Genomic DNA, 55,228 nt, shown 5'->3' with positions numbered 1-55,228 from the left:
CAGGAAAGCTTGGCTGAATTGCGTGTGGCTCATGGGGCGGGACCTTACGCGAGACGGCTGTAGAGACCAGAGTTACGTAAGGGACTTGGGGCCCCGGCTAGGGCTTGCGGGCCTCGATGAGGTGGCGGGTGCTGTGGGCCACGAACGGCCCTTCCTTCTTGATCTGTTCGTGCAGCGCGCGGAGTTGGGGATCGTAGGCGTCAACTGTGAAGCCTGGCACCATCCATACGACCTTGCGCAGAAAGTGGACAACGGCCCCGATGTCGTAGAACTCGATGCGAAGTCGCTCGGCGCGCAGGTCGACGATCTCAAGGCCGGCCGCCTCCGCCTCGCGCTGCTCCGCGTGCGGGTCACGGCCCGCGCGCACCTCGGCCGGCTGCGGTCCCAGGAAGTACTCGACCAGCTCGAACACGCTGCTGGGGCCCACGTGTTGGGCGAAGTACGTGCCGCCGGGGCGCAGCACGCGGGCGATCTCCGTGAAGTGGGCCTTCACCGGGTGGCGGGCGGTGACCAGCTCGAAGGCCGCGTCGGCGAAGGGCAGCGGGGCGTCGTCGGGCGAGGCGACGACGACCACGCCGCGGGGGCCCAGGAGGCGGGTGGCCTTCTCGACGTTCGGGGGCCAGCCCTCGGTCGCGGCCATCAGGGGCGGCAGCTTCGGGGCCAGGTTCAGCACCTCGCCGCCACCGGTGTGCAGATCGAGGGCGGATTCCGCGTCGGCGAGGCGCTCCCCCATGAGGCGGGCATACCCCCAGGAGGGCCGCTCCTCGGTGGCCCGTCCCTCGAACCAGGAAAAGTCCCAGCCCTCGGTGGGCGCGGCGACGGCCTCCGCGACGAGCTCGTCGTAGGGGCGGTCCGCGTGAGTGGGACGAAGGTTGTCGGAAGTGGTCATGATGCGCATGATCGCAGTCACACCGGGTCGGATTCATCTCGGTTTCGGCGGTACTGGGGGTAGCCCCCGGGTGGGGGCGGGGGTTGCCCCTCTTCCGTAGAACAGGGGGATCGCACGTACCCTTGGCGTTCCCCACCGGCATTCTCCAGCCCCCACACCTCCATCAGGCCCGTCCGTCCTACCGCCTCACCGCAGAAATGCGAGCACATGTCCGTACGTTCCGCGATAGCGACCTGGCTGACCCGCCTCTACTTCTCCCGGCTGCGCAAAAAGGGGGGAAGCCTCGACCTGTCCGTGCTGTCGAAACTCCCCGACGCCGCGCTGCTGCCGCTGCGCCGCGAGGGCGTCGACCCGGTCCCCGAGATCGGTGCGCTGCGCGACCGCGAACCCGTCAGCAAACTGCCGATTCCCGGCATGACGGTGTGGCTGGTGTCCGGCTACGACGAGGCGAAGGAGGTCCTCGGCAACGCGAAGGCGTTCAGCAACGACTTCCGCAACCTGGTGGGGGTGGGCGGTGCCGATGCCGAGCAGCACCCCGGCGGCCTCGGCTTCTGTGACCCGCCGGACCACACGCGGCTGCGCCGCCTGCTGACGCCCGAGTTCACGATGCGCCGCCTCTCACGGCTCACGCCGCGCATCCACTCGATCATCGAGGAGCAGCTGGCGCAGCTGGAGAAGGCGGCCCGCGAGTCGCCCGACGGCACCGCCGACTTCGTCGAGCACTTCGCGATGCCGGTCCCCGCGCTCGTCATCTGCGAACTGCTCGGCGTCCCGTACGAGGAGCGCGACGCGTTCCAGCAGTTCTCGGTCGCCCGCTTCGACGTGCTGGGCGGCGCGGGAGCCTCCTTCGGCGCGGTCTCCCAGTCGCTCGACTACCTCCGCGGCGTCGTCGCGGAGCAGCGCCGCGACCCCGGCGAGGGCCTGCTCGGCATGCTGGTGCGCGAGCACGGCGACAACATCACCGACGAGGAGCTCACGGGCCTCGCGGACGGCGTCCTGACCGGTGGCCTGGAGACGACGGCGAGCATGATCGCCCTCGGCACCATGATCATGCTGAAGGACCGCGAGCACTTCACCGCCCTGCGCGACGCGGAGGACCCGGCGACGGTCGCGGCGCCCTTCGTCGACGAACTCCTGCGCCACCTCACGGTCGTCCAGACCGCCTTCCCACGCTTCGCGCGCGAGGACACCGAGATCGGCGGGGTGCCGCTCGCCGCCGGCGACATAGTCATCGTCTCGCTGAGCGCGGCGGACCGCGATCCCCGGCTCGGCGGGGCCGACGACGACATGGACGCCTTCCTCCCCGCGCGCCCGCCCTCCTCCTCGCACCTGGCGTTCGGCTACGGCATCCACCGCTGCATCGGCGCGGAACTCGGCAAGATGGAACTGCGCGCGGCCTTCCCCCAACTGGTGCGGCGCTTCCCGGAGTTGCGGCTCGCGGTGGAGCCCTCGGAGCTGGAGTTCCGGAAGCTGTCGATCGTGTACGGGGTGGAGCGGCTGCCGGTGTACGTGGACTGACCGCGGGGGGGGGGTGGGCCTGGGCCGGCCCCCTTCTCAGTTCGACTTCGGGAGGGAGACCTCGACCCGGCGGTTCTTCTTCCGGCCCTGCTCCGATCCGTTGTCCGCGATCGGGTAGTCCTCGCTGTAGCCCCTGACCTGGAACGTGATGTTCGCGCCCTGCGCGCCGAGCGCCGCCGTCAGGGCGTCGTGGACGGCTTCCGCGCGGTTCTTGGAGAGCTTGAGGCCGTGGGCGTACGAGCCGAGGTTGTCGGTGAACCCGAAGACCCGTACGGAGCTTGCCTTCTGGTTCTCGATCTCGTCGGCGATCGCCTGGATCCGGGAGTTCCCGTCGGGGTTCAGCTTCGCGCTGTCCTTGGGGAAGAGGACCTCGGCCTGGAGGGCGAACGTCACGTCCTCATTGGTGTCCGTGCGGCGCTCCTCGCCGGAGAGGTCCTCGACGACCGACTTGATGTCCAGGACCTTGGCGGGGGCGAGGGTCGCCCCGTCGGCGAGCTTCAACCCGGGGTTGTTGGCGTCCACCGAGGGCGGCGGAGAACTGCTGGTGCTGCCGGGCGGGGCGCCGGTCGGCTCGTCGTCGGCGTGGGCGACCACGGTGCCGGTGGTGAGCAGGAGGGCCGTTGCGGCGGTGAGGACGGTGGCGGTTCGGTGGCGTCGGGGCATGGTTATTCGCCCTCGGTGAGGTTGAGTTGGGCCGGGGGCATGGTGGGGACCTGGAATTGGACGGCCTTCGTGCCCTCGGGCGGGGCGGGGAATTGGGCGAACCAGTCGACGCTCTTGCCCTGATCGATGCCACCCTCGAATTTCGTGCACAGGCATCGGCCTTGGGTGTCGCGGAGGACCAGGTACTTCTTCTTGCCTTCCTGGTCGATGACGCTGGCGCCTGCGATGGAGCCGCCGTTGCCCTGGAGTTCGGTCTCGTCGCTCTTCCACTGCGTACCGAGCCACAGCGCGGAAGTCCCGTTGGTGACGGTGCCGGTGACGTTGAGGAAGCCGCCCTGGTCGCGCGTGGCCGACGTGACCGTGAGGGTGATGCCGTTGCCCTTCACCTCGGCCAGCGTCTTGTCCGTCGCGGGCGCCGAGGGCTTGGACTTGCCGTCGCTGCCCTGCTGCGCGGGAGCCGAGGACTTCGCAGCATCTCCCTCGTTCTTGTCGCCGTCACCTCCACAGCCCGCCATGGACAGGACCAGGCCGGCCGTGATCGTCGCCGCAGCCAGTGCCCGGCGGGTGGTCGTCGTACGCCGAAGGTTCATCGCTGCGGCTTCCCTCTCTCGTCAGTCGGCAAGGTGGACGGCGAACAGGTCGGACGCGTCCGGCAGGTCGTCCAGGTCGAAGTCCTCCGGATCGAAGTCCAGTTCCTTACCGTCGCAGGTGAGTTCCAGGGGCTTCTTCGGATCGGCGTCCAGGGGGACGTCGCAGCGTGGCTGGACCACTGCGGTGGCATGCGCCTTTGCCGTCTCGTTCTCCGTGCCGGGAATGATCGTGTCGCCCACCGTGTGGAGGGTCTCCACGCCAACCTCGTAACCCGGGTGGCCGTTGACCTTCGTGAAGGCCGGACCGTTCACGACTTTCGCGTCATTGGCCGCTGCCAGACGACTCGCCGCGGCCCCCGCCGGGCCGTCCCCCTCGGGATCCCGGCCATCCAGCCAGTCCAGCCAATTACCGTCTCCCTCAAGGGCCCCGCCCAACCCCAGCATCAGCTCCTCACGAGCGGACTGGGCCGCCGCCAACGCTGCCGCGTCAGCGGCGGACTGAGCACCGTTCCGGGTGGATGCAGCCTGGGCAAAAGCGAAGAAGGCGAACGCGGCGAACAGCAGAATGCCGGTGAGCCAGATGTAGATCGGCAATGTCGAGCCACGATCGCCTCGCGGCAGGCGGCTGCTCAGCCGCCACCCGTGACGCGGCCCACTGCTGTGCCGATGGCCGTGCCGATCTTTCCGTCCAATCCCAGCTGATCGATCGCGACGAAAATCCCCGCGATCAAAATCATCAGCCCCGCATACTCCACAAACCCGGCCCCTGAATCCCGCCGCGCCCTCTCCCCCAACGCATTGGTCCACGTCACCCACACCCCGAGCAGTTTGTCCCTGATCACGGGAGCCCCCTTTCACCACTTCCGGCACTTTCGCCAAGGCAAGCAAATCAACACACGCAACGTACGTGGAGCGCAACCCTCTGCACCCGTATTCGCCAATTAAGGGGTCGCGCTTGACCGGAAGTTGTCGACGCGTTGCCCTGTTCGCCATCGCCACCCTCCGCCCCATGTCTCTCAACGGCCCAATATCGAGCCGAAGTTCGAGCCCGAACCCAGGAACATTCCCGTGGCGATGAGGATCATCGTCGCCGGCAACATGAACACCAACGTCACCATCGTCGCCTTCGGAATCGTTTTCGCCGCCCTGCGGCGGGAGTTCTGGGCGTCCGTGCGGCGCATGTCCGTGGCGAGTTGGATGAGGGTGTCCGCGATCGGGGAGCCGAGTTCCTCGCCCTGTTGGAGTGCCGAGACGAACTGGGCGACCTGCTCGGAGGCGTTGCGGCGGCGGAGTTCGTCGAAGGCCTGGCGGCGGGGGACGCCCATGTCCATCTGGCGGAGCGTGATGCGGAGTTCGTCGGCCCACGGGCCCTCGTATTTCTCCGATACGCGGTCCAGCGCCTGGCGGAAGCCGAGGCCCGCCGAGACCACCACCGCGAGGACGTCCAGGAAGTCGGGGAGCGTGCGGTCGATGACTTCCTTGCGGTCGCGGACCGCCTGCCAGATCAGGGCGTCCGCGGCCAGTGCCCCGAAGGCGAGGGTCAGGAGGCCGAAGAGGGGGCTGTCGGCGGAGAGGAAGATCAGGCCCATGATCAGGCCGAACATCCCGTACACCGCCCTGCGCGCCGCGTAGCGGTCGATCGTCAGGCCGCCCGGGTTGCCCGCCATGTCGATCTTCCGGCGCTTGGCGTCTACGCGGCGCGGGCCCATGAGGCGCAGCACCAGCGGCGCGAACCGCATGCCGATGCGGTCGACCGCGGAGCCGGTGGTGGAGACCCGGCTGGCGCCCACCTCCAGGGCCAGGGCCAGGTCGCTGGGGACCTTGGCGTCCGCGCGGTACATGCGGATACCGAAGAAGATGCCCAGGGTCGCCGCCCCCGCGAGGGCCGCGAGCAGTACGCCCACCATCGTTGTCGACATCGTCCCCTCACACCTCGATTCGGCCGAGGCGGCGGATCACGAAGAAGCCGATGCCGTAGAGGGCGAGTGAGATGAGGATCAGGGCCCTGCCCATTCCCGAGTCCGTCACGCGCGCCAGCGCGCCGTCGTTCGAGGAGTTGATCAGGAGGAGGGAGCCGAGGCCGAGGAGCGGAACCGTGAAGGCGGTCGCGTTGACCTCGGAGAGCATCGTGCGGATCTCGCGGCGGGTCTCCTTCCTGTCCTCCAGCGTCTTGGTGAGGTTGCGGAGGGAGGAGACCACCGTGCCGCCCGCCTTGTTGGACAGGACCAGGGTGGTGACCAGGACGACCAGTTCGCGGGAGGGGAGGCGGGTCGCCAGTTCGTCCAGGGCGTCGTCCACCGAGCGGCCGAGGGCCAACTGGTCGGCCACGCGCGAGAGTTCCTCACCTGCGGGGGCTTCGAGTTCGTCCGCCGCCATCGCGAGGGACGTGCGCAGCGCCAGGCCCGCGGCCGTCGCGTTCGCCAGGAGGCGGGCCACGTCCGGGAGTTGGTTGATGAAGGCCTCGATGCGCTTCTGGCGTTGCCAGTTGAGGAAGATGAGCGCGCTGTAGATGGTCACCAGTGCCGCGATCGGACCGAAGAACGGCGCCAGTGTCGACGCCGCCAGCAGCCACAGGCCCACCGCGACCACGGCCACGTAGACCGAGAACTCGCCCGCCGTCACGTCCAGGCCCGTCGCCGACAGGCGCAGGTGCACCGAGCGGCCCAGGCGCGTGCGGCGCAGGCGGCGGTCGATGGCGGCGAAGCGGCGGGCTCGGCCGCCCACGCCGCCGGCGCCCGGGGCGCCGCCCGCCGGGTATGCGTCCAGCCGGTCGACCAGTTCCTGGCTCCGGGCCCGACCCGAGGCCAGGGCGTGGACGCCCGCGATCGCGACGACGCAGGCCAGGACCGTGGCCCCCAGCGCCAGTAGGACAGGAGTCGTCATCCCGTCGCCTCCCTCGTGTTGCGCTCGTCCACCGACTCCACGACGCCGAACGCGGGTGGCACCGCCTCCCCCGCCACGTAGAGCCGGTCGGCGAGGAGGCGGGGCAGCGGGAGGTGTTCGTAGTAGCCGCGGACCCGGCGGATCTCGTCGTCCGTGGCCCCGGAGACGTAGGGCTGCGCGACGAAGCGGGTCGCGGACGCGATCCTGAACTGTTCGCGGCCGTGCGAGATCAGCAGCGCGATCTCGGTGATGCGGCGGGAGCCGTCGGCGGCGCGCGTGAGCTGGACGAGGACATCCACCGCCGAGTTGATCTGGTCGCGCAGCGCCTCGAAGGGGACGTCGACCTCCGACATCGAGCCGAGGGTCTGGAGGCGGGTGAGGGCGTCCTCCGCCGTGTTCGCGTGGACCGTGGCGAGCGAGCCGTCGTGGCCGGTCGACATCGCCTGGAGCATGTCGAGCGTCTCGCCGCCGCGGACCTCGCCGACGATGATGCGGTCGGGGCGCATGCGCAGGCTGTTGCGGACCAGGTCGCGGATGGTGATCTGGCCCTTGCCCTCCACGTTCGCGGGGCGGGACTCCAGGCGGATCACGTGCTCCTGCTGGAGCTGGAGTTCCGCCGAGTCCTCGATCGTGATGATGCGTTCGTGGGAGGGGATGAGGGCGGAGAGGGCGTTGAGGAGCGTTGTCTTCCCGGAGCCCGTGCCGCCGCTGACGATGATGTTGAAGCGGGCGCGGACGCAGGCCGCGAGGAACATCAGCATGTGCTCGTCGAGCGAGCCGAGTTCCAGGAGTTCGCCCATGCTGTACGCGCGCGGGAAGCGGCGGATCGTGAGCGTGGCGCCGGTGAGCGAGAGCGGCGGGATGATCACGTTGACGCGTTCGCCGGTGGGGAGGCGGGCGTCGACCATCGGGTTGGATTCGTCGACGCGGCGGTTCACCGTGGAGACGATGCGTTCGATCGTTTGCATGAGCTGCTCGGACGAGGCGAAGCGGAGCGGCAGTTGCTCCACCCGTCCCGCTCGTTCCACGAAGATCGAGTCCGGGCCGTTCACCATGATTTCGGTGATCGACGCGTCCGCGAGGAGGGGTTCGAGGATGCCGAGGCCGAGGGCCTCGTCCACGACGCGGCGGATCAGCTGCGTGCGCTCCGTCGAGGAGAGGACCGGGCCCTCGCGGCTGATGATGTGGCCGAGTACGCGCTCCAGGCGGAGCCGGCGTTCGGCGGCCTGGAGGGACGACATCTCCGCGAGGTCGATCTCTTCCAGGAGCTTGGTGCGGTAGACGGCCACCAGGCCCTCGTCGCGGTCGGCGGGGGTGGCGGTGCCGGGGGCTCCCGCCGGGTCACGGGTGGCGACGACACGGTTGCGCAGGCTCATCGTCAACTCCCCACGTTCGTCTGGTCGTTGGGCATGGCCACAGTGCGGCTGATGTCCCACCCGTCGAAGAGGGGGATGATCGCGGGTACCCGGACCGTGACGGTGCAGGTGACCGTCCCGGTGCCGCCGCACGCACCCGGGGCGGGTGTCAGCCATCCGCTGACGGAGGCGACGGCGGCGCCCGGACCCGCGCCCTGGTTCAGGGATTCCGCGCGGGCGGCGGCGCGGGCGGCGGATCCGGCCTGGTTGGCGCCGTAGCCGACGAGGCCGAGTTGGATGGCAGCCATGCCGATGACGAGGAGGAAGGGGAGGAAGCCGGCGAACTCCAGCATGGAGACTCCGCGGTCGCCGGACAGGTTTCGCCGCGGCGGGGTTGACGCCTCGGGGCTCCGCCCCGGACCCCGCGCCTCAAACGCCGGCGGGGCTGAAAGATCGGGGCTCTGCCCCGGACCCCGCTGCTCAATCGCCGCAGGGGCTTGATGACCCGTCACCGGACCGCCTCCGTCGCCGCGCCCGCCTCGCCCTTCACCGACCAGCCGGGGTTCACTCCCGGGAAGAAGAGGGGGACGTCCACGTCGACCGTCGCTCGGGTGACCGTGCCGGACTCCGTGCACGTGATCTCGGCGTCCTGCCACGCCCCCGGCAGGTTCTTGCGGCCCGCCGTGTCGCAGGCCCCTGCCATGTCCCCGCTCCCCGCGGCAGCAGATGTCGCCGCCCGCGCCGCCTCGTCCGCCGCGTTGCCCGCCAGGGAGTACGTGTAGCCGTACAGGACGCACTGCCACATCAGGGCGAGGACGACCAGGATCAGGGGGAACATCGCCGCGAACTCGAGGGTCACCGCGCCCTTGTCCGAGCCCCGGCGGCGGGCCCGGCGGCCCGACGTCGGGGGTGCGGGCGTGGCCACGAGGTCGAGTTCCGCCGCCAGCGCCCACATCGCCTGCTTGACCGACGAGCGGTTGTCGAGGTCCTGCATGCGGCCCGCGTCGACCGCCGCCTGGAGTTCCTTGTACGCGGCCGGGATGGAGGTGCGGGCGGTCTTTGTGCCTGTCACCCGTTCCACCAGCGTCGGCTGGATCTCCGCCGAGCGGGCGTGGCGGTTGACGACCGTGAGGGTCTCCTCCGCCTTGCGGATCTGGAGGCGGTCCCAGAGGCGGACCATGCGCTTCGCCGCGCGTACCGCCACGACGTCCGGGGTGACCAGGAGGGCCGTCTGGTCGGCGAGTTCTATGGCCGCGGTGTTCGCCGAGGACATTTGCGTACCGCAGTCGATGACCACCACGTCGTAGCGGGCACGCAGGGCGTGGATCACCTGGCGGGCCACGCGGTCCGTGACGTCCTCGCCGCGTTCGCCGTCGGCGGGGGCGAGGAGCAGGTCGACGCCGGACTCGTGGGCGAAGGCGGCGTCCTGGAGGACGCGGGGCGTGATGTCGCGGATCGCGGCGAGGTCGGCGACGGAGCGGCGGAACTGGACGTCGAGGTACGAAGCCACGTCGCCGGACTGGAGGTCCAGGTCCAGGAGGGCGGCCGTGCGGCCCGATGCCCTTGCGGCGAGGGCGAGTTGGACCGCTGTGACCGTTGTTCCCACGCCGCCCTTCGCGCCCGCCACCGCGACGACCCGGCCGCCGCCGCCCGCCGGGACGAGTTCGGTTCCGCTGCCGCCCGCCAGGTGCCGGCGCATGCCCGCCGACCAGGAGGCCGCCGCGGTCACGCGTTCCGCGAGGGCGTCGTAGCCGAGGGGGAACGCGACGATGCCGCGCGCTCCGCTGTCCATCGCGGCGGTGAGGAGGGCGGGTCCCGTGTCGGTGGTGAGCAGGACGACGCCCACCGCCGGGAAGCGGAGGACCAGGTCGCGGATGAGGTCGAGGGCGGGGACCGGGCCGATGCGGTCGTGGACCAGGACAACCTCGGGGAGCTCGTCCAGGGACTCGGCCGCGAGGCCTGCGAGGGTGTCGAGCAGGGCGGTGGCGTCGGGGACGGGTGGGGCGGGTTCGGCGTCGGGGAGCTGGGAGAGGAGTGTGACGAGGCCTCTGGCGGTTTCCGGGTCAGCTACCGCCGGGAGGATACGGGTGGTCATCGGCGGGACGCTCCGTTCCGCGGCGGCGGGGTTGACGTCGCGGGGCTCTGCCCCGGGCCCCGCGCCTCAATCGCCGGCGGGGCTTTAAATGCCCGTACCGCCGGAGGGGCTTGTTGTGCCCGAACCGGGGTTGCGGACGCGGGGCTCTGCCCCGTACCCCGCTGCTCAATCGCCGCAGGGGCTTGATGGAGTGGACTCACTTGTCGCCCTCCAAGGTGTACGAGCGGTCCTCCGGGGTGATTTTCTCGGGGTCGCCCGGGGCCACCAGGGCCAGGCGGACGTGGGTCGCGAACGACTCGGCGTAGGCGACCCGTTGGGCGTCCGCGGGGCCGAGGGCGAAGGTGATCGGGACGGCCTCGCCCTGTCTGCGGGTGGAGTTCTCGCTGTCCGCGGCGCCCTGCTGGTCGATCGGGGTCAGCTTGCCCACGTCGATCACCCCGGCGTTCTCCACGATGACCTTGGACTGGTCGCGCTGCTTGTCGTTCTCGGCCTTGAAGGTGGCGTAGATGTTGACCTTGGAGCCGGGGTTGATCTTTCCGGCGACGCCGGTCTCCGCGTCGATCATGATGGCGATCTCCTGCTGGCCGGCCTCCAGCTTCGGGCGGTCGACGATCATGTCGGACTGGAGCAGGGAGCCCTTCTTGAGCTGCGTGACGGCGATCTTGCCGCGGATGTCGCCGAGGTCGGTGACGGCCGTTTCCGACAGCCAGCGCTTCGGCATCCGCACCTTCTCGAACTGGTCCGCCGTGAGCTGTTTGTACGGGGCCACGTCCTGTTTCAGCTCGTACGCGTCCGTCTCCGGTGCCACCTTCGAGTCCACGTCACGGATCACGGCGAGCACACCGGCGAACGCTCCGATGGCGCACAGGGCCGAGACGACCAGGAGTATGACGCCGCGGCGCTGACGTGAGTTCATGGACCGAGCAACCTCGTTGGTAGGGGTCAGGAGTGGGTCGGACGTGGGAGTGCTGTTCGGGTCGAGCCCGCCGCGGGTGTGAGCGCCGAGCGCGTCGGCGCGCCCGTGCCCTCGGGTGGTGCCTCGCCCGCCAGCGGCGCGGAGCAGAAACCGCAGCGGTCGCCGATGAGTTCGAGGCCGCACCAGTGGCACTGTTCGCGGCGGACCGAGGAGACGAGTTGGTAGAGGACCGAGATGTCGGGGATCGCTGCCGCGAATTCGACGATCTTGCCGGGGCTGCCCGGCTTGCCCGTCGCCCACCAGCGGGGTGACTCGGCCGGCAGCCGCGTCCGCGTCACGCCCTGTACCCGCCAGGCGGGTGCGAGGACGCCGGTGAGCCAGTCGGGGGTGTGCTGGCCGACGGCGTAGACCATGCGGGTCCCGAAGGCGGGGCCCGTCGGTGTCTCCGAGCCCGTCAGGCGCAGGAGTTGGGGTTGCGGTGAGGCGACCACCGCGAACTGGGCGTTCGGCGACCAGGACTTCGCGTGTGCCTTCAGGGAGACCGGGACCCGGTCCAGCTTCGCCACCGAGCCGACGACCGCGCCCGCGTAGACGTAGTGCGCGAGCAGGCGGGCCGACGACGCGAGCACGCCCGGGCTGAAGTCGCAGATCGACAACTGGCGCAATTGCAGCGCCAGTACGGCGAGCCCGAGGGGCGGGAGCGCGGGGCGCAGGATCGCGATCCGGTCGGTTTCCAGCACGGAACGGATCGAATGCAGCCGGTGCACGGTCGCGTCCGGCGCCGATTCCGGGCAGAGCACGATCACGTAGCCGTGCTGTTCGATCAGCGTGTGGACGTCGGTCAGGGCGCGGTCGAGCGGATACTTCTGCTGCGGTTCGCCCACGGGCAGCACGGTGGCGGTCGGTGTGTGCCGGTCCGGCGAGGCGAGGACCAGGTCGGGGTCGGTCACGGCTATGGCGGTCGGCACGCGTGAACCCCCCGGTCGTCGCTCTGCGTCCCTCCAGCAGCACCTCGCGGTGCCGCTGCCTGAGCACCATATCCACGCAGCCGCCCCGCAACACCCCACTTCGCACTGTTCACGGGGCGATGGGGGCGAGTCGGGGGCGGGTTGGCGAAGAAGTGCCGGTGACAACCCTTGACAAGTTCAATGGTCTGGACCAGTTTGTACGGCCAGCAGCTGCTTCCTCAACTCCCCCCACATCTCCCCCACTTCGGTGTCGGGAGACCTCCCCCCACCTGGAGGAAGAAATGGCGCATTCCTGTCGCAGACGGTCCCGGCTCGGCGTGCTTCTTGGCGCATTTACGGCGGCGGCGCTCGCCGTGGGCGGTCTCGCCACGACAAGCACGGCAAATGCGGCCAGCACGGCAGAAAGCTCCACGGCCGCCGTTCCGGCGCACGCCGTCACCGGCTACTGGCAGAACTTCAACAACGGCGCGACCGTGCAGAAACTCGCCGACGTCCCGGACGCGTACGACATCGTTGCCGTCGCCTTCGCCGACGCGACTACGACGCCCGGCGCCGTCGACTTCACGCTCGACTCGGCGGGCCTCGGCGGCTACACGGACGACGCCTTCAAGGCCGACATCAAGGCCAAGCAGGCGGCCGGGAAGTCCGTGATCATCTCGATCGGCGGCGAGAAGGGCACCATCCAGGTCAACGACGCGGCCTCCGCGACCAACTTCGCCGACTCCGTGTACGCGCTGATGCAGGAGTACGGGTTCGACGGGGTCGACATCGACCTGGAGAACGGGCTCAACTCCACATATATGTCGCAGGCGTTGAAGTCGCTCGCCGCCAAGGCCGGGAGCAGGTTCGTGCTCACGATGGCACCGCAGACCATCGACATGCAGTCGACCTCGGCCGAGTACTTCAAGACGGCGCTCGCGGTCAAGGACATCCTCACCGTCGTCAACATGCAGTACTACAACAGCGGTTCGATGCTGGGCTGCGACGGCAAGGTCTACAGCCAGGGGTCCGTGGACTTCCTGACCGCTCTCGCCTGTATCCAGCTGGAGGGCGGGCTCGACCCCTCGCAGGTCGGCATCGGCACACCGGCCTCGTCGAGCGCGGCGGGCAGCGGCTACGTGGCCCCGTCGGTCGTGAACGACGCCCTCGACTGCCTCACCAAGGGCACCAACTGCGGTTCGTTCAAGCCCTCGAAGACCTACCCGGGCCTGCGCGGCGCGATGACCTGGTCCACCAACTGGGACGCGGCCTCCGGCAACGCGTGGTCCTCGGCCGTCGGACCGCACGTCGACGGTCTGTAACCCCTGAAGAGTGCGGCGCCGCCGCTCCCCCGGCGGCGCCGCCCGTCACGCGCCCTTGCCCTCGCCCGCCGCGGCCCGTGCCGCGGCGACCTCCTTCTCCGCCCAGTCGGCCCACTCCGCCTGCATCGCCATGAACCGCTTGCCCCACTCCAGGGTCAGCCGGCCGTAGACCGCGAGCGGGTCGGCGCCCCAGTCCATGGACGCGTCGAGCTCCTCCAGGCCGGCGAGACGGCCGCGCGCCGACTCGGCCCTGCCGCGCAGGAAGTCCCGCGCCTCGCCGTCCTCCACGGTGCCGAGGAGGAAGACCCGCAGCAGCACGTCGTTGCGCCGGTATCCGTTCGGCGTCGCCTCCAGGAGCCAGTGCCGCAGCTCGGCGCGGCCGTCGTCGGTGATCTCGTACGTCTTGCGGCCCCGCGGCCCCTCCTCCGCGACCCGGGTGAGACCGGCCGCGTCGAGCTTGGTCAACTCGGTGTAAATCTGGCTCTGAGTGGCGGGCCAGACGTTCTCCAGGCTGGTACGAAAGGTCCCGAGCAGGTCGTATCCGCTGGCCGGGCCGTCCGCGAGGAGGCCGAGCAGGGCGTGTCGAAGGCTCATGGCACCACTGTACCCACGACATTCCAGTATTGACATGTCACGACGTGAGGTTCTAACTTCGACATGTCAGTTCAGGAACGTCGGATGTAGGGCCGGACGAGCCGGACGAGCCGGACGAGCCGGACCAAGACCTGGGGGACCCCATGGCTTACCTGCGCAGCTTCCTTCCGTGGATCGCCGTGAGCGTGCTGATCGGCGCCGTCGACGTCCGGTACGCGCTGCTCGTCGGGCTCGTCCTGGCCGTCGCGCTCGCGATGGGCCAGCGGCGCGCGGGCCGCGCCTGGGACGCGCTCGTCATCGAGGTGAGCGCGTCCGTGTTCTTCGCGGTCGGCACGGGCGTCGCGTTCGCCGTGCCGGACTCGGACTTCGTCGAGCACTACGCGTCGGCCGGGTCCTCGATATGGCTGGCCCTCATCGCCTGGGGATCGCTCGTCATCGGGCGGCCGTTCACGCTGGGGATCGCGAAGACCCAGGTGCCCGAGGAGTTCTGGGGCAGCCCCGTCTTCCGGAAGGTCAATGTCGCCATCACCGCGGTCTGGGCCGCGTCCTTCACCGTCAGCGGGATCGGCAGCGCGTGGCTGCGCCACTCCCAGCCGGGCAGCGACACCGCCCGCACCGTACTGACCGTGGCCTGCATCGCGCTGCCGATCCTCTTCACGGTGCGCTACCCGGACATCGCCCGGGCCCGCGCCACCGCCAAGTAGGCGGAACTAGAGCCTGCCGTTCGGATCAGGACCCTAGAAGAACTCCGACCACGGCTGGTCCCAGATCTGCTTCACGCACAGGACCACGAACAGCAGGCCCGCGATGGTCAGCATGCTGTTGCTGAGCCAGCCGTTGCGCCAACTGGCCGGCGTACGCGAGGAGTTCAGCAGCCAGACCAGGGTCAGCGCCAGGAACGGCATGAAGGCCGCGCCGAGGACTCCGTAGATGATGACCAGGCGGAACGGCTGGCCCTGGAAGAGCAGGACGATCGGCGGGAACGTCATCCACAGCAGGAAGCCGCGGAACGCCCAGCCCTTCTCGCGGTCGCCGCTCGCCACTTCCTCGCCGGTGACGACGCGGGAGAGCCGGTAGCGCTCGACGAAGTCGGCGAACATCAGGCTCACGCCGTGCCAGACGCCGATCAGTGAGGTGAAGGACGTCGCGAAGAAGCCGATGAGGAACATCTTCGCCGTCGCCGTGCCGTACTGGTCCTCAAGGATCTTGGAGAGGTCCACGAGCCCCTTGTCGCCCTCGGCGATCGCCGTGTGGGACGCGTGCAGCAGCTCCGCGCCGACGAACAGCATCGCCACGACGAAGATGCCGGTGGTGATGTACGCGACCCGGTTGTCGAGGCGCATCACCTTCATCCAGGAGGTGTTCGTCCAGCCCTTCGCGTTGACCCAATAGCCGTACGCGGCAAGGGTGATGGTGCCGCCGACGCCGCCGATCAGGCCCAGCGTGTTGAGGATCGAGTCCTTCTCGTCCGGCAGCACAGGGAGCAGGCCCGCGAAGGCGTCACTGAGGTTCGGGGTGACCCGGATCGCCAGATAGACGGTGACGACGAACATGACGCCGACGAGCACCGTCATGACCTTCTCGAAGACGCTGTACTTGTTCAGCCAGACGAAGACCAGGCCGACGACGCCGGACAGGATCGCCCACGGCTTGATCGCCCACTCGGCCGGGAACACGTCGGGGAACAGCGCCTGAAGGGGCAGCCCGCTCGACGACATCGCGGCCGCGCCGTACACGAAGCCCCAGATCACCGCGTAGATCACGAAGAAGTACGTGGTCCACTTGCCGAGGCTCGACCAGCCGTCGAAGAGGGTGCGGCCCGTCGCCAGGTGCCAGCGGCCCGCCGCCTCCGCGAGGCTGATCTTGACGAGGCAGCCGAGGACGGCGGCCCAGAGCAGGGTGTAGCCGAAGTTGCTGCCCGCGATGAGGGTGGCGACGAGGTCGCCCGCCCCGACGCCCGTCGCGGCGACGACGATGCCGGGGCCGATGTATTTCCAGCTGGACTTTCGAGGGTGCGAGTCGGAGGAGGAGGTGACGCCGGTTCCTGGGGTGCCCGTGGTGTCCGCCATGAACACCAAGGGTGCGCAAAGCTACGGGTCTGGCAAGAGGGGCGTCACCACCAACTGCCCCGCTAATCCTCGAAGTACGTGTCCAGGGCCTTGTCCAGCTGGTCCGTCCACTCGGCCAGACGGGTCTTGTCGGGGGCCTGGACGTCGTTCGGGAACCAGCGGGCGTTGGGCATGTGGACGGTCACCGTGAGGCGCTTGCGGGCGGTGCCGTACTCGACCGCGCTGATCTCGGACCAGGTGAAGTCGGCCTCCTGGTCGTCGAGCGTGAAGCGGACGCCGGTCGCGTCGACGGTGATGGAGCCGCGGCGGTCCTTGGCGTCCATGACGGGGCCGTCGGCGCGCGCGGGCTCCGCGGAGTCGTCGGCGTCGGGTGCCTCGGAGTCGTCGGCTGCCGTCTCCGTCTCCGCTTCCGCCTCTTCGGGCTCCTCGTGCGGCGCTTCGGGCTGCGTCGTCACCTCCTCCGGCGTCTGATCGGCATCCGCGGCCTCGGCCTCCGGCTGCCGTGCGGGAGCCGTCAGGCCAGGGATGTGCGCCGGGTCGAAGCCGGCACCGGTGACGGGCGTGACCTTCTCGTTCTCCATACGCTGCTCCACGGGCGGAAGTATGGCGGACATACCTGTGCCGCACCTCCCTCAGGGGTGGGTGCGGCACAGTACGCGACAGAACGCTGGAGCCCTAGACGAAGAAACTGATCGCCAGAGCCACCACGAACCCGGCGACCGACAGGACCGACTCCAGGACCGTCCACGAGCGCAGGGTGTCCCGCTCGGAGATCCCGAAGTACTTGGAGACCATCCAGAAGCCGCCGTCGTTGACGTGCGAGGCGAAGATGGAGCCCGCCGAGATGGCCATGATGACGAGGGCCGTGTACGGCTGCGAGTAGTCGCCGGCCTGGAGCAGCGGGCCCACGATGCCGGCCGTCGTGACGATGGCGACCGTCGCCGAACCCTGCGCGACGCGCAGCACCAGCGAGATCAGGTACGCCAGGACCATGATCGGCAGACCGATGCTGCTGAACGTGTCGGACAGCGCCTGCGCGATGCCGCTGGCCTGGAGGACCGCGCCGAAGACACCGCCGGCGCCGACGACGAGCAGGATGTTGGCGACCGGCTTCAGGGACGAGGTGGACACCGTCTCCAGGGACTTGCGGGACCAGCCGCGGCGCAGGCCGAGCAGGTAGTACGCGGCGAACAGCGCGATGGTGAGCGCCACGAACGGGTTGCCGAAGAACTCGATGACCGAGCGGGCCGTGGACGGGTCCATGGCGATCGAGGAGAAGGTGGCGGCGAGGATCAGCACCAGCGGGATGGCGATGATCGTGAAGACGATGCCGAGCGGAACCGGGTCCTCGCGGGGCGTGATGCCGTCCTTGCGCTGCTCCTCGGCGAGCGCGGCCTTCGCCTCGTCGGCGGCCTCGACCATGTCCTGCGGCACGGGCACGAAGATCTTCTTGCCGATCCAGGCGGCCCAGGCCCACGCGGCGAGCACGGCGGGGATGCCGCAGACGATGCCCATGAGGATGACCCAGCCGAGGTCGACGTGGAGCAGACCGGCGGCGGCGACGGGACCCGGGTGCGGGGGCAGGAACGCGTGGGTCATCGACAGGCCCGCGAGCAGCGGCAGGCAGTACAGCAGGATCGACTTGCCGCCGCGCTTGGCGGCCGCGTAGACGATCGGCGCGAGCACGAAGATGCCGACGTCGAAGAAGACCGGGATGCCGAAGATGAGGCCGGTGAGGCCCATCGCGACGGGGGCGCGCTTCTCGCCGAAGAGGGTGATCAGGCGGGACGCCAGCACTTCGGCGCCGCCCGAGACTTCGAGGATCGCGCCGAGCATGGTGCCCAGGCCGATGATGATCGCGATGTGTCCGAGGGTGCCGCCCATTCCGTCCTCGATGACGGACGTGACGTCGGACTTCTGGACGGTGCCGAAGAGTTCGGTGACGGAGAGACCGGCCCCGAGGCCGACGGCGATGGAGACCGTCAGGAGGGCCACGAAGGGCTGGAGCCTGGCCTTGATGATCAGGAAGAGCAGCAGGACGATGCCGAGGACGGCAACGGTCAGCAGGCCGGCCGTGCCGGGTATCAGGAGGAGCAGACCGCCGGTGTGCGACGGCTGTTCCGCGGCGGCGGCCGCGAGGGGGGCGTACGGGGACATCGTTGACCTCGTAAGTGCATGGGGGGGCGCGGGGCTTTTTCAGTGTTTCCAGACAGGGGGGATCGCGGAGCGGCGCACCCACAGGGGGCGCCGCACCGTGACGACGTGCGAGTTACGAGAAGGGGAGCGTGCTCAGCTCAGGACGGCGAGCGCGTCGATCTCGATGAGCAGGCCCTTGGGCAGACCGACGTAGACGGTCGTGCGGGCGGCGGGGGCCTCCTTGAGGCCCTGGCCCTCGAAGTACTCGTTGTAGATGGCGTTCATCTCGGCGAAGTGGTCGACGTCCGTCAGGTAGACGCGCATCATCATGACGTCGTCCCAGCTCGCGCCGCCCTCTTCGAGGATCGCCTTGACGTTGGCGAACGTCTGGAGGGTCTGCTCCTTGAGGGTCGGGCCCGCGGGGGTCGGGGCCTTGCCCTCCTCGGCCGGCAGGAAGCCGACCTGGCCGGCGACCTGAAGGATGTTGCCCTTCTTGACGCCGTGCGAGAACTTCGCCGGCGGGGTCGTGTGGGTGGAGGGCGTGAGCGCGGTCTTCTCAGACATGTGAACTGGTCTTTCTTTGAGGGGTGTTACTCGGGCGGGGTCCTGCTCGGGGTTACTTCGGAGGGGTACCGGAGTAGTCCCGGCTGATGGCTTCCGCCGTGCGGCGCACCAGCGGGAGCAGTGTGAGGAGTTCCTCGGCGGTGACGACGACATTCGGCGCGGAGACCGACATGGCGGCGACGACCCGGCCGTCCGCGCCGCGGATGGGGGCGCCGACGCAGTTGATGGACTCCTCGTGGCCACCGAGGTCGGTGGCCCAGCCCTGTTCGCGCACCTTCTCCAACTCCCGCAGAAAAGCTGTGGAGTTGGGGGTGGAACGGGACGTGTACATGGGGTAGTCGAGCTTCTCCGCGACGGCGCGGCGCTCGGCTTCCGACAGGTCGGCGAGCAGCAGCTTGGCGACGGCGGCGACCGTGATGGCGACCGGCTTGCCGACGCGCGAGTACATGCGCACCGGGTAGCGGCTCTCGACCTTGTCGATGTAGAGGACCTCGTTCTCCGCATACACGGCGAGGTGGACGGTGTGCCCGACCTTCTCGTTGAGTTCGACGAGGTGGGGGTGGGCGATCTCGCGGACGTCGAGGTTCTCGACGGCTTCCTGGGCGAGGGCGAAGAGGCGGGCGCCGAGGCGGTAGCGCTGGTCGGACTGGCGGTAGACCAGGCCGTGCTCGTGGAGGGTGCGCAGCAGGCGCATCGCCGTGGACTTGTGCACGTCGAGGCGGTCGGCGACCTGGCCCAGGTCGGCGGGTCCCTCGGCGAGCAGCGGCAGGATGCTGAGCGCGCGGTCGACGGTCTGGCTCATGGCGTACGTACCTCCTCGGCGGCCCCGCTGTCGGCTGCGTCGGCTGCTGCCCAACCGGGACCGAGGTGCAGTGTCCCCCACCGCGCGGCGTCGAGGCCGACCAGGCGGTCCGCCCGGGCGCGGCTCGGGGGCGCGGCGAGGTCGCCGGGTTCGGTGAGGGCGACGGCGGCCCAGAGGTGGCCGTGCCGAAGGCGTTCGGCGACGGGCAGTTCGCGCAGCGTGGCGGAGAGGAATCCGGCGGCGAAGGCATCGCCGGCGCCGACGGCGGCGACGACGTCGACGCGCGGGGAGGGTTCCTCGTGGCGGCCGTCGGCGTCGTACGCGATCGCGCCGTCGGCGCCCCGCTTGACGACGAGCAGCGCGGGCTCGGGCAGCGCATCACGGATCGCGTCGGGTCCGCCGGTGATGCCCCAGGCGTCCTCGGCCTCGTCGTCGCCGACGAACACGATGTCGGCGCCGCGCGCGAGTTCCAGGAGTACGTCGGGGCCCTCGGCGGATCCTGACCACAGGCCGGGCCGGTAGTTGACGTCGAAGGAGACGAGGGGGCGGCCCGCGCGCGGAGCGGTCAGCTCGCGCAGCAGGTCGAGGCAGCCGGCGGAGAGCGCGGCGGTGATCCCGGACAGGTGCAGGATCCGGCCGGAGCGCAGCGCGTCCAGGTCCAGGTTGACGGTGGACATGGCGGAGGCGGCGGATCCGGCGCGGTAGTAGGCGACCTCGTGGGCGGCGGTGGCCCGGTCGCCCGCGGTGCGGAAGTAGATGCCGGTGGGCCGGTGCAGATCGCGGCGTACGGCGGAGGTGTCGACGCCGTACGCGCCGATGGCCTCCACGAGGTGGTCGCCGAACCCGTCGGCGCCGACCCGGCTGACCCACGCGGCCCGGTGCCCGGCGGCGGCGAGCACGCACGCCACGTTGGACTCGGCGCCGCCGATCCCGCGATCGAACGAGGGCACGTCGGCGAGCCGCCCCGGCACGGTGGGCCGGAACGTGACCATGGACTCGCCGAGCGCGACTACATCGTTGGCGCTGGTCGGTACTGCGGGTCCGGTGGCGGTCACGGTGGGTCGCACTCCTCGCGGCAGGGGACTTCGGGCTCCGTTGACCCGACGTTGGCTCGGATGTTAGACAGCATGAAGCGACATACGCAATGACCGTTGCAAATAGTGCAACGGGCTGCCTGGAGGAGGCGCCGTGACCGCCCAGAACGCCGACACTGCCGTCGAGCGCCGCACCGCTCGTCTTGAGGAGCTGTCGAGGGAGCGGGTGGACTTCCGCTTCAAGGGCCTGCCTCCGGAAGCCGACGGCGCGACGATCGGCGAACTCGCGGCCCGCCGCCTGAACCTCTTCACGGACGGCTTCACCACGCCCGTCCTCGCCCTCTCCGCCGAGCGCCTGGAGCACAACCTCGCGCTCATGGAGACCTACTCCGCCCGCCACGGCCTCGCCTTCGCCCCGCACGGCAAGACGTCGATGGCCCCGCAGCTCTTCCACCGGCAGCTGGAGCACGGCGCGTGGGGCATCACCCTCGCGGTACCCCACCAGGTGCGTGTGGCGCGGGAGTTCGGCATCGACCGGATCTTCCTGGCGAACGAGCTGGTCGACGCGGCAGCACTGAAGTGGCTCTCCTCCGAACTCGACGCCGACCCGTCCTTCCGCTTCATCTGCTACGTCGACTCCGTGCGCGGCGTGGAACTGATGCAGGCGGCGCTGGCGGAGGCCGGAGCGGGCCGACCGGTCGACGTGGTGGTGGAGTTGGGCGCGGGCGAGGGCGCGCGTACCGGCGCCCGCACGGAGACGGACTGCGCGGCGATCGCGGACGCGGTGTCGGCCTCGTCCGCCCTTCGCCTGGTCGGCGTCGCGGGTTACGAGGGCGAGGTGCCGGACGCCGACGGCGAGCGGGTGCGCGCCTGGCTGCGCCGACTCGTCGCGCTCGCGGCGGACTTCGACAAGGCGGGCCGCTTCACGGACCTCGGTCTCGACGAGATCGTGGTGAGCGCGGGCGGCTCGGCGTGGTTCGACGCGGTGGCGGACGTCTTCGCGGAGATCCCCGAACTGAGCCTTCCCGTCCTGAAGTTGCTCCGCTCCGGGGCGTACGTCTCGCACGACGACGGCCACTACCGGCACCTGACCCCGTTCAACCGGGTCCCGGAGGAGGGCGCGCTGGAGCCGGCGTTCCGGCTGTGGGCGCAGTTCGTCTCACGCCCCAACGACGGCCAGGCGTTCACCAACGCGGGCAAGCGGGACGCGGCGTACGACATCGACCTGCCCGAGGCGCAGGTCGTCCGGGACGCGCGGACGGGCGAGGTCCGGGAGGCTTCCGGCATCACGGTGACGGGCCTCTCCGACCAGCACGGCTGGGTGCGTACGGAGCCGGAGGCGGACGTGGAGGTGGGCGACTGGCTCGGCATGGGCCTCTCGCACCCGTGCACGTCGTTCGACAAGTGGCAGCTGATCCCCCTGGTGGAGTCCGACGGCACGGTCGTCGACTACATCCGCACGTACTTCTGAATTCCAGCCCGTCCGGCGTTTGAGGACAAACGGGGTCCGGGGCGGAGCCCCGGTTTCGGGAAGGGGCGGGGAGGGGAATTCCGCCCGCCGCAGGCGCCCACCCACCCGCACCGACCCCCCGCACCGCACCACCCGCCCCAGAGAGGCACCCCATGGACCTGGTCATCCGCGACGCCCACGTCATCGACGGCAGCGGCAGCGCCTCCTACCGAGCCGACGTAACCGTCAAGGACGGCCGCATCGCCGAGATCACCCCGGAGGGGACCGGCCCCCGCCCCACGGCCCCCCGCACCGTGGACGCCGACGGCCTCGCCCTCTCCCCCGGCTTCATCGACATGCACGCCCACAGCGACCTCGCCGTGCTCCGCGACCCGGACCACAGCGCGAAGGCCGCCCAGGGCGTCACCCTCGAAGTCCTCGGCCAGGACGGCCTCTCCTACGCCCCCGTGGACGACCGCACCCTCGCCCAGGTCCGCCAGGCCATCACCGGCTGGAACGGCGACGGAAGCGACATCGACTTCGACTGGCGCACGGTCGGCGAGTACCTGGACCGCATCGACCGCCAGGGCATCGCGGTGAACGCCGCGTACCTCATCCCGCAGGGCACGGTCCGCATGTACGCGGTCGGCTGGGACGACAGGGACGCGACCCCGGCCGAGCTCGACCACATGAAGCGGCTCGTGGCCGAGGGCATGGAGCAGGGCGCCGTAGGCATGTCGTCCGGCCTCACCTACACCCCCGGCATGTACGCCAAGGACGCCGAACTCACCGAACTGTGCCGGGTGGTGGCCTCGTACGACGGCTACTACTGCCCGCACCACCGCAGTTACGGCGCCGGCGCGCTCGACGCGTACCGCGAGATGGTCGAGCTGACCCGCACCGCCGACTGCTCGCTCCACCTCGCACACGCGACCATGAACTTCGGCGTGAACAAGGGCAAGGGCGTCGACCTCCTCGCCCTTCTCGACGAGGCGATCGCGGACGGCGCCGACATCAGCCTGGACACGTACCCGTACACCCCGGGCGCCACAACTCTCGTGGCGATGCTGCCGAGTTGGGCCAATGAGGGCGGCCCCGACGCGACCCTCGCCCGCCTCCAGGACGACGAGACCGCCGAGCGCATCCGGCACCACGTCGAGGAGATCGGCGCGGACGGCTGTCACGGCGTGCCGATCGAGTGGGACAAGATCGAGATCTCGGGCGTCTCCGACCCGGGCCTGGCCTCCTGCGTCGGCAAGACCGTCGCGCAGGCCGCCGCCGAACGCGGCGAGGCCCCGTGGGTCACGGCGCGCCGCCTGCTGATCGCCGACAAGCTCGGTTCGACGATCCTCCAGCACGTCGGACACGAGGACAACGTCCGGGCGATCATGCAGCACCCCGTGCACACCGGCGGCAGCGACGGCATCCTCCAGGGCTACAAGCCGCACCCGCGCGCGTACGGCACGTTCCCGCACTACCTGGGCCACTACGCCCGCGACCTGGGCGTCATGTCCCTGGAGGAGACGGTCGCGCACCTCACCTCGCGCCCGGCCGCCCGCCTGCGCCTGCCGGACCGCGGCCTGGTGCGCGAGGGCTACCGCGCCGACCTGGTCCTGTTCGACCCGGAGACGGTCGCGGCGGGCTCCACGTTCGAGGCGCCGCGCACGCTGCCGGTCGGCATCCCGCACGTCCTCGTCGACGGGCAGTTCGTGATCGAGGAGGGCAAGCGCACGGACGTGCTCGCGGGCCGCTCCGTGCGCCGCACCGTCAGCGGCTGACCAACGTCACTTGGGGCCCTTGTTGGCCCCCGGTGTGCCGTTGCCCCGTCCGGGGTTGTCCCCGGAGTTCCCCCGGGCGGGCGCGGTCGTGGAGGCCGCCGTCGTGGGCGCCGCGGTCGTGCTCGTCGACGCGGAGACGGTCGGATCCGCCTCCTTCTTGGGCGACTTGCTCACCTCGCGGGCGGGCGAGGAGGACGTACTCGGCTCGGACGCGGGACCGCTCGTGGCCGGCGCGGGACCGCGCGACGCGGGCGCCGAGTGCTCGGCGCGCTGCTCCTTGCTGTCGTGCCCGTCGTTCCAGGGCAGCGGGCCGCTCGACGGACTCGATCCGAAGAGCCCGGTGACGACGGCGCCGAGGAAGACGACGCAGGCGGCGCCGAGCCCGATGCCGCCGATCCGCATGAGCCGGCGCCGACGCCCTGAGCCGTCGACGAACACGGCGGCGTGGCGCGGGGCCCCGGGCGCGGTCTCCGGCACCCGCGGGAGCGGAGCGGTGTCATGTGTGTCGTCGCGCGCGGTGGCCGGTTCCTGCCAGCCGTGGGCGGCGGCCGGGTCCACGTATCCGTCGTACGCGTGGGCCGCCTGATTCGGGTCGTACACGACCTCGGGCACCACGGGTTCGGTGCCTTGATGGGGTTGCTGCCAGGACATGAGCGCGAAGTGTAGAGACTGTGACGGCCCCACGGACAGCCGACGACGATACGTTCACGATCCGCGCGATATCGGCCTCAACGCACCCCGTGCGGCCGGAACTGGACACTGATCCGGCCACCGGCCGCGCGGGCGGACTTGGGGATCGCGTGCTCCCAGGTCCGCTGACACGAGCCGCCCATGACGATGAGGTCGCCGTGCCCGAGCGGGCGGCGCACGACGGGTCCGCCGGCGACGGGCCGCAGCGCCAGGTCCCGCGGCGTCCCGACCGACAGGATGGCGACCATCGTGTCCTCGCGGGCCCCGCGCCCGATCCGGTCCCCGTGCCAGGCGACGCTGTCCCGCCCGTCCCGGTAGAAACACAGCCCCGCCGTGGTGAACGGCTCCCCCAACTCCTCGGCGTAGTACGCGGACAGCGTGTCCCGCGCCGCATCGAGCACCGGGTCCGGGAGCCGCTCCCCCGCCCCGTAGAACTTCAGCAGCCGCGGCACGTCGACCATCCGCTCGTACATCTGCCGCCGCTCGGCCTTCCAGGGCACATCCCGGGCCAACCGCTCGTACACCTCATCGGCCCCGCGCAGCCACCCCGGCAACACGTCGATCCACGCCCCGCCCCCGAGCACGGTGCGACGCACGCCATCGAGCGGCCCGAGCGCCACCACCTCGTCCTGATCGAACAGCGATCCCTGCAGCATGCCCCCACCGTAACCAATTAATCGAACGTATGCGCGATACGCCTGGTGGAAGCCCAGCGGGACCACCACACGCGGGGGTCGCACGTGGCCCATCTCACCCGCCCCGCCGACCCGCCGCATCAAAGCCGCACCCACCCCGGAACCCGCCGTTCCGGAGGTATCCCGCACCGCGTGCCACCGCATCCGAAAGCGGTGGCGGCCGCGGCGCGCCACCGGCCGACAAACGGTGCGCGGCATCCCGAAACGCGGCCGTAAAGTTTGGGGATGCAGCTCATCCAGTCGACCAAGCTCTCCAACGTCTGCTACGAGATCCGGGGCCCGGTTCTCGAAGAAGCGATGCGGCTGGAGGCGGCAGGGCACCGCATCCTGAAGCTCAACACCGGCAACCCGGCGGCGTTCGGCTTCGAGTGCCCGCCCGAGATCCTCGAGGACATGCTCCGCAACCTCGGGGACGCGCACGGCTACGGCGACGCCAAGGGCCTCCTTGCAGCCCGCCGCGCCGTGATGATGCACTACCAGACCCTCGGCGTGGAGACCGACGTCGAGCACGTCTTCATCGGCAACGGCGTCTCCGAGCTGATCGTGATGGCCATGCAGGGGCTGCTCGACGACGGCGACGAGGTACTCGTCCCCGCGCCGGACTATCCGCTGTGGACCGCCGCCGTCTCGCTCTCCGGCGGCACCGCCGTGCACTACCGCTGCGACGAGCAGGCGGACTGGATGCCGGACCTCGCCGACATCGAGCGCAAGGTGACCGACCGCACCAAGGCGATCGTCATCATCAACCCCAACAACCCCACCGGCGCCGTCTACAGCGACGAGATGCTGCGCGGCATCACCGACATCGCCCGCCGCCACAACCTCCTCGTCTGCTCCGACGAGATCTACGACAAGATCCTCTACGACGGCGCCACGCACACCCCCACCGCCGCCATCGCGCCGGACCTGATGACGCTCACCTTCAACGGCATGTCGAAGGCGTACCGCGTGGCCGGCTACCGCGTCGGCTGGATGGCGATCTCCGGACCGCGCGCGCACGCGGAGTCGTACATCGAGGGCCTGACGATCCTGGCGAACATGCGCCTGTGCGCGAACATGCCGGGCCAGCACGGCGTCGTCGCGGCACTCAGCGGACGCCAGACGGTCAACGATCTGGTGCTGCCCGGCGGGCGGCTGAAGGAGCAGCGGGACGTCGCGTACGAGCTGCTCACCCAGATCCCCGGCGTGACCTGCGTAAAGCCCAAGGGCGCCCTGTACCTCTTCCCACGCCTCGACCCCAAGGTCTTCAAGGTCAAGGACGACCGGCAGATGGTGCTCGACCTGCTGCGGGCCGAGAAGATCATGGTGGTGCACGGCACCGGCTTCAACTGGCCGGAGCCCGACCACTTCCGCGTCGTCACGCTGCCCGACACCCGGCAGCTGACGGAGGCCGTGACCCGGATCGGCAACTTCCTGGACGGCTACAGCCAGCCGTGACACGCGGAGCACCCGCCACTTTGGACAGGTTCTAAATTAGACAGAATCTAAGGTACGATGGAGGCCAAGCTGACACGCATGCCCTGGAGGCCTCCCATGTACGAGCCGATCCGCACCAAGTCGGTCCACTCGACCGGGGTCGACAGCGGCGAATTCCCGCACCGCTCCCGCGAGGAGGAGCTGGACATCCAGCTCGCCGGCCACCTGAGCGCGCTGCTCGCCGTCACCGACGAGCTGCGCGCACTGCGCCCGTCGGCCGACCTGGACGAGGCGGCCGACGCGCTGGCCGCACAGGTCGCCCGGCTGCGCGGCGGCCTGATGCCGGTCCGCGCCACGGTGGCCGCCGCCATCCACGAGCCGAGCGTCGACGCCCTGCACCAGCGCGCCCACGCCCTCGCGGGCCGCGCCCTGGTCGTCGCGGCCTCCCGGGCCGACACGGCCGCCGCGATCCTGGCCGCCCAGCGCATGGAGGCCCACGCACTCGTCGCCGCCTAGGTCCTGCCCTGCACGACACGACCGAGCCCCCGCACGCCATTGTGCGGGGGCTCGGCCGTGTCAGGACCGGCGGCCTCAGCCGAGCCGGTCCACCAGCTTGCGGTACTCGTCCCACAGCTCCGTCGGCGTGTGGTCGCCGAACGTGTTGAGGTGCGCGGGCACGAGCGACGCCTCGTCGCGCCACGCCTCCTTGTCCACCGTCAGCAGGAAGTCCAGGTCGGCGTCGGCCAGGTCGAGGCCCTTCGTGTCCAGGGACTCCTTGGTCGGCAGGATGCCGATCGGCGTCTCGACGCCCTCGGCGCGGCCGTCGAGGCGGTCCACGATCCACTTCAGGACGCGCGCGTTCTCACCGAAGCCGGGCCACACGAACTTGCCGTCCGCGTTCTTCCGGAACCAGTTGACGTAGTAGATCTTCGGCAGCTTGGCGGCGTCCTTATTGGCACCGACCTTCACCCAGTGCGCCATGTAGTCGCCCATGTTGTAACCGCAGAACGGCAGCATGGCGAACGGGTCGCGGCGCAGCTCGCCGACCTTGCCCTCGGCGGCGGCGGTCTTCTCGGAGGCCACGTTCGCGCCGAGGAAGACGCCGTGGTTCCAGTCGAAGGACTCGGTGACCAGCGGCACGGCCGAGGCGCGGCGGCCGCCGAACAGGATCGCCGAGATCGGCACGCCCTTCGGGTCCTCCCACTCGGGCGCGATGATCGGGCACTGCGAGGCGGGCGTCGTGAAGCGGGCGTTGGGGTGCGCGGCCGGCGTGCCGGACTCGGGCGTCCAGGAGTTGCCCTTCCAGTCCGTGAGGTGCGCCGGGGTCTCCTCGGTCATCCCCTCCCACCACACGTCGTTGTCGTCGGTGAGCGCCACGTTCGTGAAGACGGAGTTGCCCCACAGCGTCTTCATCGCGTTGGCGTTGGTGTGCTCGCCGGTGCCGGGCGCGACGCCGAAGAAGCCGGCCTCGGGGTTGATCGCGTAGAGCCGGCCGTCCTCGCCGAACCGCATCCAGGCGATGTCGTCACCGATCGTCTCGACCGTCCAGCCGGAGATCGTGGGCTCCAGCATCGCGAGGTTGGTCTTGCCGCACGCGGACGGGAAGGCCGCGGCGACGTACTTCGACTCACCCTGCGGCGGCGTCAGTTTGAGGATCAGCATGTGCTCGGCGAGCCAGCCCTCGTCGCGCGCCATGACGGACGCGATGCGCAGGGCGTAGCACTTCTTGCCGAGCAGGGCGTTGCCGCCGTAGCCGGAGCCGTACGACCAGATCTCGCGGTCCTCGGGGAAGTGCGAGATGTACTTCGTGGAGTTGCACGGCCACGGCACGTCCGCCTCGTCGGGGCCCAGCGGGGCGCCCAGCGTGTGCACGGCCTTCACGAAGAAGCCGTCCTCACCCAGTTCGTCGAGGACCGGCTGACCCATCCGGGTCATCGTGCGCATGGAGACGGCCACGTAGGCCGAGTCGGTGATCTCGACGCCGATCGCGGACAGCGGCGAGCCGAGCGGCCCCATGCAGAACGGGACGACGTACATGGTCCGTCCGCGCATCGACCCACGGAAGATCCCCCCGTTCCCCTCGTTGCCCCGGAAGCTGTTTTCTTCTCCCCTAAAGATGGCCCGCATCTCGGCGGGGGCCTTCCAGTGGTTCGTGGGGCCCGCGTCCTCCTCCTTCTCGGAGCAGATGAACGTACGGTCCTCGACGCGCGCGACATCGGACGGGTCGGAGGCGGCGTAGTACGAGTTGGGGCGCTTGATGGGGTCGAGCTTCTTGAACGTCCCCTTCGCGACGAGCTCTTCGGCGAGGCGCTCGTACTCGGCCTCGGAGCCGTCACACCAGACCACACTGTCCGGCTGCGTCAGTTCGGCGATCTCGTTGACCCACGAGATCAGTTCCTGGTGGTTCGTCGGGAGGGTGTCCAGGGAGGGAGCCGCGATGTCGCGCGCCACGATCGCTCCTAAATGAGGGGTTCTGAGGTTGATTGCCCCGTGGGGGCTGCGACCCGGACGCTGCGCCTCCCAATCCACTGGAGCTCAGTGGGCGCTCATCCGGTGCCGACCGCACTCATTTGATCATCCGACCGAAACGCCCATCTGTCCAGGGGGCCTCACAAGTGAGCGAAGTGAGCATCACCACTCAAAGGGTCCGTTACCTACGGTCGCGTAGGTACCATGCCGGGATGAGCGTTGCCACCGAGCAGACAGAGGTCCCAGCCACCCAGCCTTCCGCGCTGAAGCCGAGACTGCGCGGCTGGCTGCACGCGGGCATGTTCCCCGCCGTGCTGATCTCGGGCATCTTCCTCACGGCACTCGCGGACTCCACGCGCGGCCGGATCGCGTGCGCCATCTTCGTACTGAGCGCCTGCCTGCTGTTCGGCGTGAGCGCGCTCTACCACCGCGGGAACTGGGGGCCGCGCGCCGACGGGGTGCTGCGCAGGCTCGACCACGCGAACATCTTCCTGATCATCGCCGGTACGTACACGCCGCTCACGATGCTGCTGCTGCCCGGCGCCAAGGGCGACGCACTGCTGTGGGGCATCTGGGTGGCGGCCGCGGCCGGCATCGCCTTCCGCGTGTTCTGGGTCGGTGCCCCGCGCTGGCTCTACACGCCGTGCTACATCGCGATGGGCTGGGCCGCGGTCTTCTTCCTGCCGGACTTCATGCGCACGGGCGGCATCGCGGTGCTCGTCCTGGTGGTCGTCGGCGGGCTGCTCTACAGCGCGGGCGGTGTCATCTACGGCATCAAGCGCCCGAACCCGTCCCCGCGCTGGTTCGGCTTCCACGAGGTCTTCCACTCGCTCACGCTCGCGGCGTTCATCGTCCACTACGTCGGCATCTCGCTGGTGGCGTACCAGCACGGCTGACCCACCCCTCCCCTTCTTCACGGCCGCGGCTCACCAGCCGCGGCCGTTTTGCGTTTCCGAGGGTGCCTCTTTATTGACAGACACTATGAACTGACAGCTACTCTCATTTCATGGTTACTGTCACTCAGCAGGTGGAGTCGCGCCCGGACCCACGGCGCTGGTGGGCCCTCGGGGCCCTGGTCGCGAGCATGCTCGTGCTCGGTTTCGACATGACGATCCTCAACGTGGCGCTCCCGACGATCGCCGGGGATCTGGGCGCCACCACGGGCCAGCAGCAGTGGATGGCGGACGCGTACATCGTGGTGTTCGCCGCCCTGATGCTCCCGGCGGGACTGCTCGGCGACCGGTTCGGGCGGCGCCGGATGCTGATCGGCGGACTCGGTGTCTTCCTCGCCGCGTCCGTCGTGGGCGCGTTCGCCGGCGACGTGGGCTGGGTGATCGCGGCCCGCGCGCTGATGGGCGTCGGCGGCGCCTTCGTGATGCCGCTCGCCATGTCGGTCATCCCCTCGCTGTTCGCGCGGGACGAGCAGACGAAGGCGATCGGGGCCATCTCCGCGGCCTCCGCGCTCGGGATGCCGCTCGGCCCCATCATCGGCGGCTGGCTGCTCGACCACTTCTGGTGGGGCTCGGTGTTCGTACTGAACGTGCCGATGGTCGCGATCGGCATCACCGCCTGCCTGTTCCTGCTCCCCGAGAGCCGGGACCCGGCCGCGCCCAAGGTCGACCTCGTCTCCACCGTGCTCACCGCGCTCGGCCTCGGCACCCTCATCTACGCGATCATCGAGGGCCCCGAGAAGGGCTGGTCGAGCGCCGTCGTGCTCGGCGGATTCCTCGCGTCCGTCGTCCTCATCGGCGCGCTGGTGCTGCGCGAGCGACGCGTCGCGCGGCCCATGCTCGACCTCTCACTCCTGTCCCACCGGGGCTTCCTCACCAACACCCTGGCGGCGACGCTCGGCATGTTCATCATGGCCGGGATGCTGTTCCTGCTGCCGCAGTACCTCCAGGCGGTGCTCGGCATCGACTCGCTCGGCACCGGGCTGCGCATGGTGCCGATGATGGGCGGGATGCTCGTCGCGGCGCGGCTGGCGCAGCCCCTGGTCGCGAAGTTCGGGGCGCGGGCGGTGATCTGCGTGGCCCTGGTGGTCCTCGCCTTCGCCGCGTTCCTCGGGGCGCGCACCACCGTCGACTCCGGGTACGGCTTCACGGCGCTGTGGCTGTCGATCGCCGGGATCGGCATCGCCTTCGCGATGATCCCCGCGATGGGCGGCGCCATGGGCGCGCTCGCCAAGGACCAGGCGGGCCGCGGCTCGGGCCTGCTGTCCACGGTGCGGCAGACCGGTTCCGCGCTCGGCGTGGCCCTGGTCGGCGCCCTCGTCTCCGGCGCCTACGCGGGCCGCCTCGCCACGGCGGGGCTGCCCGACGCGGCGGCGGACGTGGCGCGCGACTCCGTGATCGGCGCGCACGTGGTCGCCGGGAAGCTCGGCGACCGGGCGCTCGCCGCCTCGGCGGACGGCGCGTTCGTCCACGGCATGGACCTGGCCCTGGTCGTCATCGGCATCGTCGCCCTGGCCGCCGCGCTGCTGACGGCGGTGCTGCTGCCCGGCCCCGAGAAGGCAGGACCCGCTCCCGACCCGGAGGTCGCCCCGGTCGGCGCCGATGCCTGAGAATGAGCGCCATGGCCGCGTCAGCACAGCAGCCCGCGGAGCCCAAGGTGGGGCTCCGCGAGCGCAAGAAGATCAAGACCAGAACGGCGATCCGTGAGGCGACGTACCGCCTGATCGATGAGCAGGGATACGACGCGACCACGGTCGAGCAGATCGCCGAGGCCGCGGAGGTGTCCCCGTCCACGGTCTTCCGGTACTTCCCGACCAAGGAGGACATCGTCCTCACGGACGAGTTCGACCCGATCCTGGAGCAGGAACTGCTCAAGCGGCCCATGGACGAGTCGATCGCCGACTCCGTGCGGTACGTCGTCGACCGCAGCCTGGAACTCGCGTTCGCGGACGAACGGCCGGAGATCACCCGGCTTCGGACCCGGCTCCAGGTCGAGACGCCCGCGGTGCGCTCCCGGATGATGGAGTCGATGTCCGTCACCGGACAGCTGATGTGCCGGGTCATCGCCGGACGCACCGGCCGGAACGCCGCCGACCTCGAGGTCCGCGTCTACGCCATGGCCCTGGTCGGCGCCCTGATGCAGGCCACGATGTACTGGGCCGAGCACGACCACGAGGACGACCTGCGCGAGCTCGTGCTGCGCGCCCTCGACACGGTGCAGCACGGGCTCTGAGGCGTACGGGCTACGCCTGCGACTCCCCCAGCATCCGCCGCAACTGCTCGACATCGGTCACCGGCGCGTCGCACACGAAGTGCCGGCACACGTACGCCGCCTCGCCCCCGTCGACGAGCGGCCGGTCGGCGAGCAGCGGAAGCTCGTCGCTGCCCTCCGGGCCCGCGGCGACGACGGCGCCGGGAGCGGTCCCGGTGAGCGCCGCGTGGTGCAGCCGCCCGCCGACCTCCCCCACGACCGCGATCTCGCGCGGCCCGTCGAGCAGCGCCTCGGCGACCGCGAGCCCGTTCCCGATGAACCGCGGCGCCCGCGGGCCGAGCGCCTTGACCACGCCGAGGGCGCGCTCGGCGGCGGTGCGGTGCGGCTCGGAGCCGGTGTGCGCGGCGTACGACAGGAGGGCGCCCGCAGCGGCGGTCCAGCCCGAGGGCACGGCGTTGTCGGTCGGGTCCTGGGGCCGGCGGATGAGCTTCTCCGCGTCGACGGCCGTGTCGTACAGCGCGCCGCTCTCCGGGTCGGTGAACCGGTCGAGGACGTGGTCGAGCAGGAACCCCGCGAACTCCAGCCACACGCCCTCGCCGGTCACGGACGCGAGCGCGAGGAACCCCTCGGCGACGTCCGCGTAGTCCTCCAGAACCCCCGCGTTGCCTCCGACGTGCCCGTCCTTGCTGGTCCGCGCGAGCCGCGCCAGCGGGTCCATGTGCAGGCGTACGAGCAGATCACCGGCGCACACGGCGGCGTCCACCAAGTCCTGCCGGCCGAAGTACGCGCCGGTCTCGGCGAGCGCGGCGATCGCGAGCCCGTTCCACGCGGCGACGACCTTGTCGTCCCGACCGGGCGCGGGCCGCCGGGACCTGGCCTCGCGGAGCCGCTCCCGGATCCGCTCGATCTGCCCGGCGTCGAACACCCCGTCGTCCTGCGGAAGCTGGAGCACGGAGGCGCCCTCCTCGAAGGTGCCCTCCTCCGTGACGCCGAAGCGCCGGGCCGCGACCTGCGCATCGTCCTCACCGAGCACCTCGGTGAGCTGCTGCGGCGTCCACACGTAGTACGCGCCCTCGACGTGCTTCCCGCTGACCGGATCCTCACTGTCGGCGTCGAGCGCGGACGCGAACCCGCCCTCGTTCGTCCGCAGCTCCCGCACCATGAAGTCGGCGGTCTCCAGAGCGACCCGCTTGGCCAGCTCACTACCCGTGGAACGCCACAGATGCGCATACGCCCGACACAGCAACGCGTTGTCGTACAGCATCTTCTCGAAGTGCGGCACCGTGAACTCCCGGTCCACGGAGTACCGCGCGAACCCGCCGCCGAGCTGGTCGTAGATCCCGCCGCGCGCCATCCGCTCGCACGTGTCGGTGGCCATCTGCAGCGCGCCCTCGGCGCCGGTGCGCGCGTGGTGGCGCAGCAGGAACTCGATCACCATGGACGGCGGGAACTTCGGCGCGCCCCCGAAGCCGCCGTACGTCGCGTCGTACTCGCGCGTGAGCCCGAGCAGCGCCTGCGCCAGCTCGTTCTCGCCCGGCAAATCCGTGTTCCCGTACGGCAGTTCCCGCGCGGCCAGATCCGCGGTGATCTTCCCGGCGACCTCGGTGACCTCCCCGTGCCGCTCGGTCCACGCGTCCCGCACGCCGTGCAGGACCTGGGTGAACGAGGGCATGCCGTGGCGCGGCTCGGGCGGGAAGTACGTGCCGAAGTAGAACGGCTCGGCGTCCGGCGTGAGAAACACGGTCATGGGCCAGCCGCCGTGCCCGGTGGCGGCCTGCACGGCCTCCATGTAGACGGCGTCGACGTCGGGGCGCTCTTCGCGGTCGACCTTGATGTTGACGAAGTTCTCGTTCAGGACGGCGGCGGTGGCCTCGTCCTCGAACGACTCGTGTGCCATGACATGACACCAGTGGCAGCTCGAATACCCGACGCTGAGCAGCACCGGCACCCCGCGCCGCTGCGCCTCCGCGAAGGCCTCGGCCGACCAGGGCCACCAGTCCACCGGGTTGTCGGCGTGCTGGAGGAGGTAGGGGGACGTTTCATGGGCCAGTCGGTTCGGCATGTCTCCCATCCTCGCTCATGGCGATCCGCGTCGCGTCTCTGATCGCCGGGACCCTCGCGCCGACACCCCATACGCAGCACACTTGACCCGTACTGTCGCCACCGGAGGGGGACCGAAGATGCGGGACAGCCATCGGGCGGAAGCCGAACGGCTGTTGGCCCGGGCCGTCGAAGAAGAGGTCAGGCGTTCGGGCGGGCGTGCGGACGGCGCCGTGCTGCTGTCGCGGGCGAAGGGCGCGCTCGACGCGATGGGGCGCAGCGCGGCCGACGAGTACGAGGCGTTCACGCGGGCGCTCGACGAGGCCGACGCGGGGCGGATGACGTTCGGGCAGCGGTTCGCCAAGGAGGGTGGGTCAACGCCGTTGATGGTGGCGGGGGTTGGTGCCGTCACCGCCTGTGTGGCCGATCTGGTGCTCGGGGCGGGGACCGGGACGGCCGTGGGTGCGGGTGTCGCCGTCGCCGTGCTGGGGTCCGCCGCGACCGTCGCGAAGGTGACCGCTTCGCACGTGCCGGCCGCGAGCCGCAGCGCCGGGGCACGCAATCAGCCGGGCGGGCCGGAGCAGCTGCGGCTGCAGTGGCTGACTGCGCTTGAGGTGCGGGGTATCAGGCCGTTCCTCGATCAGCAGCGGGTGCTCGCGGCGAGCACCGGGACGTCGAAGAAGACGGTGGGGCCGCAGCTGCGCCGTACCGACAAGAGCGCGGCCGCGCGGCGGCGGAGCGTGCTTGAGCAGTCGTTCGGTCAACTCCCGGAGCCCGAGGGGCCGTTCGCCGGTCGGCGGGCCGCCATGTCGCAGATCGCGCAGTGGGTGCACGCGGCGCGGGCCAGCACCGAGACCCGGCCGACCGTGGTGGTGCTGCACGGGGATCCGGGTTCGGGCCGTACGACGCTCGCGGTGCGCGCGGCGCACGCGCTGCGGGACCAGTTCCGCGGGGCGTGCGTGGTGGATCTGCGGGGCGACCGCCCGGACGCGCCGCCGCTGCCCACGCGGGACGCCCTGCTGCATCTGCTCAACCGGCTGGGAGCGCCGCGCGAGCAGCTGCTCTTCCGTGAGCGGTCCTCGCAGGAGCAGCAGGTCAAGCGGCTCAGCGAGCTGTACCACCAGCATCTGACCGGGCTGCCGGTCACGATCGTGCTCGACGACGCGGCGGGCGCGGAGCAGGTGCGTACGCTCGTCCCCGAGCGCTCCGACAGCCTCGTGATCGTCACCGCGCGTGAGCCGCTCGAACTCGGCAACGACACGCCCGCCTGGGTGCACCACCTGCCGGTCGAGGCGCTCGACGCGGCGGGCGCGGAGGAGCTGCTGCGGGAGGCCGCGGAGGACCCGAGCGGCCCTTATGACGCCGAATCCGCGGACGCCGTAAGGGAGTTGTGCGGCGGCCTGCCGCTGGCGCTGCGCGTCGCGGGCTCCGCGATCGGGCCGCGTACGACGCGTCAGCTCGCCGCCGATCTGGGCGCGTACGGACCCGTGGACCCGGTCGAGCGGGTGCTGTGGCTGCGCTACACCGACCAGTCCGAGCAGGGCAGGCGGCTGCTGCGGCGGCTCGCGCTCGCCGGGCGCGCCTCCCTCGGCTCGGCCGCCGCGGCGGCGCTGCTCGCCACGAATACCGCGGAGGCGAAGCGGCACCTGTCGGCGCTCGCGAACGCCGGGCTCGTCGACCACGTGCGCGGCAGCCGCTACCGCCTGCACGACCTCGTCCGCGCCTTCGCCCAGTCCCGCCTCGCCGACGAGGAGGAGCCCGCGGAGCGCACGGCCGCGCAGGAGCGCCTGATCCAGAACTACGCGGACCTGGCCGACTCGGTGATCCGCCTGGTCGACGGCAACATGTCGACGCGCGCGGGCCAGACCGGGCCGCACGGCTTCACGTCCCTGGACGCGGCGCTGCGCTGGCTGGACGACGAGTCGAGCTTCATCACGGCGGCGCTGCGGCACGCGGAGGGCGTCAACCAGGACGCGGTGCTCGGCCTGCTCGGCGCCCTGTGCGACTACTGCCTGCTGCGCGGCGACCTCTACCGGCTCGGTGAGATCCAGGAGCTGACGCAGTCCATCGACCAGGGCCTGCTCATGCGCTCGGTCCAGTGGCGCACGGGTATCGCGGCCCGCCAGCTCGGCGAGCTCGACAAGGCGCGTACGACGCTGTCCTCGGTGGTCGATCTCTACCGCGAGGCGCACCACAGGGCGGGCGAGGGCCGCGCGCTGTGCTCCCTCGGCATCACCCTGCACCACCAGGGTCAACTCGCCGAGGCGGCCGGGCGGTTGCGGGAGGCGCTCGACCTTCAGACGACGCCGGAGACGAAGGGCGACCGCGGCTGGACGCTGCACGCGCTCGCGGCGGTCGAGCGCGACCGGGCGAACGTACGCATGTCGCTCGCCCTGCTCACCGACGCGTTCGCCCTGCACCGCGAGAACGAGTCGCTGCACGGCGAGGCGTGGGCGCACTTCCAGCTCGGCCAGCTCTGCCTGCGGATGGGCAACGTGCCGCGTGCGGAGGAGGAGCTGCGGGAGGCGCTCGACCTGTACGGGCAGACCCGTGACGGCCGCGGCCAGGCCTGGGCGCTGACCGAGATGGCCCGCGCCCGGCTCATGGACGGCGAGGCCTCCACGGCGGTCGACGGCCTGCGCCAGGCGGCCTCCCGGCACCGTGAGAACGAGGACGCGCGCGGCGAGGCGTGGACGTACTACTACCTGGGCCAGGCCCTGGAGGAGACCGGCGACCTCGACAAGGCGGTGCGGGAGCTGGAGCGCTCACGCACGATGTTCTCCCGGATGCGCGACGTCTACGGACTGGCCTGCGCCCGCCACCACTCGGCGCGCGTCACCCGCGACGAGCGGGCCGCGCAGACGGGCTCGCTGCGCAACTCCGGCTTCGCACGGCAGCTCCTGGTCGACGCCCGCGCCGACTTCCAGCGCATCGGCGTGCCGCACGGCGAGGCGTGGACGTGTCTGGAGCTGGCGGTGGTGGACGCGGGCAACGCCAAGCTCGCGCAGGCGATGGAGCTGTGCGAGGAGGCGGCGGGCATCTTCGCCGGGTACGAGGACCGCAGGGGTGAGGACTGGGCGACGTTCCTGCGCTGCACTCTGCTGCCGTACGCCTCGCCCGGCGGCTCGGAGATCGGCACGGCGGTCGCCCAGGAGGAGCTGTCGCAGCTCGCCCGCGCCACGCATCCGGCCCGCGACGGAAAGCTCGACGACTACGTGGAGGCGTACCAGCTGCTCCTGGAGCGGGGCGTGGACCTGGACGCCGGCTGGCAGGCCTGGCGCCTCGGCATGGTCCCGAACCGGCACTCGCGGGACGTCATGGGCGTCGCCAAGGAGGCCCAGCGGTCGTAGGCACGACGCGTCTCCCCACCCGCCCTGAACATGACAGGAAGGGGGCGCGCGCCGGACAGTGCAACGGCCCCGCGCTCTCGTGCGCGGGGCCGACGGCGGGGTCAGGCGGACTTCTGCCCGGCGTCCTTGCCGCTCGTCGCACCGGCGGGCTCGTCCGACTTCTCCTTGAAGTCGACCTTGCCCATGTGCTTGTTCATCGACTTCATCAGGCCCCAGACCGCGACGGCCATCACGGCGAAGACGATGAAGCCGAGCACGCCCGGAGTCACCTTGTTCTCGTCGACCTCCTTGGCGGCAAGGGGGACGAGATGGGTCAATGCCAGATTCGCGTTCACATCAGGCATTGTGTCGGATGCCCGCGAAGAGGTCGTCCTCGGGGAGGGAGGTATCGACGAGCGACTTCGCGAGCTCGTACTCCTCCGTCGGCCAGACCTCCTGCTGGATGTCCATCGGCACGCGGAACCAGCCGCCGTCGGGGTCGATCTGCGTGGCGTGCGCGATCAGCGCCTTGTCACGGATCCCGAAGAAGTCGGCGCACGGCACGTGCGTGGTCAGCGTGCGCTCGGTCCGCGCCATGTCGTCCCAGCGCTTGAGCCAGTCCCCGTACGGGGACTCCATGCCGCGCTCAAGGAGCGCGTTGTGCAGCGCCTCGGTGCGCGGCCGGTTGAAGCCCTGGTTGTAGTAGAGCTTCTTCGGCTGGTAGACGGGGCCGAACTCGTCCTCGGGGTACTTCTCGGCATCGGCCGCACCGTCGAAGGCCACCATCGTGATCTTGTGGGTCATGATGTGGTCGGGGTGCGGGTAGCCGCCGTTCTCGTCGTACGTCGTGATGACCTGCGGACGAAAAGCTCGGATCTGCTTGACCAGGGCGCCGGCCGCATGGTCGACGTCCTCCAGGGCGAAGCAGCCCTCCGGCAGCGGCGGCAGCGGGTCGCCCTCGGGCAGCCCCGAGTCGACGAAGCCCAGCCAGTCCTGCTTGACGCCGAGGATCTCGCGCGCCTCGTCCATCTCCTTGCGGCGCACCTCCCGGATGTTCTCCTCGACGTACTTGTCGCCCTGGAGCTTCGGGTTGAGGATGGAGCCGCGCTCGCCGCCCGTGCAGGTCACTACGTGTACGTCCACCCCCTCGGACACGTACTTGGCCATGGTGGCCGCGCCCTTCGACGACTCGTCGTCGGGGTGGGCGTGAACGGCCATCAGTCGCAGCTGCTCAGTCAAGACAAGATCCTCGGTGAGTTATGTGGCGCCCGGGTTCCATCGGTGCAAGGGGCGGCTTCTATAGTGACGGAACCGGGGGGCGGAAAATTCCGGTGCCCGGGAACAGGTCGGGCGACGCGAGAGGAACTGGCGGATGAGCGCCGTGCAGCAGCTGCCCGAGGGCCGATACGGATCCTCACGCTCCGCCGACGCCCGCGCCGACCGCAAGCTGAAGATCACCGGAATCGTGCTCGGCGCCCTGTTCGCGGCGCTGATGATCTGGTTCGGCTGGTACTACGTCGTCGGCGGCAGCAAGTTCAGCGGCGAGGTCATCGCCTTCGACACGAACAAGCACGACGTCCAGGTCCACATGGAGATCCGTAAGGACGCCGACGCCACCGGCTACTGCACGATCCGCTCGCAGGACGCCGCCGGCGCCGAGGTGGGACGCGCCGACTTCCGCTTCGACCAGAAGAGCGAGCGGATCGACAAGGTCGTCACGCTGAAGACGACGGGCGACGGCACGACCGCCGAGCTCCTGGGCTGCCACGCCGACTGATTGTCGATTCGGGCCGGTGAAACGGCGGGCGCTGACCTGCGCCGACGCAACGCTGATGCCTTTTGTCCTCCCCCTTTCACGCCTGAATTGTTAGGCTCGTGGTTTCGCCCACTCAGTAGGGAACATCCTTCTGGGTAGGGCGATGCTTTGTATACCCAGTACCTACGAGGAGCGACCTGTGACCCAGACCAGCGAAGACGTCACCTGGCTGACGCAGGAGGCGTACACCAAGCTGAGGGACGAGCTGGCGTACCTGTCTGGTCCCGCGCGCGAGGAGATCACTCAGAAGATCGCCGCGGCGCGCGAGGAGGGCGACCTGCGGGAGAACGGCGGGTACCACGCGGCCAAGGAGGAGCAGGGCAAGCAGGAGCTCCGCATCCGCCAGCTGACCCAGCTCCTGGAGAAGGCCAAGGTCGGCGAGGCCCCGGCGGCGACGGGCGTGGTGGCGCCCGGCATGGTCGTCACGATCGCCTTCGACGGGGACGAGGACGACACCCTGGAGTTCCTGCTCGCCTCGCGCGAGTACGCGAGCAGCGACTTCGAGACGTACTCGCCCCAGTCCCCGCTCGGCACGGGGGTCAATGGCCACAAGGTGGGCGAGGACGTGGACTACGAGCTGCCGAACGGCAAGAAGGCCTCGGTCAGGATCCTCAAGGCGGAGCCCTTCAGCGGCTGACGCACTGCAGACACGTGAGTGGGGCCCCGCGGTACGCACACCGCGGGGCCCCACTCGTGTGTCAGGTCTTGTGTCAGGCCGCCTTGCGGTACTTGCGCACCGAGAGGGTGCGGAAGACGACGATGATCAGGACCGAATAGATCAGCGAGGCCCAGATCGGGTGCGCCATCGGCCAGGCGTCCGACGGGGAGAGTCCCGGGTCGCCGAAGAGCTGGCGGCACGCCTGGACGGTCGCGCTGAACGGGTTCCACTCGGCGACCGGCTGGAGCCAGCCCGGCATCTTGCTGGAGTCCACGAACGCGTTCGAGATGAACGTCACCGGGAACAGCCAGATCAGACCGCCGGAGGTGGCCGCCTCCGGAGTGCGGACCGAAAGCCCGATCAGTGCGCCGATCCATGTGAATGCATAGCCGAGCAGGAGCAGCAGGCCGAAGCCCGCCAGCATCTTGCCGAAGTTGGTCGGCTCGGCGGACCCCGGCCGCCAGCCCACCAGGAGTGCGACCCCCGCGAGGACTGCCAGCGTCACTGCCGTCTGGACCAGATCGGCGATGGTGCGCCCCGTGAGGACCGCACCACGGGCCATGGGCAGCGAACGGAACCTGTCGATGAGGCCCTTGTGCATGTCGTCGGCGATGCCCGCGCCCGCCCCGGCGGTGGCGAAGGTGACGGTCTGCGCGAAGATGCCGGCCATCAGGAAGTTCTTGTAGACGGCCGGGTCCGTGCTGTCGCCGATCTGCATCGAGCCGCCGAAGACGTACGTGAACAGGACCACGAACATCACGGGCTGGATGATCCCGAACAGGATCATCTCGGGGATCCGGGTCATCCGGATCAGGTTGCGCTTGCCTATGACCAGGGAGTCGTTCCAGGCGCTCATTTCTTCGCCCCCTTCGTCTCCTCGGTCGCATCGGCCGCGTCGGCGTCCTCCGCGACATGGCCGGTCAGCGAGATGAACACGTCGTCGAGGGTCGGGCGGCGCAGGCCGATGTCGTCGATCTCGATGCCGCGCGCGTCCAGGTCGCGGATGACCTCGGCGAGGAGCTTGGCGCCGCCGGTGACCGGGACGGTCAGCTTGCGCGTGTGCTCGTCGACGGCGGCCTCGCCCTTGCCGAAGCCGGCGAGGATCTCCCGGGCGGCGGCCATGTGCTCCCGCTCGTGCACCACGACCTCGACGCGCTCGCCACCGGTCTGGGCCTTGAGCTGGTCGGCGGTGCCGCGGGCGATGACGCGGCCGTGGTCCACGACGCAGATGTCGTGCGCCAGGTGGTCGGCCTCTTCCAGGTACTGGGTCGTGAGCAGCAGCGTCGTACCGCCGGCGACCAGTTCCTGGATCACCTCCCACAGCTGCTGCCGGTTGTGCGGGTCGAGGCCGGTCGTCGGCTCGTCCATGAACATCACCGGCGGGGAGACGACGAGGGCGGCCGCGAGGTCGAGCCTGCGGCGCATGCCGCCCGAGTACGTCTTGGAGGGGCGGTCGGCGGCGTCCACGAGGTTGAAGCGCTCGAGGAGTTCGACGGACCGCTTCTTGGCGTCCTTCTTGGACAGCTGGTAGAGCTGACCGACCATCTGCAGGTTCTCGCGCCCCGTCAGATATTCGTCGACCGCGGCGAACTGGCCGGACAGGCCGATGGAGCGCCGCACTTCGTTCGGGTTCTTCAGTACGTCGATGCCCGCGACGACCGCCTTGCCACTGTCCGGCGTGAGCAGGGTCGTCAGGCAGCGCACCGCCGTCGTCTTCCCCGCCCCGTTCGGCCCCAGCAGGCCGAGGACCGTGCCCTCCGGTACGTCCAGATCGACGCCGTCCAGAGCCCTTACATCGCCGAAGGTCTTCACCAGACCTTCGGCGTAGATGGCGCCTGGCATTGGTTCCCCCAGTGTGTGGGTGTTACCTGATGCGTGCTGTGCCCGCGTACGCGGCGTTACATGACGTACGCGGCCTTGCGTGAAGAAAGTGTAAATTTGCCGGGCCGTACGTGCCCGCCGAACGAGTGAAGCGCGCCACACACTAACGCGATGTATCGCGTACCGCCACGGAATTACTCGATGACGGTGTAGCCCGCTTCCCGGAGCGCCACGCCGACCTCGGTGCAGTGCGCGGGACCCTTGGTCTCCAGGTGCAGCTCCACCTCCGCCTCCGTGAGCCCGAGCCGTGGATCGGTCCGTACGTGGCTCACGTCGGTGACGTTGGCGTCGGCCACTGACAACACCTGGAGGAGCGTGGCCAGGGCGCCGGGGCGGTCGGTGAGACGCAGCCGCAGCGACAGGTAGCGGCCCGCGGCGGCCAGTCCGTGGGTGAGGACGCGCTGCATCAGGAGCGGGTCGATGTTGCCGCCGGACAGCAGCGCGACGACCGGGCCCTCGAAGGCGCCGGGCTCGCTCAGGAGCGCCGCCACGGGGCTCGCGCCCGCGGGCTCGACGACCAGCTTGGCGCGCTCCAGGCAGAGCAGCAGCGCGCTGGAGAGCGCGTCCTCCGAGACCGTACGGACGTCGTCGACGAGGCCGGAGACGAGCCCGAACGGGACGTCGCCGGGCCGCCCCACCTTGATCCCGTCGGCCATCGTCGACGGGGCCTTGATCGCGACCGGGTGCCCGGCGGCCAGCGAGGGCGGGTACGCGGCCGCGCCCGCCGCCTGCACGCCGATCACCTTCACGTCGGGCCGCAGCGCCTTCACCGCGACCGCGATGCCGGCCGCGAGTCCGCCGCCGCCGACGCCGACCAGGATCGTGCGCACCTCCGGGCACTGCTCCAGGATCTCCAGGCCGAGCGTGCCCTGGCCCGCGACGACGTCCGGGTGGTCGAAGGGGTGGATGAACACCGCCCCGGTCTGCTCCGCGTACTCCTGGGCCGCGGCGAGGGTCTCGTCGACCACCTGGCCGTGCAGACGCACCTCGGCCCCGTACGAGCGGGTCGCGGCGACCTTCGGCAGGGGCGCGCCGACCGGCATGAACACCGTGGAGCGCACGCCGAGGAGCGAGGAGGCGAGGGCCACGCCCTGCGCGTGGTTGCCCGCGCTCGCGGCCACGACCCCGGCCGCGCGCTCCTCGGGCAGCAGCCCCGCGATCCGCACATAGGCGCCGCGCAGCTTGAAGGATCCGGTGCGCTGGAGGTTCTCGCACTTGAGGTGGACCGGCGTCCCGGCCAGCTGGGAGAGGTGGTGGCTGTGCGCCATCGACGTCACCCGTGCCACCCCGGAAAGCATCTTCTGGGCGCCTCGGACGTCGTCGAGGGTGACCGCGGGCGTCGGGGCGGGCAAGTAGTCAGACGCGCTGTTGCTCATGACGAAAGTCTTGCAGCTCACGGCGGGCGGCTCTCGGGATGCTCACGCTGCGAGACCGGATTGCGCACGGCCGGTACGGCCAGCGCTTTCGCCGCGTACCCTGTGGGCCAATCCAGTGCAATCCACCACCCACGCATGAAGTGAGCCCCCGGCCATGCCCACACCACAGGAAACGATGGACATGACGACCGCTGGTGACCCCGGCCTCCTCGAAACGCTCCAGCACGAGGTGGCGGTCTTCGCCCGTCGCGCCGAACAGACCCGGCTCGGCGGGGTCGGGCAGGTGCGCAATTCGATGGACCGAGCGGCCTATCTGCTGCTCAACCGCCTCGACAAGGAAGGCCCGATGGGCGTCAAGGCGCTCGCGTCGAGCATGGGGATCGACTCCTCGACGGTGACCCGCCAGGTCGCCCCGCTCGTCGACACAGGTCTCGTCAAGCGCACCTCTCACCCGGAGGACGGACGTGCGGTGGTGTTGCAGCTGTCGCCGCGCGGTGCGGCCCGGCTCGACGAGGTACGCACATCGAGGCAGGAACTGATGGCGCAGTTGACGCAGGAGTGGGAGCCGCAGGAGCGCGAGCAGTTCTGCGCGCTCCTCGCACGCTTCAATTCCGCGCTCTCCGCGCGCCACGGCCAGCCGACGCCGCCCGCCGACTCCTGACGGTCCCCGGGCACACCGGTACGGCACGAGCGGCTCCCGCCTCTTGACCAGGGAGCCGCGGTCGGCCTCATATGAAGGGTGCGAGAACGGCAGGCGTTGCGCGACGCCCGCCGGGCCCGTGAGTTCGAGGCGTTCGTCGCGGGCGCGGCCGGGCGGCTGCTGCGTGCCGCGACACTCCTGACGACGGAGCCCCCGGACGCCAACCCTCGCGCGCGAAAGCTGCTCACGACCGCCCTCGCCCGAACGTACGCCTCCTGGGACCGGCTTCGGGGCGAGGATCCCTACGACTGCGCGCGCAAGGAACTGGCCGTCCGGTTCGCCCGCGGCTCATGGCGCCAGCACCGCGCGCGTGGCGGCGCGTTGGGACGGCTGAGCCCCCAGGAGCGGCTCGTCCTCGTGCTGCGGCTCTTCGAAGGGGTCGGCGAGGAGCAGACCGCGTCGCTGCTCGGGCTGCCCACCGAGCGCGTCCGCACCGTGCACGCGCGGGCGATGGCCCTCGTCCTGCACCCGCCGCGCGGCCCCGCGCCCGCCGACCTACGAGGGGCGGCCCCGGTATGAGTCTCCAGGAGCGCAATGAGGCGGCCGTGCGCGCGGTGCTCGACGGCGGGCCCGCGCCCGTGGTGCCGGCGGAGCTGTGCGCCGACGCGATGCGCAAGGGCCGCCGCACGCGCAAGCGGCGCCGGGCGGCGGCGCGGCTCATGTGGTTCGTGCTGGTCGTCGCCGTCGTGGCGTTCGTCGTGTGGGCGACGGTCGAGCGGCCGTGGGTGGAGCCGCCCTCGAAGACGACTCCACAACTGACCGGCTGGTGAACTCCCCTACGGGGAGTACTACTTGTCGAGCGCCTGCTGGAGGTCCGCGAGCAGGTCGTCGACCGACTCGATGCCCACGGAGAGGCGTACGAGGTCGGCGGGGACCTCCAGGGCGGAGCCCGCGACGGAGGCGTGCGTCATCCGGCCGGGGTGCTCGACGAGGGACTCGACGCCGCCCAGGGACTCGCCGAGCGTGAAGAGCTTCGCCCTGTTGCAGACCTCGACGGCCGCCTCCTCGCCGCCCTCGACCTGGAACGACACCATGCCGCCGAACGCCTTCATCTGCTTGGCGGCGATCTCGTGCCCGGGGTGCTCGGGCAGACCCGGGTAGAGCACCTTCGTGACCCGCGGGTGGCGGGAGAGCATCTCGGCGACGCGGGTCGCGTTCTCGCTGTGCCGGTCCATGCGCACGGGCAGCGTCTTGATGCCGCGCAGCACCAGCCAGGCGTCGAACGGGCCTGCCACCGCGCCCATCGCGTTCTGGTGGAACGCGAGGTCCTCGGCGAGGGCGTCGTCGTTGACGACGAGCGCGCCGCCGACGACGTCGGAGTGGCCGCCCATGTACTTGGTCATCGAGTGCACGACGACGTCGGCGCCGAGCGCCAGCGGCTGCTGGAGGTAGGGGCTGGCGAAGGTGTTGTCGACGACGAGCTTCGCCCCGGCCTCGCGGGCCACCTGGGCGACGACCGCGATGTCGGTGATGCCGAGGAGCGGGTTCGAGGGCGTCTCCACCCACACGGCCTTGGTCAGCGGGGTGATCGCGGCGCGCACCGACTCGACGTCGCTGGTGTCCGCCACCGAGAACTCGACGCCCCAGCGCATGACGACCTTCGCGAACAGCCGGAACGTGCCGCCGTACGCGTCGTTCGGGATGACCACGTGGTCGCCGGGGCTGAGCAGCGTGCGCAGCAGGCAGTCCTCGGCGGCGAGCCCGGAGGCGAAGGCGAGGCCGCGCCGGCCGCCCTCCAGGGCGGCGAGGTTCTCCTCCAGGGCGGTACGTGTCGGGTTGGCGCTGCGGCTGTACTCGTAGCCGCCGCGCAGGCCGCCCACGCCGTCCTGCTTGTACGTGGAGACCTGGTAGATCGGCGGGACGACGGCGCCGGTGACGGGGTCGGCCGTGTTGCCGGCGTGGATGGCGGTGGTCTCGAAGCCGCGGGGGGTGCTGCCGCTGTGGCTGTGCGTGTCGCTCATGGGGGCCGAGCGTAGGCGTTCGCGCGCGTGGAGGTGGGGCGCAGCGCCCTTTTGGCGCCACTGTGGCCGGGAACCCCGTGCCGGACCGGCACGTTAGCGTTGTTGATATGGGAATTCTCTGGGGGCTGATGGCCGCGGTCATGATCGGGCTCGTGGTGTCGCAGTTGCTGCGGCGCCGCGGCGGGATTCGGCAGGTCGCTCCGGGTTCACCGGACGCCGCGGACCCGGCCGACTACGGGTTCATGCTTCAGGAGGACCTGGACGTCCGGCTGCCGGGGCCCGACCAGGACCTGCTCGACGTGATGGCGGTCGTGCAGCGGAACCAGGACTTCACCGCGGCCTCCCAGCTGCTCGCCGGGACCGGCAAGGAGACCGAGACGCGGTGGGAGCGGGTGCAGGCGATCGCCGGTGCCGCCGCTCTCGAGGCCCAGCAGACGCCGCGGCTCGGTGCCGGGTGGCTGCACGCGTGGCGGTCGCAGGCGCCGAAGGACGCGGGCGGGGCGCAGGTCTTCGCCGAGTTCCTGGTGCAGCAGGCGTGGCGCGGCGGCGGCACTCCCGACGAGCAGCGGATCGTCCTGGAGGAGGCGCGCAATGCCTGTGACGAGGCGGCGCTGCTGGCTCCCGGCGACCCCGTCCCGCACATCACGCACCTCGCCGTCGCGCGCGGACTGGGCTATTCGCAGGCCGAGTTCGAGCAGCTGTGGCTGAAGATCCTCGACACCGCGCCGGGCCACATGGGCGCGCATCTGGCCGGACTTCGGTACTGGACGGAGAAGTGGCACGGCTCGCGCGAGCAGGCCTTCTCCTTCGCCGAGGCCGCCGCCGCGCGTGCGCCGCGCGGTTCCCTGCTCGCGGCGCTGCCGCTGTTCGCGCTGTACGAGCACGTGCCCGAGGTGAACCTGGTGCGCGGCTTCTACGAGAGCGAGGTCGTCACGAAGGCCCTGCACGGGGCGCTGTTCGCGGTGCACGCCGCGCGGCCCGACGACCCGATGCTCGCGCACGTACGGCACCTGCTGGTGTTCTTCCTGGTGCGCAGCGAGCGCTGGTCCGAGGCGATGCAGCAGCTGGTGCATGTCGACGGTCACGTGGGCGCGATCCCGTGGACCGCCGAGCCCGACCCGGCGGCCTCGTACGCCGTGTACCGGGCGCTCGCCGTCGCCGGTTACGAGGCGAACGGCGGAAGCCCGGCGACGCTGCGGCACTGACCCGGTCGATCACGTCGCGGCGCGCATGGCCGCTGCCGTGCGCCCCGCGTCGTACGTCTCCGGGACGCCCTCCAGGAACACCAGGCTGCCGGGCAGGTGGTCGGTGCGCAGCGGGAGGATCTCCTGGTAGGCGGGGGACGCGTACCAGGCGTGGGCCGCCTCCAGGTCGGGGAACTCGACCATCACGATGCCGCCGAGCGGCTCCCCCTCCAGCCACTCCCCCTTCTTGCCGTGGACCAGGAAGCGGCCGCCGTACGGGGCGAAGGTGGACTGGACGCGCTCGATGTACGTGAGGACGTCGGGGTGCGGTGCGCCGGGCGTGATGCCGAGTACGGCGATCGCGTAGGCGGTCATGGAAGAGCCCTCCCTCGGGTCCGGCCGGATCTGGCTTACGGGGTCGATCCTGCCGGGGCCCGGGGAGGGCGGCCATGACCTCTCAGGTCATGAAGGTCATGACGTCACGAAGGCCGTGAAGTCATGACCGGTGCGCGCGAGGCGCTCAGATGGTCGCCGCGTCGATCACGAAGCGGTAGCGCACGTCCGAGCCGAGGACCCGCTCGTACGCCTCGTTGACCTGGCTCGCCTCGATCAGCTCGATCTCGGCGCCGAGGCCGTGCTCGGCGCAGAAGTCGAGCATCTCCTGGGTCTCGGCGATGCCGCCGATCATGGAGCCGGCGAGCACCTTGTTGCCGCCGATGAGGGAGAACAGGTTGAGGGAGATCGGCTCCTCGGGGGCGCCGACGTTCACCAGGGCGCCGCCCGTCTTGAGCAGGCTCAGGTACGCGCCGAAGTCCACCTGCGCGGAGACCGTGGAGAGGATGACGTCGAAGGTGCCCGCGAGCTCCTCGAAGGTCTTCGGGTCGCTCGTCGCGTAGTAGTGGTCGGCGCCCAGCTTCAGGCCGTCGTCCTTCTTGCGCAGCGACTGCGAGAGGACGGTGACCTCCGCGCCGAGCGCGTGCGCGATCTTGACGCCCATGTGGCCGAGGCCGCCGAGGCCGACGACCGCGACCTTCTTGCCGGGGCCCGCGCCCCAGTGCTTCAGCGGGGAGTACGTGGTGATGCCGGCGCAGAGCAGCGGCGCGGCCACGTCGAGGGCGAGGCCCTCGGGGATGTTGACGACGAAGCCCTCGGTGACGACGACCTTCTGCGAGTAGCCGCCGTAGGTGGGCTCGCCGTCCTTGCCGACGCCGTTGTACGTCTGGACGTTCCCCTTGACGCAGTGCTGCTCGAACCCGGACTTGCAGGGCTCGCACTCGCCACAGGAGTCGACCATGCAGCCGACGCCGACGCGGTCGCCGACCTTGAACTTGGTGACGCCCGAGCCGACGGCCTCCACGACACCGGCGATCTCGTGGCCCGGGACCATCGGGAAGATGGCCTCGCCCCAGCCCTCGCGGGCCTGGTGGATGTCGGAGTGACAGATTCCGGCGAACTTGATGTCGATCAGTACGTCGTGCTCGCCGACGGTGCGGCGCTCGATGGTGGTGCGCTCCAGCGGGGCCTTGGCGCTGGGAGCGGCGTATGCGGCAACAGTCGTGGTCATGTCCTCAAGCCTGCTACCGGTCCGCCCGGATCGCCAAAGAATACGCAGGTCACCGCTTTGCGTACGTTCAGTGGTCCTACTACTGGCGGGGTCAGGCTGCCGGTCGTACGACCGGGAATACTGGACAGCATGGACGAGAACGATGCGGCCAGGGAACCGGCGGCGGACCGCCCGGACCATCTGGACCGGCGCGCCGAGCTGAGCGAGTTCCTGCGCACCCGGCGGGCCCGGCTCAAGCCCGAGGACGTGGGGCTCGCCTCGATGGGGCGGCACCGGCGGGTGCCGGGCCTGCGGCGCGAGGAGCTGGCGCAGCTCGCCGGGGTCTCGGTCGCCTACTACACACGCCTGGAGCAGGGCAACGGGCGCAATGTGTCGGCGGAGGTGCTCGACGCGATCGCGCGCGCCCTGCGGCTCAGCGACACCGAGCACGCGCACCTCGTCCACCTGGCGAGCCCGACGCGGCAGCGCCGCAGGTCGCCGGCGCCGAAGCGGCAGCAGCAGGTGCGGCCCGCGCTGCGCCACCTGCTCGACTCGCTGGAGGGCGTGCCCGCCTACATCGGCGGGGCGCGCTCCGACATCCTGGCCTGGAACCGGATGGCGGCGGCGCTCTTCGGCGACTGGGGCCGCATGCCGCGCGCCGAGCGGAACTGGGCGCGGCTCACGTTCCTGAACCCGGACTACCGGGAGCTCTTCGTCGACTGGGACTCCAAGGCGACCGACATGGTCAGCTTTCTGCGGCTGTACGCGGGCCGCAACCCCGAGGACCCGGAGCTGTCGGCGCTCGTCGGCGAACTCTCCGTAAAGAGCGAGGAGTTCAGGCGCCTGTGGGCCACGCACGACGTGAAGGAGAAGGGCCACGGCGTGAAGCGCATGCGCCACCCCCTGGTGGGCGAACTGACGCTCGCCTACGAGACGTTGCACCTGCCGGACGACGACGGGCAGTTCTTGTCCGTGTACCACCCGGAGCCGGGCACGGCATCGGCGGAGGCAATGCGGTTGCTTGCGAGTTGGGGCGTGGACGACTCGCTACGGACGAAGCTGTAGCCGCCACGGGACTCCGCCCCGGACCCCGCTGACTCTCGTCACAAAGGCGGGGCTTTAGTTGGGCAGATACGGAGGCGCCGCTCCCCACGTCCAGTGGGGTACCGGCTGTTCCTCCGGGCGTTCGGCGCCCGGGCCCGAGAAGTGGGCCGCGAGGCGTGTGCCCCATTCGATGTAGGCGAGGAACGCGGAGCGGAATTCCGCGTCCGTCGGCAGGGCCGCCTCGTCGGCCGCGTCCTGCATGAGGTTGACCCAGCGGCGGCGCTGCGGCTCGGTGACGCCCTTGCCGATGTGCATCGCGACCATGTGGCTGTGGCCGCCGTGCTGTTCGGAGTAGGCCGAGGGGCCGCCGAAGACCTCGCCGAGCCACAGGGCGACATGGTCCGCGTGCTCCGCCGGGAGGTCGGCGAAGAGCGGGCCGAGGAGGTCGTCCTTCACCACCTTCTCGTAGAACACCGACGTCAGACGGCCGAACGCCTCGGCGCCGCCCGCCCATTCGTACAGCGTGGGGTCCGAAGAGCCCGTGCCGCGCACCGTGGTCGGCGTGTAGTGGCGCATCTCGTCGATGTACCCGACGTAGGGGCGGACCTCGGCGAGGAACACCGGGAAGAGCTCGGAGGTGCGGAAGCCCTTCAGGTGGTCCTCGGTCGACGTCCACACGATGCGGAGGATGAAGTGCTCGAAGTCCTCTTCGCAGCGGGTGAGTTCGTACGAGACGCAGTGCTCCGAGGCCGCCAGCTGTTGTGACGCGCGGGTGTACGCCGCCATGAACTCGGCGGAGCGGTCCTCGGGGATGCGGTAGCGGATGTACTCGATGGTGGGCCGGGATCGAGTCGTCATGCCCTCCAGCCAAGCACCACCGGAGGGCTCCGGCTACACGTCGGCGACGAGCGCAACCGGAGCCGCCGGCTCAGCCCTTGAGGGTGACGGGGCGGTCCTCCCTGAGCTCCGTGAACAACCGGTTCGCCTTCTGTTTGTCCCAGAGGACGGCGCTGCCCTTGGACGTGGCGAGGCCCAACGTGCCCACTGGCACGCCGAGTTGGCGACCTTGGCCCGAGGACACTCCCTGCATCGCCTTGAACAGCCGGGTCAACTCCGGGACCCCGGTCGACTTGTCCACGATGATTGTGTCCAGGCCCGCGCCCGCGGTGCCGTACATGGCCGACGGGTTCATCAGCACCCCGGGCGACGACGCCTTCTTGGCCAGCGCGGAGAGGAACTTCTGCTGGTTGCGGGAGCGGCCGAGGTCGCCCTCCTTCTCCTGGTGGCGCTGGCGCACGAAGCCGAGCGCCTCGCGCCCGGTCAGGTTGTGGCAGCCCTTGGCCAGGTCGAGCCCCGACTTGTCGTCGACGATGTGCCGGTCGACGCACATCGGCACGCCGCCGACCGCGTCGACGATGCCGACGAACCCGGCGAAGCCGATCTCCGTGTAGTGGTTGATCCGCAGCCCGGTGTTCGACTCGACCGCGCGGACCAGGAGTTCGGGGCCGCCGAGCGAGAACGCCGCGTTGAGCTTGTTCTTCGCCGGCTTGTGGTGGATGCCCGTCTTCGGGTCCACGTACGGCGGGATGGTGACCCAGGAGTCCCGCGGCAGGCTGGTGAGGGTGGTGCCGTGGGCGCCGGTGTGCAGCACCATCATCGAGTCGGTGCGGCGGCCCTCGGAGCCGAGCGACGAACCGGTGTGCAGGTTCTTGGTCTGCTTCTCGCTGAGGCCCTCGCGGCTGTCGGAGCCCACGATCAGGTAGTTCGTGCCCTTGCCCGGCGCCGCCCTGCTCGACAGCGACGCGAGGTCGACCTCCCCGTCGAGCCGCGTGCCCGCCCACACGTACGTCCCCACGCCCGCGAGCAGCACCAGCAGCACGAGCAGGCAAAGACCGCGCACCACGAGCCCGAACTTGGTGCGCCGCCGCTTGCGCTTGGGCTCGCGCTCGCTGCGCTTGTACCCGCCGTCGGCCCGCCCACCGGGCCTGTTGGCCGGCACCGGGTCGAACGGGTGGTGCTCGACCTCGTACGAGTGGGGCTCGGGGGCGTACTCGTACCCCTGCCCGTGCCCGTACTGCTCCACCTCGTACGGGTTCTGCTCCACGTCGTACGGACGCTGCTGCCCGTCGTACGGATGCTGCCCCGCCTCGTACTCGCCGTACGGGTAGGGCGTCGGGGTGTATGCGCTGGGGTTCAGGGTCGTCACCTCGCGACCGGCAGGTCCGGCTCTTCGGCCGGCCTGACGATGTGCTGGGCCGCCGCGGCGGCCGTTCCGGAACGGTGCATGCGCTGCCACTTCAACCGGCTGCCGCCCACGAAGGCCACCACGGACTGGATGACCACGAGGTACATCAACTGCCGGTACACGAACAGCTGGAAGGGCAGTGACCAGAGCGTGCGCCTGCGCTCTCCGTCGAGCTTCAGAGCGTACGCCGCGACGACCATCTGGAGGGCGAGAAAGCCCACCCAGGCCACCACGGACGTGGTCGTGTCACCGGCGAACACGGCGCTGTAGAACATGAAGACGTCGATCATCGGGGCGAGGAGCGGCAGCACGACCTGGAAGAGGAACAGGTAGGAGAGGCCGCGCCGCCCGAAGCGGCCCGCGGGCCCGACCTCCAGGACCGCGCCCCGGTGCTTCCACATCGCCTGCAAGGTGCCGTAGCACCAGCGGTAGCGCTGACGCCACAACTGCCGCAGGGAGGTGGGGACTTCGGTCCACGCGACGGCCGTCTCCTCGTACACGACCCGCCAGCCGGCCCGCCACAGCGCCATCGTGAGGTCGGTGTCCTCGGCGAGGGTGTCCTCGCTCAGGCCGCCGACGCCCATCAGCGCGTCGAGCCGGAAGGCGCCGATCGCGCCGGGCACGGTCGTCATGCACTCCAGGACCTCGAACATCCGGCGGTCCAGGTTGAACCCGAAGACGTACTCCAGGTGCTGCCAACGGCCAAGCAGGCGCTTGCGGTTGCCGACCTTGGTGTTGCCGCTGACCGCGCCGACGGCCGGGTGGGCCAGCGGCTGGATCAGACGCTGGATCGCGTCGGCCTCGAAGACGGTGTCCGAGTCGATCATCACGACGTACGGGCAACGGGTGTACTTCAGGCCGTGGTTGAGGGCCGCGGCCTTGCCCGAGTTGGGCTGGCACAGCACCTGCACGCGTGAGTCGCGGGCCGCGTACTCGGACGCGATCTGCACCGTGCGGTCGCTCGACCCGTCGTCGATGACGATGATCTGCATCGGCTGGTGGGTCGACGCGAGCAGCGAGCGCAGCGTCGCGCCGATGCCCGCCTCCTCGTTGTACGCGGGTACGAGCACGGTCACCGGATCGCGGATCTCGCGCAGCCAGGGCGAGCCCGGGCGGAACCGCTCAAGGCGTCTGACGTGCGCGCGGGCGAACAGTACGAGCACGAACAGGCGCAGCACGCCGAGGCCCGCGGCCGCGAGGAGCACCCACGAGATGGCCGAGACGAAGCTGCGGCCGAGGGTCTGGAACCAGATCAGGCCCTGCCCGAGCCAGCGCACGGGCGCGGCCACGTCCGCCGTCGCCCGCTGGTCGGTCTGCGCGCCCTCCGTGATGGTGGCGAAGTTCTTGGCCTGCGGATTCGCCAGCAGCTTCTGCGTCTCGCGGTAGCCGAGCGAGGTCTGGCTGAGCTGGCGCACCAGACCGTCCCGGACCCGCTGCCCGGAGTGGTCGGCCGCGACCAGCGTGTAGCCGTCGGCGGACGCCGCCTGCGCGGCGGGCCACTCGCCGCCGCACATCGTGGCGACGGTGGTCGTCATCGGCATCCGCAGGAGTGTGGTGTGGAAGCCGCCGCTGCCCGCGAACGCGCTCTGGGTAAGACCCAGCTCGAGCTTGCTGCGCACCTTGGACGAGCTGCCCAGGTCGGCGCCCGTGTAGGTGTTGGAGCCGATGTCGTGCCCGTCGGCCCTGATCCGCTCGACCAGCTTCGGGTACTGAGCGGCCTTGGAGCCGTTGAGGAAGAACGTGGCGTGCGCGTGATGCTTCTTGAGCAGCGCGAGCAGCTTCGGCGTCGCCTTCGGGAAGGGGCCGCCGTCATAGGTGAGCGCGACGGTGCCGGGCCGCATCGAGGCGCTGTGCACCCGGCCGCCGTCGAGGGACAGCACCGGGCCCGCGCCGGAGGCCGACTCGGGCACGGGCCGCGTGCAGGCAGGCTTCGTCCTGGCGCCGTCCACCTCGTTCTGGGTCCAGCCCTGGAAGAGGAGGGCGCCGAGCAGCACCGGCAGGGTGAGGGCGAGCAGCAGCCAGTGCGCCCGCGGGTCCCTTGCTTGTTTGTGCCGTGCCCCCATCAGGCGACGGCGCCGGCGTCGCCGCCCGACCGGTCCCGGTCCCGGTCCCGACGAAGCGCCCACATTCGGTGCCCGTTCTCCACGTTCCACTCACACATGGGAGGCGAGTGTATTGATGTGACCATCCGGGAATTGGGGCATTGGGAAACATCTGGGACTGGTGTGGCACGTGACAAACGGCACACCTTCCGATTCGAGCACAACCCTTTGCTCAAAACGTGTTCACTTCGACGACACCTGTGAGGTGTCCGGGCCGGTGTCCGGGTCAGGTCCGCGTCAGGCCGCCGAGGCGTTCTCCGTGACCGTGATCCGCCCTCTGCTGATCGTCGCGAGGCGGGGCGCCTTCCGCGCGATCGCCGAGTCGTGGGTGACCATCACGAACGTCAGGCCGTGCTCCTTCCAGCGCTCCTCCAGTACGTCCATGATCTCGTCGCGCATCGACTCGTCGAGGTTGCCCGTGGGCTCGTCGGCGAGCAGCACCTTCGGGTTCTTCACCAGCGCCCGCGCGATGGCGACGCGCTGCTGCTGACCGCCGGACAGCTCCGCGGGCAGATGCCGCAGCCGCTCGCCGAGCCCCACGGACCGCAGCGCGTCCGCGGCCCGCTCCCGCCGCTCGGCGCTCTTCAGGCCGAGCGGCACGAGGGCCGTCTCGACGTTCTCCAGCGCGCTGAGCGTCGGGACGAGGTTGAAGGACTGGAAGACGAAGCCGATGGACTCGGCACGGACCTTGGTGAGCCGGGCCTCCGGCAGCGTCGCCAGGTCGACCCCGTCGAGCACGACACTGCCCGCCGTGGGCCGGTCGAGCCCGCCGAGCATCTGGAGCAGGGTCGACTTGCCGCCGCCCGTGGGGCCCTGGATGACGAGCCGGTCGCCTTCGCCGATGGCCAGATCGACGCCCGCCAGCGCGTCGACGGTGTCCTTGCCGCGCCGGTACTGCTTGGTCACGCCGGTGAGCTGATACATGGTGCAACTCCTGTGTTACGTAAGGTGATTGGCGTTACCGGTGGTGTTACTCGACGCGGCGCAGCGCGTCCGCGGGGCGCAGCCGCGAGGCCCGCCAGCCGCCGAAGGCGCCGGCGATGAGGCCGCCCGCGACGGCGAGGCCGACCGCGAGGGCGATGGTGGTGGCGGAGACGGGCGCGCTGAGCGCGATGTCGAGGGTCTTCGCCCCTCCCCCTGCCGCCTGGCGCATCATTCCGCCGCCACCGCCGCCGAAGCCCGCGCCACCGGGGCCGCCGCCCATGCCGCCACCGCCGCCAGCGCCGGAGCCGCCGAGCTGCGCGGACAGGGTGGGGCTGATCGCGGTCACGGCGTACGCGCCCGCGAGCCCGACGGCGATGCCGAGGACGCC

General features: G+C 70.5%; 55 protein-coding genes (2 of these 55 running past the window's edge). 18 read left to right on the top strand and 37 right to left on the bottom strand.

The genetic code is table 11. The features are described from left to right. Positions 1–33, bottom strand: partial view of a DUF6882 domain-containing protein gene (locus ACYSUO_RS12400; RefSeq protein WP_461776123.1) — the 5' end (the start) only. The gene continues 660 nt to the left of window position 1, outside the view; the window shows 33 of its 693 coding nt (coding positions 1–33); it begins with the start codon at positions 31–33; the stop codon falls past the left edge of the window. A gap of 64 nt (positions 34–97) precedes the next feature. Continuing rightward, complete coding sequence (locus tag ACYSUO_RS12395; protein WP_461776122.1) at positions 98–889, bottom strand: class I SAM-dependent methyltransferase; 792 nt, start codon at positions 887–889, stop codon at positions 98–100. Between the two features lie 207 nt (positions 890–1,096). On the opposite strand from ACYSUO_RS12395, the gene ACYSUO_RS12390 reads away from it, so the two are divergent. After that, positions 1,097–2,407, top strand: coding sequence for a cytochrome P450 (locus tag ACYSUO_RS12390; RefSeq protein ID WP_461776121.1), 1,311 nt, complete (start codon positions 1,097–1,099; stop codon positions 2,405–2,407). Between the two features lie 36 nt (positions 2,408–2,443). Here the strand turns inward: ACYSUO_RS12390 and ACYSUO_RS12385 are convergent, their stop codons facing one another. The 11 genes from ACYSUO_RS12385 to ACYSUO_RS12335 form a co-directional block, all read right to left on the bottom strand. Then, positions 2,444–3,070, bottom strand: coding sequence for an OmpA family protein (locus tag ACYSUO_RS12385; protein WP_461776120.1), 627 nt, complete (start codon positions 3,068–3,070; stop codon positions 2,444–2,446). Positions 3,071–3,072: 2 nt separating this feature from the next. After that, the gene (locus ACYSUO_RS12380; protein ID WP_461776119.1) at positions 3,073–3,660 is read right to left on the bottom strand and encodes a hypothetical protein; all 588 of its coding nucleotides are present in this window, start codon (positions 3,658–3,660) and stop codon (positions 3,073–3,075) included. A gap of 21 nt (positions 3,661–3,681) precedes the next feature. Continuing rightward, a complete protein-coding gene (locus ACYSUO_RS12375) occupies positions 3,682–4,254 on the bottom strand; it encodes a pilus assembly protein TadG-related protein (protein WP_461776118.1) in 573 nt (190 codons plus the stop codon). Positions 4,255–4,289: 35 nt separating this feature from the next. Next, entirely contained in the window at positions 4,290–4,499 is a 210-nt protein-coding gene (locus ACYSUO_RS12370; protein WP_406514780.1) for a hypothetical protein, read from the bottom strand. A 177-nt stretch (positions 4,500–4,676) separates the two neighbouring features. Continuing rightward, complete coding sequence (locus tag ACYSUO_RS12365) at positions 4,677–5,579, bottom strand: DUF5936 domain-containing protein (RefSeq protein ID WP_461776117.1); 903 nt, start codon at positions 5,577–5,579, stop codon at positions 4,677–4,679. 7 nt (positions 5,580–5,586) lie between these two features. Then, positions 5,587–6,543: a type II secretion system F family protein gene (locus ACYSUO_RS12360; RefSeq protein WP_461776116.1), complete on the bottom strand. Its 957-nt coding sequence runs from the start codon at positions 6,541–6,543 to the stop codon at positions 5,587–5,589. Then, on the bottom strand, positions 6,540–7,919 hold the full coding sequence (locus ACYSUO_RS12355; RefSeq protein WP_461776115.1) for a CpaF family protein: 1,380 nt from the start codon (positions 7,917–7,919) through the stop codon (positions 6,540–6,542). Before ACYSUO_RS12355 ends, ACYSUO_RS12360 begins: the two co-directional genes overlap by 4 nt. 2 nt (positions 7,920–7,921) lie before the next feature. Next, a complete protein-coding gene (locus ACYSUO_RS12350) occupies positions 7,922–8,251 on the bottom strand; it encodes a TadE/TadG family type IV pilus assembly protein (RefSeq protein WP_461776114.1) in 330 nt (109 codons plus the stop codon). 155 nt (positions 8,252–8,406) lie between these two features. Then, positions 8,407–9,993: an AAA family ATPase gene (locus tag ACYSUO_RS12345; RefSeq protein ID WP_461776113.1), complete on the bottom strand. Its 1,587-nt coding sequence runs from the start codon at positions 9,991–9,993 to the stop codon at positions 8,407–8,409. Positions 9,994–10,189: 196 nt separating this feature from the next. Continuing rightward, complete coding sequence (cpaB, locus tag ACYSUO_RS12340; RefSeq protein WP_461776112.1) at positions 10,190–10,909, bottom strand: Flp pilus assembly protein CpaB; 720 nt, start codon at positions 10,907–10,909, stop codon at positions 10,190–10,192. Between the two features lie 26 nt (positions 10,910–10,935). Further along, on the bottom strand, positions 10,936–11,877 hold the full coding sequence (locus ACYSUO_RS12335) for a hypothetical protein (RefSeq protein WP_461776111.1): 942 nt from the start codon (positions 11,875–11,877) through the stop codon (positions 10,936–10,938). Between the two features lie 281 nt (positions 11,878–12,158). On the opposite strand from ACYSUO_RS12335, the gene ACYSUO_RS12330 reads away from it, so the two are divergent. Next, a complete protein-coding gene (locus tag ACYSUO_RS12330; protein ID WP_461776110.1) occupies positions 12,159–13,178 on the top strand; it encodes a chitinase in 1,020 nt (339 codons plus the stop codon). 45 nt (positions 13,179–13,223) lie between these two features. Here ACYSUO_RS12330 and ACYSUO_RS12325 read toward each other — a convergent pair whose 3' ends face one another. After that, the gene (locus ACYSUO_RS12325) at positions 13,224–13,772 is read right to left on the bottom strand and encodes a PadR family transcriptional regulator (protein ID WP_461776109.1); all 549 of its coding nucleotides are present in this window, start codon (positions 13,770–13,772) and stop codon (positions 13,224–13,226) included. Between the two features lie 143 nt (positions 13,773–13,915). Here ACYSUO_RS12325 and ACYSUO_RS12320 point away from each other — a divergent pair, with 143 nt between their 5' ends. Beyond that, on the top strand, positions 13,916–14,476 hold the full coding sequence (locus ACYSUO_RS12320; RefSeq protein WP_461776108.1) for a hypothetical protein: 561 nt from the start codon (positions 13,916–13,918) through the stop codon (positions 14,474–14,476). Between the two features lie 33 nt (positions 14,477–14,509). Here ACYSUO_RS12320 and ACYSUO_RS12315 read toward each other — a convergent pair whose 3' ends face one another. From ACYSUO_RS12315 to ACYSUO_RS12290, 6 genes are all read right to left on the bottom strand, one after another. Next, positions 14,510–15,841, bottom strand: coding sequence for an Nramp family divalent metal transporter (locus ACYSUO_RS12315; RefSeq protein WP_461776107.1), 1,332 nt, complete (start codon positions 15,839–15,841; stop codon positions 14,510–14,512). 62 nt (positions 15,842–15,903) lie between these two features. Beyond that, positions 15,904–16,434, bottom strand: coding sequence for a hypothetical protein (locus ACYSUO_RS12310; RefSeq protein WP_461776106.1), 531 nt, complete (start codon positions 16,432–16,434; stop codon positions 15,904–15,906). Positions 16,435–16,516: 82 nt separating this feature from the next. Continuing rightward, positions 16,517–17,998 (bottom strand): GntP family permease, encoded by a 1,482-nt coding sequence (locus tag ACYSUO_RS12305; protein WP_461776105.1) that lies wholly within the window; start codon positions 17,996–17,998, stop codon positions 16,517–16,519. A gap of 132 nt (positions 17,999–18,130) precedes the next feature. Further along, positions 18,131–18,541, bottom strand: a complete 411-nt coding sequence (locus tag ACYSUO_RS12300) for a RidA family protein (RefSeq protein WP_426901506.1) — start codon at positions 18,539–18,541, stop codon at positions 18,131–18,133. A 52-nt stretch (positions 18,542–18,593) separates the two neighbouring features. Further along, entirely contained in the window at positions 18,594–19,343 is a 750-nt protein-coding gene (locus ACYSUO_RS12295; protein WP_461776104.1) for an IclR family transcriptional regulator, read from the bottom strand. After that, the gene (locus tag ACYSUO_RS12290) at positions 19,340–20,398 is read right to left on the bottom strand and encodes a sugar kinase (RefSeq protein WP_461776103.1); all 1,059 of its coding nucleotides are present in this window, start codon (positions 20,396–20,398) and stop codon (positions 19,340–19,342) included. The genes ACYSUO_RS12295 and ACYSUO_RS12290 overlap by 4 nt, the downstream gene beginning before the upstream one ends. 133 nt (positions 20,399–20,531) lie before the next feature. Here ACYSUO_RS12290 and ACYSUO_RS12285 point away from each other — a divergent pair, with 133 nt between their 5' ends. Together ACYSUO_RS12285 and ACYSUO_RS12280 are read left to right on the top strand one after the other, a co-directional pair. Next, positions 20,532–21,848, top strand: coding sequence for an amino acid deaminase (locus ACYSUO_RS12285; RefSeq protein WP_461776102.1), 1,317 nt, complete (start codon positions 20,532–20,534; stop codon positions 21,846–21,848). Positions 21,849–22,000: 152 nt separating this feature from the next. After that, positions 22,001–23,605, top strand: coding sequence for an N-acyl-D-amino-acid deacylase family protein (locus tag ACYSUO_RS12280; protein ID WP_461776101.1), 1,605 nt, complete (start codon positions 22,001–22,003; stop codon positions 23,603–23,605). A gap of 6 nt (positions 23,606–23,611) precedes the next feature. Here the strand turns inward: ACYSUO_RS12280 and ACYSUO_RS12275 are convergent, their stop codons facing one another. After that, the gene (locus ACYSUO_RS12275) at positions 23,612–24,256 is read right to left on the bottom strand and encodes a hypothetical protein (protein ID WP_461776100.1); all 645 of its coding nucleotides are present in this window, start codon (positions 24,254–24,256) and stop codon (positions 23,612–23,614) included. Between the two features lie 77 nt (positions 24,257–24,333). Next, positions 24,334–24,951 carry an alpha-ketoglutarate-dependent dioxygenase AlkB gene (locus ACYSUO_RS12270; RefSeq protein ID WP_461776099.1) on the bottom strand — a complete coding sequence of 206 codons (618 nt, stop codon included), beginning with the start codon at positions 24,949–24,951 and terminating at the stop codon, positions 24,334–24,336. A 264-nt stretch (positions 24,952–25,215) separates the two neighbouring features. On the opposite strand from ACYSUO_RS12270, the gene ACYSUO_RS12265 reads away from it, so the two are divergent. Then, positions 25,216–26,427 carry a pyridoxal phosphate-dependent aminotransferase gene (locus tag ACYSUO_RS12265; RefSeq protein WP_403990758.1) on the top strand — a complete coding sequence of 404 codons (1,212 nt, stop codon included), beginning with the start codon at positions 25,216–25,218 and terminating at the stop codon, positions 26,425–26,427. Positions 26,428–26,523: 96 nt separating this feature from the next. Next, positions 26,524–26,922 (top strand): SCO4983 family protein, encoded by a 399-nt coding sequence (locus ACYSUO_RS12260; protein ID WP_461776098.1) that lies wholly within the window; start codon positions 26,524–26,526, stop codon positions 26,920–26,922. Positions 26,923–26,997: 75 nt separating this feature from the next. Here ACYSUO_RS12260 and ACYSUO_RS12255 read toward each other — a convergent pair whose 3' ends face one another. Beyond that, positions 26,998–28,857: a phosphoenolpyruvate carboxykinase (GTP) gene (locus tag ACYSUO_RS12255; RefSeq protein WP_461776097.1), complete on the bottom strand. Its 1,860-nt coding sequence runs from the start codon at positions 28,855–28,857 to the stop codon at positions 26,998–27,000. A gap of 230 nt (positions 28,858–29,087) precedes the next feature. On the opposite strand from ACYSUO_RS12255, the gene trhA reads away from it, so the two are divergent. From trhA to ACYSUO_RS12240, 3 genes are all read left to right on the top strand, one after another. Beyond that, a complete protein-coding gene (gene trhA / locus ACYSUO_RS12250) occupies positions 29,088–29,771 on the top strand; it encodes a PAQR family membrane homeostasis protein TrhA (protein ID WP_461776096.1) in 684 nt (227 codons plus the stop codon). Positions 29,772–29,881: 110 nt separating this feature from the next. Further along, a complete protein-coding gene (locus tag ACYSUO_RS12245) occupies positions 29,882–31,435 on the top strand; it encodes a DHA2 family efflux MFS transporter permease subunit (RefSeq protein ID WP_461776095.1) in 1,554 nt (517 codons plus the stop codon). Between the two features lie 11 nt (positions 31,436–31,446). Beyond that, positions 31,447–32,058, top strand: coding sequence for a TetR/AcrR family transcriptional regulator (locus ACYSUO_RS12240; protein WP_461776094.1), 612 nt, complete (start codon positions 31,447–31,449; stop codon positions 32,056–32,058). Positions 32,059–32,068: 10 nt separating this feature from the next. On the opposite strand, the gene ACYSUO_RS12235 is transcribed toward ACYSUO_RS12240, so the two are convergent. Further along, on the bottom strand, positions 32,069–34,099 hold the full coding sequence (locus ACYSUO_RS12235) for a thioredoxin domain-containing protein (protein WP_461776093.1): 2,031 nt from the start codon (positions 34,097–34,099) through the stop codon (positions 32,069–32,071). Between the two features lie 118 nt (positions 34,100–34,217). On the opposite strand from ACYSUO_RS12235, the gene ACYSUO_RS12230 reads away from it, so the two are divergent. After that, on the top strand, positions 34,218–37,427 hold the full coding sequence (locus tag ACYSUO_RS12230) for a tetratricopeptide repeat protein (RefSeq protein WP_461776092.1): 3,210 nt from the start codon (positions 34,218–34,220) through the stop codon (positions 37,425–37,427). A gap of 101 nt (positions 37,428–37,528) precedes the next feature. Here ACYSUO_RS12230 and ACYSUO_RS12225 read toward each other — a convergent pair whose 3' ends face one another. Together ACYSUO_RS12225 and mca are read right to left on the bottom strand one after the other, a co-directional pair. Then, a complete protein-coding gene (locus ACYSUO_RS12225) occupies positions 37,529–37,771 on the bottom strand; it encodes a hypothetical protein (protein WP_266713511.1) in 243 nt (80 codons plus the stop codon). Further along, entirely contained in the window at positions 37,764–38,645 is an 882-nt protein-coding gene (mca, locus tag ACYSUO_RS12220; RefSeq protein ID WP_461776091.1) for a mycothiol conjugate amidase Mca, read from the bottom strand. Before mca ends, ACYSUO_RS12225 begins: the two co-directional genes overlap by 8 nt. Before the next feature lie 133 nt (positions 38,646–38,778). On the opposite strand from mca, the gene ACYSUO_RS12215 reads away from it, so the two are divergent. Beyond that, positions 38,779–39,183, top strand: coding sequence for a DUF4307 domain-containing protein (locus ACYSUO_RS12215; protein WP_461776090.1), 405 nt, complete (start codon positions 38,779–38,781; stop codon positions 39,181–39,183). A 178-nt stretch (positions 39,184–39,361) separates the two neighbouring features. Next, positions 39,362–39,859 carry a transcription elongation factor GreA gene (greA, locus tag ACYSUO_RS12210; protein ID WP_426901537.1) on the top strand — a complete coding sequence of 166 codons (498 nt, stop codon included), beginning with the start codon at positions 39,362–39,364 and terminating at the stop codon, positions 39,857–39,859. 73 nt (positions 39,860–39,932) lie between these two features. On the opposite strand, the gene ACYSUO_RS12205 is transcribed toward greA, so the two are convergent. From ACYSUO_RS12205 to ilvA, 3 genes are all read right to left on the bottom strand, one after another. Continuing rightward, complete coding sequence (locus ACYSUO_RS12205) at positions 39,933–40,736, bottom strand: ABC transporter permease (protein ID WP_461776089.1); 804 nt, start codon at positions 40,734–40,736, stop codon at positions 39,933–39,935. Next, positions 40,733–41,722: an ATP-binding cassette domain-containing protein gene (locus ACYSUO_RS12200; protein WP_461776088.1), complete on the bottom strand. Its 990-nt coding sequence runs from the start codon at positions 41,720–41,722 to the stop codon at positions 40,733–40,735. The genes ACYSUO_RS12205 and ACYSUO_RS12200 overlap by 4 nt, the downstream gene beginning before the upstream one ends. Positions 41,723–41,895: 173 nt before the next feature. Continuing rightward, positions 41,896–43,137, bottom strand: coding sequence for a threonine ammonia-lyase (ilvA, locus tag ACYSUO_RS12195; RefSeq protein ID WP_461776087.1), 1,242 nt, complete (start codon positions 43,135–43,137; stop codon positions 41,896–41,898). A gap of 175 nt (positions 43,138–43,312) precedes the next feature. On the opposite strand from ilvA, the gene ACYSUO_RS12190 reads away from it, so the two are divergent. The 3 genes from ACYSUO_RS12190 (at position 43,313) to ACYSUO_RS12180 (ending at position 44,607) form a co-directional block, all read left to right on the top strand. Then, the gene (locus ACYSUO_RS12190; RefSeq protein ID WP_266718819.1) at positions 43,313–43,798 is read left to right on the top strand and encodes a MarR family winged helix-turn-helix transcriptional regulator; all 486 of its coding nucleotides are present in this window, start codon (positions 43,313–43,315) and stop codon (positions 43,796–43,798) included. Positions 43,799–43,876: 78 nt separating this feature from the next. Continuing rightward, positions 43,877–44,356, top strand: coding sequence for a sigma factor-like helix-turn-helix DNA-binding protein (locus ACYSUO_RS12185; protein ID WP_461776086.1), 480 nt, complete (start codon positions 43,877–43,879; stop codon positions 44,354–44,356). After that, entirely contained in the window at positions 44,353–44,607 is a 255-nt protein-coding gene (locus ACYSUO_RS12180) for a hypothetical protein (protein ID WP_426901547.1), read from the top strand. Before ACYSUO_RS12185 ends, ACYSUO_RS12180 begins: the two co-directional genes overlap by 4 nt. A gap of 18 nt (positions 44,608–44,625) precedes the next feature. Here ACYSUO_RS12180 and ACYSUO_RS12175 read toward each other — a convergent pair whose 3' ends face one another. After that, positions 44,626–45,798 carry a cystathionine gamma-synthase gene (locus tag ACYSUO_RS12175; protein ID WP_461776085.1) on the bottom strand — a complete coding sequence of 391 codons (1,173 nt, stop codon included), beginning with the start codon at positions 45,796–45,798 and terminating at the stop codon, positions 44,626–44,628. 107 nt (positions 45,799–45,905) lie between these two features. Here ACYSUO_RS12175 and ACYSUO_RS12170 point away from each other — a divergent pair, with 107 nt between their 5' ends. Then, a complete protein-coding gene (locus ACYSUO_RS12170; RefSeq protein WP_426901551.1) occupies positions 45,906–47,003 on the top strand; it encodes a hypothetical protein in 1,098 nt (365 codons plus the stop codon). A gap of 9 nt (positions 47,004–47,012) precedes the next feature. On the opposite strand, the gene ACYSUO_RS12165 is transcribed toward ACYSUO_RS12170, so the two are convergent. Both ACYSUO_RS12165 and ACYSUO_RS12160 read right to left on the bottom strand, forming a co-directional pair. After that, on the bottom strand, positions 47,013–47,357 hold the full coding sequence (locus tag ACYSUO_RS12165; protein ID WP_461776084.1) for a DUF1330 domain-containing protein: 345 nt from the start codon (positions 47,355–47,357) through the stop codon (positions 47,013–47,015). Positions 47,358–47,502: 145 nt separating this feature from the next. Next, entirely contained in the window at positions 47,503–48,546 is a 1,044-nt protein-coding gene (locus ACYSUO_RS12160) for an NAD(P)-dependent alcohol dehydrogenase (RefSeq protein WP_461776083.1), read from the bottom strand. 129 nt (positions 48,547–48,675) lie between these two features. Here ACYSUO_RS12160 and ACYSUO_RS12155 point away from each other — a divergent pair, with 129 nt between their 5' ends. Continuing rightward, positions 48,676–49,590, top strand: coding sequence for a helix-turn-helix domain-containing protein (locus ACYSUO_RS12155; protein ID WP_461776082.1), 915 nt, complete (start codon positions 48,676–48,678; stop codon positions 49,588–49,590). 54 nt (positions 49,591–49,644) lie between these two features. Here the strand turns inward: ACYSUO_RS12155 and ACYSUO_RS12150 are convergent, their stop codons facing one another. The 5 genes from ACYSUO_RS12150 to ACYSUO_RS12130 all read right to left on the bottom strand — a co-directional run. Then, entirely contained in the window at positions 49,645–50,427 is a 783-nt protein-coding gene (locus tag ACYSUO_RS12150; RefSeq protein ID WP_461776081.1) for a globin domain-containing protein, read from the bottom strand. A 70-nt stretch (positions 50,428–50,497) separates the two neighbouring features. Further along, entirely contained in the window at positions 50,498–51,775 is a 1,278-nt protein-coding gene (locus ACYSUO_RS12145) for an LCP family protein (RefSeq protein ID WP_461776080.1), read from the bottom strand. Then, positions 51,772–53,877 carry a bifunctional polysaccharide deacetylase/glycosyltransferase family 2 protein gene (locus tag ACYSUO_RS12140; protein ID WP_461776079.1) on the bottom strand — a complete coding sequence of 702 codons (2,106 nt, stop codon included), beginning with the start codon at positions 53,875–53,877 and terminating at the stop codon, positions 51,772–51,774. Before ACYSUO_RS12140 ends, ACYSUO_RS12145 begins: the two co-directional genes overlap by 4 nt. 276 nt (positions 53,878–54,153) lie before the next feature. Beyond that, positions 54,154–54,840, bottom strand: coding sequence for an ABC transporter ATP-binding protein (locus ACYSUO_RS12135; RefSeq protein WP_461776078.1), 687 nt, complete (start codon positions 54,838–54,840; stop codon positions 54,154–54,156). A 46-nt stretch (positions 54,841–54,886) separates the two neighbouring features. Next, positions 54,887–55,228 carry the 3' end of an ABC transporter permease gene (locus ACYSUO_RS12130; RefSeq protein ID WP_461776077.1) on the bottom strand. 1,164 nt of this gene lie beyond the right edge of the window, so the window shows 342 of its 1,506 coding nt (coding positions 1,165–1,506); its start codon lies off the right edge, out of view; it ends in the stop codon at positions 54,887–54,889.

The organism is Streptomyces sp. UC4497 (assembly GCF_054871485.1).
This window is presented reverse-complemented; position numbering and strand designations above follow the sequence as displayed.

Bases quoted from the DNA above. Each gene is read 5' to 3' on its own strand.
- ACYSUO_RS12275 (WP_461776100.1), bottom strand. From the start codon at position 24,256: ATGTCCTGGCAGCAACCCCATCAAGGCACCGAACCCGTGGTGCCCGAG.
- ACYSUO_RS12320 (WP_461776108.1), top strand. From the start codon at position 13,916: ATGGCTTACCTGCGCAGCTTCCTTCCGTGGATCGCCGTGAGCGTGCTG.
- ACYSUO_RS12190 (WP_266718819.1), top strand. From the start codon at position 43,313: ATGGACATGACGACCGCTGGTGACCCCGGCCTCCTCGAAACGCTCCAG.
- ACYSUO_RS12295 (WP_461776104.1), bottom strand. From the start codon at position 19,343: ATGAGCCAGACCGTCGACCGCGCGCTCAGCATCCTGCCGCTGCTCGCC.
- ACYSUO_RS12155 (WP_461776082.1), top strand. From the start codon at position 48,676: ATGGACGAGAACGATGCGGCCAGGGAACCGGCGGCGGACCGCCCGGAC.
- ACYSUO_RS12165 (WP_461776084.1), bottom strand. From the start codon at position 47,357: ATGACCGCCTACGCGATCGCCGTACTCGGCATCACGCCCGGCGCACCG.
- ACYSUO_RS12240 (WP_461776094.1), top strand. From the start codon at position 31,447: ATGGCCGCGTCAGCACAGCAGCCCGCGGAGCCCAAGGTGGGGCTCCGC.
- ACYSUO_RS12175 (WP_461776085.1), bottom strand. From the start codon at position 45,798: ATGAGCGACACGCACAGCCACAGCGGCAGCACCCCCCGCGGCTTCGAG.
- cpaB (WP_461776112.1), bottom strand. From the start codon at position 10,909: ATGAACTCACGTCAGCGCCGCGGCGTCATACTCCTGGTCGTCTCGGCC.
- ACYSUO_RS12355 (WP_461776115.1), bottom strand. From the start codon at position 7,919: ATGAGCCTGCGCAACCGTGTCGTCGCCACCCGTGACCCGGCGGGAGCC.
- ACYSUO_RS12225 (WP_266713511.1), bottom strand. From the start codon at position 37,771: ATGCCTGATGTGAACGCGAATCTGGCATTGACCCATCTCGTCCCCCTT.
- ACYSUO_RS12260 (WP_461776098.1), top strand. From the start codon at position 26,524: ATGTACGAGCCGATCCGCACCAAGTCGGTCCACTCGACCGGGGTCGAC.
- ACYSUO_RS12360 (WP_461776116.1), bottom strand. From the start codon at position 6,543: ATGACGACTCCTGTCCTACTGGCGCTGGGGGCCACGGTCCTGGCCTGC.
- ACYSUO_RS12215 (WP_461776090.1), top strand. From the start codon at position 38,779: ATGAGCGCCGTGCAGCAGCTGCCCGAGGGCCGATACGGATCCTCACGC.
- ACYSUO_RS12315 (WP_461776107.1), bottom strand. From the start codon at position 15,841: ATGGCGGACACCACGGGCACCCCAGGAACCGGCGTCACCTCCTCCTCC.
- ACYSUO_RS12380 (WP_461776119.1), bottom strand. From the start codon at position 3,660: ATGAACCTTCGGCGTACGACGACCACCCGCCGGGCACTGGCTGCGGCG.
- ACYSUO_RS12180 (WP_426901547.1), top strand. From the start codon at position 44,353: ATGAGTCTCCAGGAGCGCAATGAGGCGGCCGTGCGCGCGGTGCTCGAC.
- trhA (WP_461776096.1), top strand. From the start codon at position 29,088: ATGAGCGTTGCCACCGAGCAGACAGAGGTCCCAGCCACCCAGCCTTCC.
- ACYSUO_RS12270 (WP_461776099.1), bottom strand. From the start codon at position 24,951: ATGCTGCAGGGATCGCTGTTCGATCAGGACGAGGTGGTGGCGCTCGGG.
- ACYSUO_RS12245 (WP_461776095.1), top strand. From the start codon at position 29,882: ATGGTTACTGTCACTCAGCAGGTGGAGTCGCGCCCGGACCCACGGCGC.
- ACYSUO_RS12265 (WP_403990758.1), top strand. From the start codon at position 25,216: ATGCAGCTCATCCAGTCGACCAAGCTCTCCAACGTCTGCTACGAGATC.
- ACYSUO_RS12140 (WP_461776079.1), bottom strand. From the start codon at position 53,877: ATGGGGGCACGGCACAAACAAGCAAGGGACCCGCGGGCGCACTGGCTG.
- ACYSUO_RS12235 (WP_461776093.1), bottom strand. From the start codon at position 34,099: ATGCCGAACCGACTGGCCCATGAAACGTCCCCCTACCTCCTCCAGCAC.
- ACYSUO_RS12160 (WP_461776083.1), bottom strand. From the start codon at position 48,546: ATGACCACGACTGTTGCCGCATACGCCGCTCCCAGCGCCAAGGCCCCG.
- ACYSUO_RS12230 (WP_461776092.1), top strand. From the start codon at position 34,218: ATGCGGGACAGCCATCGGGCGGAAGCCGAACGGCTGTTGGCCCGGGCC.
- ACYSUO_RS12305 (WP_461776105.1), bottom strand. From the start codon at position 17,998: ATGTCCCCGTACGCCCCCCTCGCGGCCGCCGCCGCGGAACAGCCGTCG.
- ACYSUO_RS12385 (WP_461776120.1), bottom strand. From the start codon at position 3,070: ATGCCCCGACGCCACCGAACCGCCACCGTCCTCACCGCCGCAACGGCC.
- ACYSUO_RS12170 (WP_426901551.1), top strand. From the start codon at position 45,906: ATGGGAATTCTCTGGGGGCTGATGGCCGCGGTCATGATCGGGCTCGTG.
- ACYSUO_RS12205 (WP_461776089.1), bottom strand. From the start codon at position 40,736: ATGAGCGCCTGGAACGACTCCCTGGTCATAGGCAAGCGCAACCTGATC.
- ACYSUO_RS12395 (WP_461776122.1), bottom strand. From the start codon at position 889: ATGACCACTTCCGACAACCTTCGTCCCACTCACGCGGACCGCCCCTAC.
- ACYSUO_RS12325 (WP_461776109.1), bottom strand. From the start codon at position 13,772: ATGAGCCTTCGACACGCCCTGCTCGGCCTCCTCGCGGACGGCCCGGCC.
- ilvA (WP_461776087.1), bottom strand. From the start codon at position 43,137: ATGAGCAACAGCGCGTCTGACTACTTGCCCGCCCCGACGCCCGCGGTC.
- ACYSUO_RS12150 (WP_461776081.1), bottom strand. From the start codon at position 50,427: ATGACGACTCGATCCCGGCCCACCATCGAGTACATCCGCTACCGCATC.
- ACYSUO_RS12135 (WP_461776078.1), bottom strand. From the start codon at position 54,840: ATGTATCAGCTCACCGGCGTGACCAAGCAGTACCGGCGCGGCAAGGAC.
- ACYSUO_RS12200 (WP_461776088.1), bottom strand. From the start codon at position 41,722: ATGCCAGGCGCCATCTACGCCGAAGGTCTGGTGAAGACCTTCGGCGAT.
- ACYSUO_RS12330 (WP_461776110.1), top strand. From the start codon at position 12,159: ATGGCGCATTCCTGTCGCAGACGGTCCCGGCTCGGCGTGCTTCTTGGC.
- ACYSUO_RS12345 (WP_461776113.1), bottom strand. From the start codon at position 9,993: ATGACCACCCGTATCCTCCCGGCGGTAGCTGACCCGGAAACCGCCAGA.
- ACYSUO_RS12350 (WP_461776114.1), bottom strand. From the start codon at position 8,251: ATGCTGGAGTTCGCCGGCTTCCTCCCCTTCCTCCTCGTCATCGGCATG.
- ACYSUO_RS12390 (WP_461776121.1), top strand. From the start codon at position 1,097: ATGTCCGTACGTTCCGCGATAGCGACCTGGCTGACCCGCCTCTACTTC.
- ACYSUO_RS12280 (WP_461776101.1), top strand. From the start codon at position 22,001: ATGGACCTGGTCATCCGCGACGCCCACGTCATCGACGGCAGCGGCAGC.
- ACYSUO_RS12300 (WP_426901506.1), bottom strand. From the start codon at position 18,541: ATGTCTGAGAAGACCGCGCTCACGCCCTCCACCCACACGACCCCGCCG.
- ACYSUO_RS12365 (WP_461776117.1), bottom strand. From the start codon at position 5,579: ATGTCGACAACGATGGTGGGCGTACTGCTCGCGGCCCTCGCGGGGGCG.